This is a genomic window from Pseudomonas karstica, from assembly GCF_009707515.1.
In the GTDB taxonomy this organism is placed as follows: Bacteria; Pseudomonadota; Gammaproteobacteria; order Pseudomonadales; family Pseudomonadaceae; genus Aquipseudomonas; species Aquipseudomonas karstica.
On record NZ_WLYI01000021.1, the window covers coordinates 57,672 to 115,342 of the forward strand.

The following is a 57,671-nucleotide window of genomic DNA, read 5'->3' on the forward strand; positions in this document are numbered from 1 at the left end:
CAGGTAAGGGGTATCGATCTGCGCCAGGTTGCCCAGGCACACCACTTTGGAACCGGCGCCGGCACGGGTGATGATGGTTTTTATCTGGTGCGGCGTCAGGTTCTGGCATTCATCGATCAAAATCAGGCTCTGCTGAAAGCTGCGACCTCGAATGTAGTTGAGGGATTTGAACTGCAACGGCACTTTGCTGAGGATGTAATCGACACTGCCATGGGTGTTTTCGTCATCCATGTGCAAGGCTTCGAGGTTGTCGGTGATCGCCCCCAGCCACGGCTCCATTTTTTCCGCCTCGGTGCCTGGCAGGAAGCCGATTTCCTGGTCCAGCCCCTGCACGCTGCGGGTGGCGATGATGCGGCGATAACGTTTGGTGACCATGGTCTGCTCGATGGCTGCAGCCAGGGCCAGGATGGTTTTCCCGGAGCCGGCGGCCCCCGTCAGGTTGACCAGGTGGATGTCCGGATCCAGCAACGCATACAGTGCCAGGCTCTGGTAAATGTCACGAGGTTTCAGGCCCCAGGCCTCCTGGTGCAACAGAGGTTCCTGATGCAGGTCGAGGATCAGCAACTTGTCCACCTGGATTTCTTTGATCCAACCGACGAAGCCCTGCTCGTCAATGATGAACTCGTTGATGTGCACGGCCGGCAGGTTGTCGATCAGTTGTACCTGGTGCCAGGTGCGGCCATGGTCCTGACGGGTTTCGACCTTGCTGACACGGTCCCAGAACGAGCCGGTCATGGTGTGATAACCCCGGGACAGCATCGATACGTCGTCGACCAGTTGGTCGGTACTGTAGTCCTCGGCAGCGATCCCACACGCTCGTGCCTTGAGGCGCATATTGATGTCTTTGGTCACCAGCACCACGCGCAGATCCTTGTCGCGGGTGTGCAGGTCGATCAATTGATTGATGATTTTGTTGTCGTTGAGGTTTTCCGGCAGCAGGTTGTTGGGCTCGCTGTGTTTGCTCATCAGGATCGACAGCAAACCCTTGGGCCCGCTTTTACCACGCTGGATCGGCACGCCCTGTTCAACATTCTCGGGAGAGGCTTCGCCCAGGGTCTTGTCGATCAGTCGGATGGCCTGGCGGCATTCGGCGGCAACGCTGTGGTGCCCGCTTTTGAGCTTGTCGAGCTCCTCAAGCACGATCATCGGGATGGCGACGTGGTGCTCTTCAAAATTGAGCAGCGCGTTTGGATCGTGGATCAATACATTGGTATCAAGCACATAAAGGATTGGCTGGTTGGAAGAAGGGTTACGTCCATGATCATCCATACTCGGTCACCTTTGTGGGAGCCAGTCGACGCAATACCATGACAGTGCTGCGCCTCGATTCGACCACCGAACACACTGGAGGGGCGTCAAGTGCGTTGCCACAAGAGGAGTCTTGGAAGACGCCACCTGTGTTGCAGGTTTCGGCGATCTGTCTTCGTAATACCGCAAAACCCATGACAGGAAAAAGCACTTTGACGCTTTTTTGAAGTTTATTTTTCAGGATGACGAATAGCACTAGGCGCAGAGGCCTTGCACCGTTAAAGTCGGAAGTCCGCCTGTACCGAAATACCTCCTGAATTTTCCCCCGAAAAGCATCAGCCTCAACAGGGCCGGGCTCTTCGTGGCTTTCAGCGAAACGCCTCCCGACAATCCTGCCAGCCAAGTCCACTTTGCGCCGTTGCGTGTAAAAGCCAGGGTAATGCCACCCGCGCCTTATCCTGTGTGTCGTGGAATACGATCACCCCGCGCCGCCACAGCAGCATCAGCGTCAGCACCCGGTTGGCCGACTCGTCAGCCTTGAGTTTGCCCGCCTCGTCTTCTGAATCGATGTCCCATAACGCCACTTGCAGCCCCTGGGACTGGAAGAAGCCCTGGCTATCCGGGCGACGCTGGCCGTAGGGCGGGCGAAACAGCGGCAGGTAGTTTTCCGGCAACAGACCCTGGGTCAACGAGGCACTGCGGGTGATGGAGGACTGCCAGTCGACCCAATGACTGTGAGAGCGGTACTGCCAGCCCTGGATACCGACGCACTGGCCCTGGTATAGCGCCTGCACGTTCGCCGACGAACTCTTCTCGGCCCGTGCCTGCAGGCTGTTGCCCAAGGCGAAGAAGATAGCGTTGATCTTTTGCTTGCGCAGGTAGTCGGCGAGCCAGTCGGTGTTGCCGCTGATCGATGCCGGGCCACCGTCGAAGGTCAGCAGGAACAGGCGGTCATTGAGTTCATCACCGTTGCGCTCGTGGTCGCCGAAACGGGCGATCTCGCTGCTGATCTGTGGGAACAGCGCGGCCTTGCGCAGTAACTCGTCCAGATAGCGTTCATGGAAGGTGCTGCTGGGGCCGGCCCAGCCGATGTAGAAGGAGTTGTCGCTGACTTCGAACTTGCCGGCTTGTTCACGCAGGTCGTCCATGTTCTCCACCAGGTAGCAGAACGAGGCGTCCTGCTCGCAGCTTTGCTGGGCGAACGTGTAGTTATCGAGTAATCGCTGCCACAACTGGCGACGCAGGTCGTCGATGGACACCAGGTTGATATTTTTCAGGCCCAGGCGCTGTTTGAGTGCGGGTTCATCCAGCGCCTCGCTGGCCAACAGGCCATGGGCGAACATCAGGATTTCCGCACGGGATGCAACGTCGAACAGCGCCGGGCTGCTGAGGTTTTCAGGCCAGGTGCCACGGTCCAGGGTGGCGACGTTCACGGGGGCGGCGTGGGCGCCCAGGCAGAACAGCCATGCCGAGAGTAATAGCGCAATTCGCACAGAGGTCTCCATCTCCAGAGTCGTCGGGCATTGTAGCCGATCACACAGGAGTGCTATCGGGTTGGTGTACACCACGGGCCCAACCCACCGCCACAGCCCTCTATCACCATCATAGGTGGAGTCAAACCTCCCAACCCCCTAGAATCCCCCCACGATTACAGGAGACGACTTCATGCTGATGGTGATTTCCCCCGCCAAAACCCTCGATTTCGAGACCCCGCCGGCAACCCCGCGCTTCACCCAGCCGCAGTACCTCGACCACTCCCAGGAGCTGATCGAACAATTGCGCGAGCTGAGCCCGGCGCAAATCAGCGAGCTGATGCACGTCTCCGACAAGATCGGCGGCCTTAACGCCGCACGCTTTGGCAGCTGGACCCCAGCCTTCACCCCCGCCAACGCGAAGCCGGCGCTGCTGGCATTCAAGGGCGACGTCTATACCGGGCTGAACGCAGAGACCTTCAAGGACGCCGATTTCACCTACGCCCAGGACCACCTGCGCATGCTCTCCGGCCTGTATGGCCTGCTGCGCCCGCTGGACTTGATGATGCCGTACCGGCTGGAGATGGGCACCAGGTTGGCGAATGCCCGGGGCAAGGACCTGTACGCCTTCTGGGGCACCCGTATCAGCGAGTGGCTCAATGAAGCACTGGCCGAGCAAGGCGATGACGTGCTGCTCAACCTGGCGTCCAACGAGTACTTCTCGGCCGTCAAGCGCCCAGCCCTGAACGCACGGATCATTAACACCGAGTTCAAGGATCTGAAAAACGGCCAGTACAAGATCATCAGCTTCTATGCCAAGAAAGCCCGCGGCATGATGAGTCGCTTTGTGATTGAAGAGCGCATCAATGACCCGGCCCAGCTCAAGCAGTTTGATGCACAGGGCTACCGCTTCAATGCGCAGCAGTCCAAACCGGACAATTTGGTGTTCCTGCGCGATCACGCACCGCAGTAATCCGTCGAGCCTGTAGGGACGAGGGGTCTTTTGCGTAGTGGCACCCTTTACTTAAAACAGTAGTGGCACAAAACCATACCTCTCGCTAACCCACCACAACTACTCATTCAAACAGTAAGTGCCATTAATTTAGTACCAGTGCCATCTTTTCTAATACTTCAATAAATCTCAATAAACAGGATGAGCGGCCAGGAACTATGTCCCTCACGCGCCGCTCATACCACCGGCAACGATTTAGCCAAAGAGCAGCGAACAGTTGCTACATCAACTTTGGCTTCATGGTCTAACCCTCCGCAGTTTAATGAGGGCAAGCGATAAGTTTTTATTGCTATCTCTTATAGCCAAGTGGGTGCAGGCATCTTGTCCTGCAGGGCAAAACCACCCTTCACACCATCGTCGTGCGCAGCACTGTATTTCCCAGGCTCAGGAAAATCTACGCACCGAATTCGCCACCAACCCCGCCGGCTACACCTGGGAGTTCTCGCCGCTGTATTGCCTCGACCAGGAAACCATCTACCGCCAAATGATGTCGTTGTTGGACAACAGCTGCGAAGGCAAGCCCGCCCAGATGAGGCCGGCCGTGATCCAGAGCAAGCATCGATGATCGTTCCCACGCTCTGCGTGGGAATGCAGCACAGGACGCTCAGCGTCCCAAAGCGTGATGCAGAGCGTCACAAGAAGCGTTGCCACGCAAAGCGTGGAAACGCTCATATGGACCTCTCCGGTTTTTCATGGGGGGGTTGACTGTTGGTTAAACATGGAGAGATCGGGATGGTTTTCTCGTCCAATGTGTTCCTGTTTCTGTTCTTGCCGATCTTTCTCGGTTTGTACTATTTGAGCGGGCAACGCTATCGCAATCTACTGCTGCTGCTTGCCAGCTACGTGTTCTACGCCTGGTGGCGGGTGGACTTCCTGGCGCTGTTCGTCGCCGTCACCCTGTGGAATTACTGGATCGGCCTCAAGGTCGGTGCGGCGGGCATACGCACCAAGCCGGCCCAGCGCTGGCTACTGCTGGGTGTGGCGGTTGACCTGTGCATCCTCGGCTACTTCAAGTACGCCAACTTTGGCGTCGACAGCATCAACCTGATGATGCAGTCGGCGGGCCTGGAGCCGTTCATCCTGACTCACGTACTGTTGCCAATCGGCATCTCGTTCTACATCTTCGAGTCCATCAGCTACATCATCGACGTGTACCGCGGCGACACGCCTGCGACACGCAACCTGGTCGACTTTGCGGCGTTCGTGGCGATCTTCCCGCACCTGATTGCCGGCCCGGTGTTGCGCTTTCGCGACCTGGCCGACCAATTCAACAACCGCTCCCACACCCTCGACAAGTTCTCCGAGGGTTGCACGCGGTTCATGCAGGGCTTCATCAAGAAAGTCTTCATCGCCGACACCCTGGCGGTGGTGGCTGACCATTGCTTCGCCCTGCAAACCCCCACCACGGGTGATGCCTGGCTCGGCGCACTGGCGTATACCGCGCAGCTGTATTTCGACTTCTCCGGCTACAGCGACATGGCCATCGGCCTGGGCCTGATGATGGGTTTTCGCTTCATGGAAAATTTCAAGCAGCCGTACATCAGCCAGTCGATCACCGAGTTCTGGCGGCGTTGGCATATCAGCCTGTCCACTTGGTTGCGCGATTATCTGTACATCACCCTGGGCGGCAACCGCAAAGGCACGTTGGCCACTTACCGCAACCTGTTCCTGACCATGTTGCTTGGCGGGCTGTGGCATGGCGCCAATATCACCTACATCGTCTGGGGTGCCTGGCACGGCATGTGGTTGGCGATTGAAAAAGCCATCGGCCTCAATACCTCACCACGCCGCTTCAACCCGATCCGTTGGGCACTGACGTTCCTGTTGGTGGTGATGGGCTGGGTGATTTTCCGCGCCGAAAACCTGCACGTCGCCGGTCGTATGTACGGTGCGATGTTCAGCTTTGGCGAGTGGTCGCTGTCGGAACTCAACCGCGCCAACCTCACCGGCCTGCAAGTGGCAACCCTGGTAGTGGCGTACGCAACACTGGCGTTCTTCGGCCTACGGGATTTCTACCACAATCGGCCAGGGGAAAAAGCCAAGCCTGCCGACCCAAGCCTGATCAAGGCCGTACCCGGCGACAACCCAGGCAGCATCCACGAGCCAGGCTTCACCGTGGGCACTGACGCCGCCGTACAACCAGCCTACTGGGCTGCCGACTGGCCCCGCTACGCCATGCGTGCAGCGGTGCTGCTGCTGTTCGTGGCCTCGATTTTCAAATTATCGGCGCAGAGTTTCTCGCCGTTCCTTTACTTCCAGTTTTGAGGGAGCCGACCATGACCCGTTCATTACGCGTCCTCTATATCAGCCTGTTCATGGCCTTGCTGCTCGCCTTGGGCGCTTGGTCGCTGCGCAGTTTCTTTGGCTTCAACACCAACGCTGATGCGACGGTGTTGAATGGTCGGTGGGCCAAGGCCGTCGAGACTCACTACGACGACGCGTTCCCGATCAAGCGCCTGGGCACCAACCTCTGGGCGGCCCTGGACTACAAGCTGTTCAACGAAGGCCGTACCGGCGTGGTGCTGGGTCGCGACTATTGGTTGTACAGCGACGAAGAGTTCAACCCGACCGTCAACGAAGACCAGAACCTGCAAGGCAACTATGCACTGGTTGAAGGTGTGCGCCAGAAGCTCAAGGCCCGGGGCATTCAACTGGTGATGGCCATCGTGCCGGCCAAGGTGCGCCTGTATCCGGAGCATCTGGGCGAGGTTCGCCCGGCAAGTATTCATGCCGGTCTCTATCAGGACTTTCACACCCGTGTGGCGGCCGAAAACATCATCGCTCCGGACCTTTTGGGCCCGCTGCAACAGGCCAAGCTCCACGGCCAGCAAGTGTTCCTGCGCACCGACTCCCACTGGACCCCGGATGGCGCGGAAGTCGCCGCCAGGCAACTGGCCAATACCATCGCCGCCAAGACACCGCTTAGCGGCAAGCCGCAGCGCTTTGTCACCGAGGCCGAGAACACCTCCCCGCATAAGGGCGACCTGCGCCTGTTCCTGCCGCTGGACCCACTGTTCGAAAACCTGATGCCGCCCAAGGAGCCCCTGCAAAAACGCGTGACCCATACCGTACAAACCAAGACTGACGGTGACAACACCTTGTTCGCCAACAACGAAATACCCGTGACTCTGGTGGGCACCAGTTACAGCGCCAACCCCAACTGGAATTTTGTCGGCGCCCTCAAGCAAGCCTTGGGCAGCGATGTCATCAACCATTCCAAAGACGGTCACGGCCCGATCCTGCCAATGCTTAATTACCTGGAAAGTGATGACTTCAAGAACAGCCCGCCGCAGGTACTGATCTGGGAGTTTCCTGAACGTTATCTACCCGTGAACAACGAAATCGGCGACGCCGACCCCAAGTGGGTCGCACAGCTCAAACAAGCCGGTACGCGAGATCAACCCGGTGAAAGTCAGCCGGGCGTTGTACGATGGCAACCAGAAAGTCGGCGAGGTGAAACCAGTTGCGCTGGAGCGCGCTGATCGCGTGAGCCAAAGCTGCAAGTGAACAGCTTTTAACTTGTGGATTGCAGCTTGCCGCTGAACTGCCCCACTCCAGGAGATCCCCCATGATTCCAGTCATCCTTTGCGGTGGTAATGGCTCACGTCTTTGGCCGCTTTCCCGCAAACAGTTTCCCAAGCAGTTCCTGGCGCTGAGCGGCGAACACACCCTGTTTCAACAAACCCTCGAACGCCTGGTGTTCGAGGGCATGGACGCGCCTATCGTGGTCTGCAACAAGGACCACCGCTTCATCGTCAACGAGCAACTGAGCGCCCTCAACCTGGATAGCCTGCGCATCCTGATGGAGCCCTTTGGCCGCAACACCGCACCGGCCGTGGCGTTGACCGCGATGATGCTGGTCAATGAAGGACGTGACGAGTTGATGCTGGTGCTGCCAGCCGACCACGTCCTGGACGATCAGAAAGCCTTGCAACACGCCCTGGCCCTGGCCACCGTGGCGGCCGAGCGTGGCGAGATGGTGCTGTTCGGCGTACCGGCTACCCGGCCCGAAACCGGCTATGGCTACATCAAGTCGACCAACGATTCGCTGCTGCCCGAAGGCGTGAGCCGAGTGTCGCAGTTCGTCGAGAAGCCCGATGAGAAACGCGCCACCGAGTTCGTCAACAATGGTGGCTATTTTTGGAACAGCGGCATGTTCCTGTTCCGCGCCAGCCGCTTTCTCGAAGAACTGAAAAAATACGACCCGGACATCTACGACACCTGCCTGCTGACCCTCGAACGCAGCGAGCAAACCGCCGAGACCGTGATTCTGGACGAAGCCACCTTCGCCTGCTGCCCGGACAACTCCATCGACTACGCAGTGATGGAAAAAACCCAACGCGCCTGCGTGGTGCCGTTGAACGCCGGCTGGAGCGATGTGGGTTGCTGGGCATCGCTGTGGGAGGCCAATAAAAAAGACGTCAACGGTAATGTCACCAAGGGCGACGTAGTGATCCAGGACAGTCGCAACTGCATGATCCATGGCAACGACAAATTGGTGTCGGTGATCGGCCTGGACAACATCGTGGTAGTGCAAACCAAGGACGCGATGATGATCGCCCACAAGGACAAGGTCCAGGGCGTCAAGCAGATGGTCAATACCCTCAACGAACAGGGCCGTAGCGAGACCCAGGACCACTACGAAGTCTATCGTCCGTGGGGCTCCTACGACTCGGTGGGCATGGGCGAGCGTTTTCAGGTCAAGCATATCTCGGTCAAGCCGGGGGCGTGCCTGTCGTTGCAGATGCACCACCATCGCGCCGAACACTGGATCGTGATCAGCGGCACCGCCGAAGTGACCTGTGGCGAGAACGTGTTTCTTCTCACGGAAAACCAGTCCACCTACATCCCGATCGCCTCGGTGCACCGTTTGCGTAACCCTGGGAAGATCCCATTGGAGATCATTGAGGTGCAGTCGGGCAGCTATTTGGGCGAAGACGATATCGAGCGGTTTGAAGATATCTACGGCCGCTCAACGCTGATTGAACGCGGGGGTCGGTGAAACCACCGCACAATAACTAGAGTCGCACAAGAAACCCCCATCCAGCCGACGGCATCCCCTATCCGCAGCCAGTTGGGCGGGGCTGATCGTTCCCCCTCTTTTGCTCGTTAATCCACCCACAGGTACGATGGTTCATTCATCCGCGAGGCTGTCATATGTTCTTCGGCGTTTTACTGATCATCACCTGGCTGGTCCTGCTGCTGCGCTATCCGGCCAAGGCCTTGCCCGTGTCCCTGGCGGCACTGGCCGGCCTGGGGCTGGTGGCGCTCTGGGTGGTGTGGTCGGATAACCGCGAAGCCCGGCAATTGGCACAGTTGGAGTTGCGCATCAGCTACGCGCCCGGGCAATGTCCGGCAGACCGCCCCTTGCAACTCAAACTGCACAACGGCAACGACGTGCCCCTGACCGAATTGCGCTGGCGCCTCGCTGCCTATGCGCCAGGCGACACGATCAACCTGGCCGACAATGTCTACACCGCCCCGCGCTATCGCGGCCCTGGCGAGTTACAGGCCGGCGGCGTCTGGGACGACTGCCTGCCAGTCCCGCCGCTACGCCCCGGCTATCGCCCGCAAACCCTGGAGTTTCGCGCCGAGTATTTGCAAGGCAGTTTCTCCGATTAAATAACGACAAAGGACTGATACATGCCCAACGTACTCATCACCGGTTGCTCCAGCGGCATTGGCCGTGCACTGGCCGACGCCTTCAAAACCGCCGGTTATGACGTATGGGCCACCGCCCGTCGCGCCGAAGATGTCACGGCATTGGTCACGGCCGGTTTACCGCCGTGCAACTGGACGTCAACGACGGTGCTGCACTCAAGACATTGGCAGAACAAGTCGGCGAGCTGGATGTGCTGATCAACAACGCAGGTTACGGCGCCATGGGCCCGTTGCTCGATGGTGGCACCCAGGCGATGCAGCAGCAGTTCGAGACCAATGTGTTTTCCATCGTCGGCGTGACCCAGGCACTGTTCCCCGTCCTGCGCCGCCACAAGGGTCTGGTGGTGAATATCGGCAGCGTTTCCGGTGTGCTGGTGACGCCGTTTGCCGGCGCCTACTGCGCCTCAAAGGCCGCCGTACATGCCTTGAGCGATGCCCTGCGCATGGAGCTGGCACCGTTTGGCGTGCGGGTGATGGAAGTCCAGCCGGGCGCCATCGACACCCACTTTGCAAAAAACGCCGGGGCCCAGGCTGAGTTGCTGATCAGCGAACAGTCGCCCTGGTGGCCGCTGCGCGACAGCATCCGAGCGCGGGCGAAAGCATCCCAGGACAAGCCGACACCAGCTCGAGAATTTGCCGCCGATGTGCTCAAGGCCGTGCAACAGCACACACCACCGCGGCTGTTGCGCTCGGGTAACGGCAGCCGAGCGTTGCCGTGGATGGCGACGTTGTTGCCCAAGGGGTTGTTGGAGACAGTACTGAAGAAGCGTTTTGGACTGGATAAAGGGTTGTAACTCTAGCATCTCGCCGCCCCGCTCGTTCCCATGCTCCGCGTGGGAATGCCTCTTGGGACGCTCCGCGTCCCGCCAGTCGCGCACGACTCAAGCCTTGTGCAAGGTGTGACGCAGAGCGTCACGGGCTGCATTCCCACGCGGAGCGTGGGAACGATCAGACTAGTTCTGTGCCTGCTTGACGATCACCGTGCAGGTAATCCCCGCTGCCAACAGCACCCCCTCCGGTACTTCATCAATGTGAATCCGCACCGGCACCCGCTGGGCCAGGCGCACCCAGTTGAAGGTCGGGTTCACATCGGCAATCAGTTCTCGGCTCTCGGGGTTGTCACGGTCGTAGATGCCACGGGAGATGCTTTCCACGTGGCCCTTGAGGGTTTCGCCGCTCATCAGTTGCATGTCGGCTTTATCACCGACTTTCACGTGGGGTAGCTTGGTTTCTTCGAAGAAGCCATAGACCCAGAACGAATTCATATCCACCACCGCCATCTTCGCTTCACCGATGCGTGCGTAGTCGCCACGATGCACGTTGAGGTTGGTGACGTAGCCATCCACCGCCGCCAGCACTTGCGTGCGCTTGAGATTCAGCTCGGCCGCTTCAAGTTGTGCCCGCGCGTGTTGGTAGTCGGCCAGGGCTGAATCGGCAATATTGCTGGCGTCGTCGCGGTTTTCCCTGGAGATCACCAGCGCATCAAGATCGGCACGGCGATGGGCATTGACCTTGCGCATCTCCCAGGTAGCTTTGCGGGACGCTACCAGCGACTGTGCCTGCTTCACGGCGATCCGGTAGTGCTCGGGGTCGATCTGCATCAGCAGGTCACCCTTTTTCACCAATTGGTTGTCGCGCACCGGGACATTCACCACCTCGCCGGTGACGTCAGCGGCCACATTGATGATGTCGGCGCGCACCCGACCATCCCGGGTCCAGGGGGTTTGCATGTAATGCACCCACAACGTGCGGCCAATCCAGATCGCCAGGGCCAGCACCAGCAGGGTTGCGAGCAGGCTGAAAAACTTTTTCATCAGGGCATTCTCAACGGTAGACAGTCAGCGCCAGGGCGCCGAAAAGACAGGTGAACAGGCTCAGGCGCAGCAGCGCCGGGTGCCAGAAAAAACGGTACAGGTCAAAGCCGGCCAGAAAGCGATCCAGGGCCCAGGCCAATCCCGCCGCGATGAAAAACATCAGGGTCATGGTCGGCATATAGATGCCGTGGAAAGCGATTTCACGAGGCATGAGCGGGTCCGGATGGGTTGAGAGCGGCCAGGGGCGATTGCGGGTCCAGCAAGGACGTGCGGATAAAGTGCAGGTAGCTTTTCACCCGGCGCAGGGCCGAGGTATCGAAATGCGGGGCGAAGGGTTCGTCGGTGGCCTGGACCTGGCTGATGGCGTGGTCCACGGCGCTCAGGCCACGCTCCAGGTTGCTGGCACTGGGTTGCAGGAACAGCCGCACCAGGGAACGGCCCATCACCCGGATCGCCTGGCGCCAGGGCTGGGATTCGGCGTACGCCGGGTGTACCGGCAGAATGGCCTGCTCCTTACGCAGCTCAATAATGGCGTGGCCGACTTCCAGCACCACGAACATCCAGCGCAACAGATCACGCTGCACTTGCGGTTGGCCGGCGGCCAGGCCGTAAGCCTGGTGCAGCAAATCCCGCGTGCGGCTTTCAAGGCGTGAGGCCAGGCCCTTGAGTTTGCCGCTGATGGCGTAGACCACTTGTTCACGCAGGTCCTGCTCCAGGCGGCGCCACAACCAGCGGCTGTTGGGCGGCAGGATGATCGCGCCTGCTGCCGCACACACCAACATACCGATGATCATGGCGATGTAGTCGTTGATAAAGGTGTAGGGGTTGTAGACCGTCAAGTTGTCCGGCACCGAGCCGGTGCTGAAGAAAATCAGCAGGCCCAGGCCGACACCCGCATATTTGGGCCGCGAGGAGAGGAATGCACCCAGTACGATCACCGGCGCGAGCATCACGCACAACAGTGGAAAACCGTCGATCAAAGGGAAGACGAAGAACATCTCGACAAACCCCACCAACGCGCCGATCAAGGTGCCGCAGGCCATCTGGAACGCCATGCGTTTGGGGTTCGGCGTGGCAGCCGACAGCCCCACGGTGGCCGCCGCGATCAAGGTCATGGTGGCACCGCTGGGCCAGGCCGTCGCCACCCAGTAGCTGCCCAGTATCACCAGGATGAAGGTCGCGCGGATCCCCGAGGCGGCACAGGCCAGCCAATTGGCTTTGGGGGTGAAAGGTTCGTCCCACAGTTCGCGTTCATGGCTGTGCTCGGCCAGGGATGCGTGGGTCTGTGCATAATTGTGCAGGTCATCGACGAAGCGATACAACAGCTCATAGGCGGTATGAAAATCCAGTTGTTCAGCATCGCTTGGGGCACTTTCCTGGAACCGCGCCCGCAGGCTGCGCACCTTGGTGGGCAAGCCTTCCTTGTAGGCTGCCAGTAGGCTGACGAGGCGCTCGGCATCAGGGCTGGTGAGAGCACGACCACTGAAGTTATCGAGCAACTCGGTCAGGTCTTGCAGGCCCGGCTTGATGGCCCCCACCACATGGTCAGCCTCGTGGCTGCGCAAACGTTCCAGCAATTGGTGCAAGGCATTGAAGCGCGTAGTGATGCCCATGAATTCACTGTTCAACCGGCTGAGGCGACCATTGCGCCGACGCATATGTGGGTCTTCGAACACCGTAACGCTGCGCAGCCCTTCCAGGCCCACGGCTTCGGCGATAAACCGCACATTGCTGCGTTCAAACCCTTCGCGCGGGCTACGTCCTCGCAGCCCATCGGTGACAAACAGCGCGAACGTCCCGAAGCGCTGGTACAAGGCATTACGCATGGCCGCGCTGGCGCTTTGCGGCAGGACCGCGGCGCTGACCACCGTGGCACAGAGAATCCCCAGGGAGATTTCCAGTACCCGCCACACTGCCGCCATAAAGGCCCCGTCCGGGTGGGCCAAGGCCGGCAAGCCGACCATTGCCGCCGTGTAGCCGGCCAGCACAAAACCATAGGCGCGAAAGTTGCGATAGCGCGCGGCACCGGCCGTGCACAGGCCTACCCAAATCGCCAGTGAGCCAAGGAACAACTCGGTGTTCTGTGCAAACAAGGCGATCAAGAACACCATCACCGCCGAGCCGGCCAAAGTGCCGAGGAAGCGATAGAAACTCTTGGCGAACACTTGGCCGCTTTGGGGCTGCATGACGATAAACACAGTGATCATCGCGGTGCGCGGTTGTGGCAACTCCAGGCGCATGGCCAGCCACAGGGTCAGGAACCCGGCAATCAGCACCTTGAAGATGTAGACCCAGGTCACGCCATCACTGCGTGCCCAGTCAAAAAAGCCACGGCGCCACTCAAGTGAATGCAGCCAGCGCAGCGGTGCAGGCAAGGAAGTCATGACGTCCTACTCAGTGATCGAAGACGGCCAGGGCCGTCGGGGTCTTGCTCGGTAACGTCTTGTCGGCCGCAGGTACATCGTTGCCAGCGCCCAGGCCGCCGCCCAAGGCTGTTACCAGTTCGGCATGGGTGCTCAGGCGGGTGGCCTGGACGTGTTGCTCGACCTGCTGCTGACGGAACAGCAGGCTCTGGGCATTCAGCACATTGAGGTAGTCGGTGAGGCCGCGTTGGTAGGCGATCATCGCGATGTCGTAGGTTTTCTGTGCCGAGGCCACCGACTCGGCGGCGAAGGCCTGCTGCTTGTCCATGGATTCACGGCGAATCAATTGGTCACTGATGCCTTTGAGGGCATTGACCAGGGTCTGGTTGTACTGGGCGACGGCAATGTCATAGCCGGCACTGGCCTCCCCCAGTTGCGAGCGCAGGCGACCGCCATCGAAGATCGGTAAGGTGATGGCCGGACCGACGCTGTAGTTGAGCTTCTTGCCGGTCAGGAACCCCAGCATCCCGCCGCCGGTGGCGACGTAGCCAAGGCTGCCCACCAGGTCGACGTTGGGATAGAAGCCCGCATGGGCCACATCGATACCACGGGCTTGGGCCGCCACTCGCCAGCGGCTGGCGACCACGTCCGGGCGCTGGCCGAGCAGTTCGGCCGGCAGCGTCGATGGCAACGTCAACGGAGCACCAAGGGACAAGGTCGGGCGCTGTAACGTCGCGCCTTCCCCCGGGCCCTTGCCCGCTAAAGCAGCAAGCTGGTTACGACTCAGGGCGATTTCCTCATCGAGGGCGTCCAGTTGCCGATGAGTTTCCGGCAAGGGAGTCTCGGCCTGGCTGACTTCAAAGTGGGTGCCGATGCCGCCGGCCAGGCGCTTTTGCGCCAGGTCGAGAATCTGCTGTTGTTGGGCCAGGGTCGCGATGACGATATCGCGCTGAGCATAGTGCAACGACAATTGGATATAGGCGCGTACCACATTGCTCTGCAACTCCAGCTCGGCCTGGCGTGCCTCGGCGGCGCTCATATGGGCCAGGTCCACGGCGCGTTCGGTGGCGTTGCTTTCCCGGCCCCACAAATCGAGGGCATAGCTCAAGCCCAGGGCGGCGTTGTTGTCCCAGGTGGTGGCGTTGTCCAGCTTGCCTGGGCCATAGAACTGATCACTGGGCCAACTGTGGCGCTTGAGGGTGGCATCACCGTTGACCTGCAACGACTCGGCGGACTCGACAACCCCGGCCATCGCCCGGGCTTCACGGACCCGGGCCGCCGCCATGGCCAAACTCGGGCTGCCTTGCACGGCGAGATCGATCCAATGGCTCAGTTGTGGGTCGCTGTAAGCCTGCCACCATTTCGCAGTGGGCCAGTGGGCATCCTGGGCAGCACTTTTGATCGCCTCGTCGGTGGCCAGGGTATTGGCGGCGAGGCTTTTACCTTGGGGGGCGATGCCTGCGGTACCGATACAGCCGCTGATTGCTAACGATAGGGCCCAAACACTGAGAGTCTTCAGCTCTCTGCTGATGCGACGCGGCACTGCTGAAAATTCCTGAGGTGGTCTTGCGGGGGAAGGTGATGCAATTCTAGGGGGTGGGCTGGGTGGCGATAAGCTGGGATTCTTGTGAATCTTTGTTACAGTTCAGGCGATAATCCATTGGCAGCCGCTTATTTACTCTGAAAAATAAAGACTTCGTGTCACAATTTGCCATCTCCCAGAGAGCACCCCATGGACACTTTGCAAAATATGCGCGCCTTTAGTTGCGTGGCCGAAGCAGGCAGCTTCACCGCCGCCGCCGTGCAACTGGACACCACTACCGCCAACGTCTCGCGCGCGGTCTCCAATCTGGAGGCCCATCTGCAAACCCGCTTGCTTAACCGCACCACCCGCCGCATCGCCCTGACGGAGGCCGGCAAGCGCTATCTGTTGCGCTGCGAACAGATCCTGGCCTATGTCGAGGAAGCTGAAGCCGAGGCCAGCGACGCTCACGCACGGCCTGCCGGGCAGCTGAAAGTGCACACCATGACCGGCATCGGCCAGCACTTCGTCATCGACGCCATTGCGCGCTATCGCCGCACCCACCCGGACGTGACCTTCGACCTGACCCTGGCCAACCGCGTGCCGGATTTGCTCGAAGAGGGTTACGACGTGTCCATCGTACTCGCCAGCGAGCTGCCGGACTCAGGGTTTGTGTCCCAGCGCCTGGGAATCACCTACAGCATCGTCTGTGCCTCACCGGCCTACGTCAAAGCCAACGGCTGCGCGCAACGGCCCAGTGATTTGCTCAACCACGCCTGCCTGCGCCTGGTGAGCCCGGTGATTCAACTGGACAAATGGTCCTTCAACGGTCCGCAAGGCCAGGAAAGCGTGGCCATCAACACCTCGCCCTTCCTGGTGAATTCGGCCGATGCAATGAAAACCGCGATCACCAGCGGCATGGGTGCGGGTTTGTTGCCGGTGTACGCGGCCATCGAAGGCCTGCGCAACGGAACGCTGGTGCGGATGATGCCCAACTACCGCTCCCAGGAGCTGAACCTGTACGCCATCTACCCATCGCGCCAGTACCTGGATGCCAAGATCAAGACCTGGGTGGAATACCTGCGTGGTTCCCTGCCGGAGATTCTGGCGGCCCATCAGGCGGAATTGGCGGCCTATGAATTGAGTGGCAACCTCGGCGGCGCTCGCCTGGCTAACTGATTCGTGCATTTTGCAGGGCCGGGGAGAATCGAGGTTTTGCGGGACCGGGATAAATGTTAGGTTGCTTAGCATTCTTCCGTAGTCGTTGAGCCCGCCCGCAATGAAAAAGACTGTCCTTGCCTTCAGCCGCGTCACCCCGGAAATGATCGAACGCCTGCAACAGGATTTCGACGTCATCGCCCCCAACCCCAAGCTCGGCGATCTCAACGCCCAGTTCAATGAAGCGTTGCCCCACGCTCACGGACTGATCGGGGTCGGGCGCAAGTTGGGCCGCGCGCAACTGGAAGGCGCGAGCAAACTGGAAGTGGTTTCCAGCGTTTCTGTCGGCTACGACAACTATGACCTGGCCTACTTCAACGAACGCGGGATCATGCTCACCAACACCCCGGACGTGCTGACCGAAAGCACCGCTGACCTGGCTTTCGCCCTGCTGATGAGCAGCGCTCGTCGCGTTGCCGAACTGGACGCCTGGACCAAGGCCGGGCAATGGAAAGCCAGCGTCGGCGCGCCGTTGTTCGGCTGTGACGTGCACGGCAAGACCCTCGGCATCGTCGGCATGGGCAATATTGGCGCAGCCATCGCCCGTCGGGGTCGCCTGGGCTTCAATATGCCGATCCTCTACAGCGGCAACAGCCGCAAGGCCGCGCTGGAACAGGAACTGGGCGCACAGTTTCGCAGCCTCGACCAGTTGCTGGCAGAGGCGGACTTCGTCTGCCTGGTGGTGCCGTTGAGCGAGAAAACCAAACACTTGATCAGCCATCGCGAACTGGGCCTGATGAAGTCCAGCGCAATTTTGGTGAACATTTCCCGTGGCCCAGTGGTGGATGAGTCGGCGCTGATCGAAGCCTTGCAAAACCAGCGGATTCGCGGCGCCGGGCTGGATGTGTACGAGCAGGAGCCGCTGGCCCAATCGCCGCTGTTTCAACTGAGTAACGCAGTGACCTTGCCGCACATCGGCTCGGCCACCCATGAAACCCGCGAAGCCATGGCCAACCGCGCCCTGGACAACCTGCGCAGTGCGCTGTTGGGCGAGCAGCCGCAGAACCTGGTCAACCCGCAGGTGTGGAAGGGCTAGGCTCCCAGGACATAACCCACCGAAACCCCTGTAGCCGCTGACGAGGTACGAGGCTGCGATGGGCTGCGCAGCGGCCCCCTACGGCGGTCCTGCGGACCGCATCGCAGCCTCGTACCTCGGCAGCGGCTACACAAACCCGGCCTTCTGCCCCGATTGACGCTAAAGCCTGGGGCATGCACGTCGATAACCCTCTATAGATTGTCATCCATGATCCCCAGAAGGTTTTTATGTCCGTCAACAAAGCCCGCGCAGACTCGCTCTCGCTCCTGCTCTTTACCTTGCGCAGCGGCAAGCTGATGGCGATCAACCTGCTAAAAGTCAGTGAAATCATCCCCTGCCCACCGTTGACCAAGCTGCCGGAGTCTCACCCCCACGTCAAAGGCATTGCCACTTTGCGCGGCGCGGCACTGTCGGTGATCGACCTGAGCCGGGCACTCGGGGAAATGCCCCTGCATGACCCCGACGGCGGCTGCCTGATCGTCACCGACGTCAGCCGTTCCAAGCAGGGCCTGCATGTGCAGGCGGTGAGCAAGATCGTCCACTGCCTGACCACCGACATTCGCCCACCCCCCTATGGCGCCGGTGGCAAGCGTTCGTTTATCACTGGTGTGACCCAGGTCGAAGGCGTGCTGGTGCAAGTGCTGGACATCGAAAAAGTCATCCACGGCATTGCTCCGGCACCGATCGAAGTGGCACCGACCGACTTGAGCATGGAAGAGGCCGAAGTACTGGGTAACGCACGGATCCTGGTGGTGGATGACAGTCAGGTGGCCCTGCAGCAATCGGTACATACCCTGCGCAACCTCGGCCTGCAATGCCACACGGCCCGCAGTGCCAAGGAAGCCTTCGACCGTCTGCTGGAACTGCAAGGCACTGTCGAGCAAATCAACGTGGTGGTCTCGGATATCGAAATGTCTGAAATGGACGGCTACGCACTCACCCGCAGCCTGCGGGAAACCCCGGACTTTCAGGACCTGTACGTGCTGCTGCACACCTCCCTGGACAGCGCGATGAACAGCGAGAAAGCCCGGCTGGCCGGTGCTAACGCGGTGCTGACCAAATTCTCCTCGCCGGAGCTGACCAAGTGCCTGGTGGCGGCAGCCCGGACTGTGGCACAACAAGGCCTCTGACCCGTGGCCGAGTATTTTCAACTGTTGCGCCGCGACCTCACTGGCACCCTGCCCGTCCCGCAATGGCCTGTGGATATTCGTCTGGGCCACTACCACGACGAACTCGCCCCGGCGATCCACAGGCTCTTGTGCCAGGCCCAGGAACAAGGCGGCGGCCGTGTGGGTGCCCTTGACCCGTGGCGCCAACAGTTCGTCACCAACGCCGAGTTCGACCCGACCTTATGCCTGGTCGCCAGCAATGCCGAAGGCATCCTCGGCGTGGCCCAATGCTGGACCAGCGCCTTCATCAAGAACCTGGCCATCCACCCCGACGCTCAGGGCCGGGGCTTGGGCCGGGCCTTGTTGCTGCATACCTTTCAAGTGTTCCAGCAACGGCGCGAAGCGTTTGTTGACCTCAAGGTGCGCGAATCCAACCTGCGCGCCCGGCAGCTGTATGAAAGTGCCGGCATGGCGTTTGTGCTCAGGGATCTCGTTTCCGGGGAATAAGGCGCTGGCGCATAACTTGCTTTGCAGAATGCCTGGGCGGTGAACAGAGGTATAAACCCGTCACCGCACGTGAGCCCCTTCTGACCTAGCCTGGTGACAGATCCGCCATGAACACTCACTTTTCCTGCGTAGGCTGCGGTAAATGCTGCACCGACCATCATGTGCCCCTGACCCTCGACGAAGCCCGGCAATGGGCGGCGGACGGCGGTAATGTCATCGTTCTGGTGGAGGGTTTCCTGGGCAACGGCCTGGGCCTGCCTGTGCTGCAACGCGAGCACGCCGAGCGGCGCTCCGTGATTGTCCAAAGCGGCAGTACCGAAGCCTATGTGGCCATCACCTTTGCCGCCTACAACGTCGGCCCCTGCCGGAATCTTGACGAAAACAAGCAATGCCGCATCTATGAGCGCCGGCCACTGGTCTGCCGGATCTACCCCATGGAAATCAATCCTCACATCCCTCTGAGCCCGGCAGCCAAGGACTGCCCGCCAGAATCCTGGGAGCAGGGCCCGGCGCTGATTGTCGGCGGCGAGTTGGCAGACCTTGAACTGGCCGAGCTGATCCGCCGCTCGCGGCAGGCCGACCGCGATGATATCCAGGCCAAGGAAGCGCTGTGTGCGTTACTGGGGATTCGCACCACCGCCCTCAAGGGTGATGGGTTTACCGCGTACCTGCCGGACATGCATGCATTTACGGCCGCAATCGAACAAACGGTCGAACAACCATCGATCGCGAATGAGTGGCTGTTTCATGTGTCCGGGCTGGATATAGCCGAACAACTGTTGGATGCCGGGGCGCGGATCGCGACCGAGGTAGCGCTCAACTATGCGTTTATCTCGTTGCGGGTGGCCTGACTCCAACTGATAAACCCATTATGACGATGGGGCTCCTCTCCCGCACATTCAGTTGGCCGGCATTGGGCCAGGGAGTTCATCCCGTCCCTGGCTCACCGCGATGCATCCAATTGCAACCATGGCCCTGCGTGGCAACCGGCGTACCGATATAACGCTGCGCGCGGGCAGGCGATTCGTCGGGAAATAGCTCAAGTACACCTCGCTGACCTGGGGTAGATCATCCAGGTCCGTCAGCAAGAGCGTGCATTTGACCACATGGGCCAGGGACGACTGATGACGCTCAAGCATCTCCCGCAAGAGGTGCATGGCCTGTTTCATTTGCGCAGCCGCTCCGCCGTGCACCGGGTTGCGGCGCGCATCCAGCCCCAGGACATCCGAGAAATAAAGGATGTTGCCAACCTTGACCACCTCGGAAAACGGCAATCCCGACGCGCCGGGATAGAACTGCGGGCCAACGCCCGCGACCGGCATCACACGCTCTTCCTTGGGCAGATAACGCTCGGTAATACGCTGGTACTCACCCGTTTGCTTAAGTTGTCCAAGGGCGCGATTAAGGTCATCACGCAACGCCGTGTCGAGCTTGCGCACCCCGATCGCCACGCCCTTGCCCAACTGCTCGCCCATCACGGCGGGGCCGGAGAAATTGAAGTCATGCCCATTGGGGGTGTCGAGCAGTGCTTCGCGGATTTCAATCATGCCTTGCAGTGTTGCGTCGATATCCCCTGCCACCAGGCTGCTGATCAGTTGGTCATTGATCCAGAAGCTCTTGACGATCACCCCGCCCGGCGCCCATTGCTCATGGGCAAAGGCTTCGCGGTTGCTTGCGGCCAACACGCCGACCCGCTTGCCCCGCAGAGACCGCACCGTGGGGACCAGGCCCGAATCCTTGCGCGCCACCAGGTGAGTGGTGAGCGGATAAAGGTCGTCGGTAAAATCAATCAGCTGCCGCCGTTGCGGGGTCGAGGCCATTCCCATGATTGCGTCGAAACGCCGTCGCTCCAGGGCAGGAATACTGTCGGCAAATACCTGATCGACCCAGATACAGCGGACATTGAGCTGCGCGCACAAGGCATTGCCCAGCTCGATATTCAAGCCTACCAGTTGGCCTTTTTCATCACGGCTTTCATAGGGTGGAAACTGTGAAGCGATGGCGAAGCGGATTTCGCTGCGGGGCTGATCGTCTGCAGCGACGGTGAAAAAGCTGCCGAACATCACCGAGACGATGAGCGTAGCAATGATCTGTGTCACAGCCATGGGGCACCTTTTCCTGAAAGACCAACATCATCAGCTCCCGTTTCTGTCAGATAGAATCGAGGAGTGGGAGACGTGTAAGCTTTCAAGAAATGGTCGATGGCGGACAAGGCGAAAGGTCAGCAATTGCTGTAGGTACAGCTGACCATTGCCAGGGATTTATTACCGGGTACAGCCCAAAACAGTCAGCGTTTGCCCATTGAACGCCGGGTACCAGGAGGGGCCATGCCCGGGCTCTTGGTGTGGCCGTTCTTGGCGCCGTTTTTGTACCAGGGCTGGCTGGCATTTTTCGCCCCGGCAAGCTCGCCCGGGTTGAACGGAAACTTGAACGCCGGGATCTCGGTCTTGGCTGCGCTTTCGACGTCTTCAGCAGTGATCTGCTCGTCGGCTTCGACAGCTTCAACAGGGGGTTGTGTCGGGGAATTCATGGAAGCTCCGGCGGGTAAATAGGCGTAGGGCACGAGTATACCTGTGCCGGAGGTAGCAAGCTGCAAGCTTCAAGTGGCAAGTACAGGCTTGTCGTTGCGCTTAGCTGTCCGTGCTGTCAGTTAGCGGTCACCCTGCTGACCGGATCATGAAGCTATAAAGCAGCTTTCAACTTGCAGCTTGCAGCTTATTAAAACGTGCAACTGCGCCTACGGCGCCCTCCCATGCATATTCCACGCAAACCCGCCGTAATCGTCGGCGTCCTGATACTCCTGGCCATTGCTGCCTGGGCGTCGACCCGGCCGGCCAAGACCAGGCTGGCGGCATCCACGGCGATTCCGGTGCGGGTGGTCAGCGTTGCCGAGCAAGACATTCCGCGCTTTGTCAGCGGTATCGGTTCGGTGTTGTCGTTGCACAGTGTGGTGATCCGCCCGCAGATTGACGGCATCCTCACCAAATTGCTGGTCAAGGAAGGGCAGCAGGTCAAGGCCGGCGACTTGCTGGCGACCATCGACGACCGCTCGATCCGTGCCGGTCTCGACCAGGCACGGGCGCAACGGGGAGAAAGCCAGGCGCAACTGCAAGTGGCCCAGGTCAACCTCAAGCGCTACAAGGTGCTGAGTATCGACGACGGGGTGTCCAAGCAGACCTATGACCAGCAACAGGCTCTGGTCAATCAGCTCAAGGCCACAGTCCTGGGCAACCAGGCAGCCATTGATGCAGCGCAGGTGCAGTTGTCGTACACGCAGATTCGCTCGCCCGTCACCGGCCGCGTCGGTATTCGCACAGTGGATGAGGGCAACTTCTTGCGCATGAGCGATACCCAAGGCTTGTTCTCGGTCACCCAGATCGACCCGATTGCCGTGGAGTTCTCACTGCCGCAACAGATGCTGCCCACCTTGCAACGCTTGATCGCCGCCCAACACCCGGCCAACGTCAACGCCTACATCGGCGCCGACACCGATGGCCAGACGGGTGACCTGCTCGGTGAAGGCCGCCTGAGCCTGATCGACAACCAGATCAGCGCGACTACCGGCACTGTCCGCGCCAAGGCCGAGTTCAGCAATACCGCGCAGAAGCTATGGCCGGGGCAACTGGTGACCATCAAGATCCAGACCGCCCTCGACAAAAACGTCCTGGTGGTGCCGCCGACCGTGGTACAGCGCGGCCTGGACTCGCACTTCGTGTACCGGATCAACGGTAGCAAGGTGGACATCGTGCCCGTGCAGGTGGTCTACCAAGACAGTGACCTGAATATCGTCAAGGGCGTACAGGCCGGTGACGTGCTGGTCAGCGATGGCCAGTCGCGCCTCAAGGCCGGCGCGCAGGTAGACATTCTCAAGGAACCGCCGCAAGTGATCCAGACGGCCAATGCCCAGGTGCAGCCATGAAAGGCGCTCGTTCGCCGTCTGCCTGGTGTGTCGACCACCCGGTCGCCACCCTGCTGCTGACCTTCGCGCTGGTGCTGCTGGGGTTGATTGCCTACCCGCGCTTGCCCGTCGCGCCACTGCCGGAAGCGGAGTTCCCAACGATTCAGGTCAGGGCACAACTGCCCGGCGCCAGCCCCGACACCATGGCGTCGTCAGTGGCCACGCCGCTGGAAGTGCAGTTCAGTGCCATCCCCGGCATGACCCAAATGACCTCAAGCAGCGCACTGGGCTCAACCCAGTTGACCTTGCAATTCACCCTAGACAAGAGCATCGACACCGCCGCCCAGGAAGTACAGGCGGCGATCAACACCGCCTCCGGCAATCTGCCCAGCGATATGCCGAGCCTGCCAACGTGGAAGAAGGTCAACCCGGCGGACAGCCCGGTGCTGATTCTCAACGTCAGTTCCAACAATATGCCCGGCACCGAGCTGAGCGACTATGTGGAAACCTTGCTGGCCCGGCAGATCAGCCAGATCGACGGCGTCGGCCAGATCAACATCACCGGCCAACAACGCCCGGCCATTCGCGTGCAAGCTTCGCCGGACAAACTCGCCGCCATCGGCCTGACACTGGCGGACATCCGCCTGGCCATCCAGCAATCGAGCCTCAACCTGGCCAAGGGCGCGCTCTACGGACAAAACAGCATTTCCACCCTGTCGACCAACGATCAGCTGTTTCATCCCGAGGAATACAGCGAACTTATCGTGTCCTACAAGGACGGCGCGCCCGTTCATTTACGCGATGTAGCAAAAGTGATCAACGGTTCGGAAAATGCCTACGTCCAGGCCTGGTCCGATGATACGCCGGGGGTCAACCTGGTGATTTCCCGCCAGCCTGGCGCCAATATCGTCGAGACCGTGGACCGTATCCAGGCGGAGCTGCCGCGGCTGGAGGCCATGCTGCCGGCCTCGGTGGAGGTCAGCGTGCTGTCGGACCGGACCAAGACCATTCGCGCCTCCCTGCATGAAGTGAAAATCACCTTGTTGATCGCCGTGCTGCTGGTGGTGGCGGTGATGGCGCTGTTCCTGCGCCAGTGGTCGGCGACGATGATTGTGTCCAGTGTGCTTGGGGTGTCGCTGATCGCCAGCTTTGCCTTGATGTACGTGATGGGCTTCAGCCTGAACAACCTGACCCTGGTGGCCATCGTGATCGCCGTGGGCTTTGTGGTGGACGATGCAATTGTGGTGGTGGAAAACATTCACCGTCACCTGGAAACCGGCCTGGGCATGCGCGAGTCGGCGATCAAGGGCGCCAGCGAGATTGGCTTTACTGTGGTGTCTATCAGCTTCTCCCTGGTGGCGGCGTTTATTCCGCTGCTGTTCATGGGCGGCGTGGTGGGACGCTTGTTCAAGGAGTTCGCCCTGACCGCTACCTCGACCATTCTGATTTCGGTGGTGGTGTCGCTGACCCTGGCCCCCACATTGGCCGCGCTGTTCATGCGTGCGCCAACCCATCATCCCCACGACAAACCCGGTTTCAGCGAGCGCCTGCTGGCCAGCTACGCCAGAAACCTGCGCCGTGCCCTGGCTTACCCGCGCTTGATGTTGAGCATCTTCGCTATAACCCTGGGCCTGGCCATCGCCGGTTACGTGTTCATTCCCAAGGGCTTCTTCCCGGTGCAGGACACCGGCTTTGTCCTCGGTACCAGCGAAGCGGCAGCCGACGTGTCCTACCCGGATATGGTCGCCAAGCACCATGCCCTGGCCGAGATCGTCAGGGCTGATCCCGCCGTGCAGACGTTCTCCCATGCCGTGGGCGTGACCGGGAGCAACCAGACCATCGCCAACGGCCGCTTCTGGATCGCCTTGAAAGATCGCAGTGAGCGCGATGTGTCCGCCAGCCAGTTCATCGACCGCATCCGAGCGAAACTGGCCAAGGTCCCAGGCATCGTCCTGTACCTGCGGGCTGGCCAGGACATCAACCTCAGCTCCGGCCCCAGCCGCAGCCAGTACCAGTACGTGCTCAAGAGCAATGACGGCCCGACGCTGAACACCTGGACCCAGCGCCTGACGGAAAAACTGCGGGCCAACCCGGCGTTCCGCGACCTCTCGAACGACCTGCAACTGGGCGGCAGCATCACCCACATCAGCATCGACCGCCAGGCCGCCGCCCGCTTTGGCCTGACTGCCACCGATGTCGACCAGGCGCTGTACGACGCCTTCGGTCAGCGCCAGGTCAACGAGTACCAGACCGAAACCAACCAGTACCAAGTGGTGCTGGAACTCGATACCGCGCAGCGCGGCAAGGCCGAAAGCCTCAATTACTTCTACCTGCGCTCACCGCTAAGTGGCGAAATGGTGCCGCTGTCGGCGCTGGCCAAGGTCGACCCGCCCAGCGTCGGGCCCTTGTCCATCAGCCATGACGGCATGTTCCCGGCGGCCAACCTGTCGTTCAACCTGGCGCCGGGCGTGGCCTTGGGTGATGCGGTGATCATGCTCAACCAGGCGAAGAACGAGATCGGCATGCCGGCCACTATCATCGGTACCTTCCAGGGTGCGGCCCAGGCGTTCCAGAGTTCGCTGGCCAGCCAGCCGTGGCTGATCCTCGCGGCGCTGGTGGCGGTCTACATCATTCTCGGGGTGTTGTATGAAAGCTTCGTGCATCCGCTGACCATCATTTCCACCCTGCCCTCCGCCGGACTGGGAGCGTTGGTCATGCTCTGGCTGCTGGGCCAGGACTTTTCGATCATGGCGTTGATCGGCCTGGTGCTGCTGATCGGTATCGTCAAGAAGAACGGCATCCTGATGATCGACTTCGCCCTGGAAGCCCAGCGTGTCCGTGGGCTGGCGCCTCAGGAGGCGATTTATGAAGCCTGCGTCACGCGGTTCCGGCCGATTATCATGACCACCCTCGCCGCGTTGCTGGGGGCCGTGCCGCTGATGCTGGGTACAGGCCCCGGTGCCGAACTGCGTCAACCGCTGGGTATCGCAGTGGTCGGCGGGCTGCTGGTGAGCCAGGCACTGACGCTGTTCACCACACCAGTCATATACTTGTACCTTGAGAAGCTTTTCCACAGGCCCAAACCAGCCATCGGGCTGGCGACCACACACTGAGGCGGGGTCATGCGCGTCCTGATTATTGAAGACGAAGAAAAAACCGCTGATTACCTGCATCGCGGCCTGACGGAGCAAGGCTACACCGTCGACGTGGCGCAGGAAGGCATTGAAGGCTTGCACCTGGCCCTGGAGAACGATTACGCGGTGATTGTGCTCGACGTGATGCTGCCGGGTATCGACGGCTTCGGTGTGTTGCGGGCACTGCGCGCCCGCAAGCAGACCCCGGTGATCATGCTCACCGCCCGCGAGCGGGTGGAGGATCGCATTCGCGGCCTGCGCGAGGGTGCCGATGATTACCTGGGCAAACCTTTTTCGTTCCTCGAACTGGTGGCACGCCTGCAGGCCCTGACCCGGCGCAGCGGCGGCCATGAGCCGGTGCAAGTGACCGTCGCCGACCTGTGGATCGACTTGATCAGCCGTAAAGCCAGCCGTTCCGGTACGCGCCTGGACCTGACCGCCAAAGAGTTCTCGCTGCTCAGCGTACTGGCTCGGCGCCAGGGCGAGATCCTGTCCAAGACATCAATTGCGGAAATGGTCTGGGACATCAATTTCGACAGCGACGCCAACGTGGTGGAAGTAGCGATCAAGCGCCTGCGGGCCAAGCTCGATGGGCCGTTCGAGCATAAATTGCTGCATACCATTCGCGGCATGGGTTACGTGCTGGAGAACCGCAGTGTCGACTAACTCCATCGCCCTGCGCCTGAGCGGCCTGTTCACCCTGGTGGCGATGCTGATCTTCCTGCTGATCGGCGGTGTGTTGTATCAGCAGGTAGACCGTGGCCTGGGCTTGTTGCCGGGGGCCGAGTTGGACGCGCGCTACAGCGTGCTGGAGTCGTCGGTAACGCGCTATGGAACCCCCGAACACTGGGCGAAGATCACCAACAAGCTGACATTGCTTGGGCAAGAAGACAAACGCATCCGTTTCTGGGTAGTGAGCAGTGATCCGGCCTACGAATATGGCAATCCCGATACCCGGATTCGCACCTTCGCCCAAGGGCCGACTGGCAAGCGCGACTTGCACCTGCCAGGCCACGACTATCCATTAAAAGTGTTGGTGAGCCAGTTTCCGGCCAAGGAGCAACGCCCGCCATTACGCTTCATGATTGCCATCGACACCGAGAACTTCCGTACCACCCAGCACCATTTGCTGGTGGCGCTGATCAGCCTGGCGCTTGTCGGTGTGGTACTGGCTTCGTTGCTCGGCTTCTGGGTGGCCCGTATTGGCCTCAAGCCGCTGATCAAACTCTCGGACGAGGCGCAGAAACTGGCGCCACCGAAACTCTCCGGGCGCCTGCAATTGTCACCGCTGCCGCCGGAGCTCAAGCAGTTTGCCAGCTCCTTCAATACTACATTGGAGCGGGTAGAACAGGCCTATTCCCGGCTGGAATCGTTCAACGCCGACGTCGCCCATGAACTGCGCTCGCCCCTGACAAACCTGATTGGCCAGACCCAGGTCGCCCTGACCCGCGGGCGCTCAGCAGAGCATTACTTCGAGGTACTGCAGTCGAACCTGGAAGAGCTGGAGCGACTGCGCTCAATCATCAATGACATGCTGTTCCTGGCCAGCGCCGACCAGGGCAGCAAGGCGACCAAGCTGACTCAGAGCTCGCTGGCCGATGAAGTGGCCACGACCTTGGACTACCTGGACTTCATCCTCGAAGACGCCCAGGTACGAGTGCAGGTGGTCGGCGATGCCCAGGTGCACATCGAAAAAGCCCATTTGCGTCGAGCACTGATCAACCTGCTGAGCAATGCTGTACAGCATACGGCGCCGGGCCAAACCATCGGGGTGAACATCGAGGTGCTAGAGCATCAAGTGGCGATTGGTGTGACCAACCCTGGCGAGGCGATTGCCAGCGAGCACCTGCCTCGATTGTTCGAACGCTTCTACCGGGTGGATGCGTCCCGCAGCAACAGCGGTGCCAACCACGGACTGGGGCTGGCCATCGTCAAGGCGATTGCCTTGATGCATGGCGGCGATGTGTTTGTGCGCAGTGAGGCCGGTGGCAACACCTTCGGTATTACCCTGCCGGTGTAGAAACCAACTGCCCTGGGTTACTATTGCGGTTTGGGTAATAGTCATTATCTTGTTACACTCTGTCCAGCACCGCTCAGATGCGCTAATTTGTCGCATCGAAGAGCGCGATGGCGAAGACAGCTGACCCGTTCTCCCCTATTTCCCTCGCTTGTTTCCAGGGCTCTACACTGGGAACTTGTCTTAAAGCCGCTGACTCAAGCGGCTTTTTTTTGCCCCCGAAAAGGCCAGGCACACCTGACGACACTGGCCAATTTCGATCGATCCAAAGGAGCCCCTCCCGGTGAAAAGCTCGCTGACGTTCACCCCGTTATTCCTCGCAATTACTGCAACTATCGCCCCTCTTGCCCACGCCACCGACATCCCACCCGCCGACGGTTTCGTCGAAGGCTCAAGCTTCAAGATCAACACCCGTAACTACTACATGAACCGCGACCGTCGCGACATCCACACCGATGACAGCAAGGAGTGGGGCCAGGGCTTGCTCGGCATCTTTGAGTCCGGCTACACCCGGGGCACTGTGGGTTTCGGCCTCGATGCTCACGCCATGCTCGGCCTCAAGCTCGACGGCGGTGGCGGCACTGACGGCTCCAGCATCCTGCCCGTTGGGTCCGGCAACGGCAAAGCGCCCGGTTCCTTCTCCACGGCTGGTGGCACCCTGAAAATGCGCGCCTTTGACACCGAGCTGAAAGCTGGCGACCTGTTTCTCAACAACCCGGTCATCGCCGGTGGCATGACCCGCATGCTGCCCCAGACCTTTCGCGGCGCAAGCCTGACCAACCACAGCTTTGACGGTTTCCTGATCGAAGGTGGCCGGGCCAGTTTCAACAAGCTCTACAACCAGAGCGGCCACCAACGTATCGGCACCAGCTACGGCGCATTGCCATTGAATGAGCAAAGTCGGCACCTGGACTGGGCCGGCGTCGCCTGGAGTGGCGTCCCGGGGCTGACCAGCAGCCTGTACGCGTCCGAACTCAAAGACGTCTGGAACCAGTACTACTACGACCTGGACTACACCTACGCGGTCAACGACCTGGTCAGCCTCAACCCGGGCCTGCACTTCTACCATACCCAGGACACCGGCAACGCCCTGCTGGGCAATATCGACAACAACACCTACAGCCTGCATTTCACCGTGGGTGTAGGTAATCACAGCGTCACCGCCGCTTATCAGCGGGTCAATGGCAACACACCGTTTGACTACATCGCCCAAGGCGACAGTGTGTACCTGGATAACTCCCAGCAATACTCAGACTTCAACGGCCCCAACGAACGCTCGTGGAAGCTCAAGTACGCCTATGACTTTATCGGCCTTGGCTTTCCCGGCCTGACTTCGGCGGTGTCCTACATCAGCGGTAAGACCGACCTGACCAAGGTCGATCCCGACAGCCGGGGTTATTCATCCTGGTACAGCGCCGATGGCAAGCACGCCAAACACTGGGAGCGCGATATCGATTTGAAGTACGTAGTCCAGGGTGGCAAAGCCAAGGACCTGGCCGTGCGTCTGCAGTGGGCAACCAACCGTGGTAGCAATGGCTACTCGGCGGTAGATCGGGATGTTGATGAGTATCGGGTGATCGTCGATTACCCGATTGACGTGTTCTGACCCGCTTCCTCTATCTGTAGGAGCGAGCTTGCTCGCGAAAACCTGAGTACACCGTGTTTATTCAGGAAGCTCGCGCCTACATGAGCATGGCGAGGACCACTTCAAGGCCTTCAACGATGTCTCTGCCGGATAATCGTTGAAAAAAAAGGCCACCCGAAGGTGGCCTTTAAAAACTAAAGAAAGAGAGTTGTTACTTACACCGCCGCAACGGGACGCATGTAAGAGATCGGTGCGGTGCTGGCATCTTCGAAGGTCACGACTTCCCAAGCATCTTTCTGCTCAATCAACTTGCGCAGCAGTTGGTTGTTCAGGGCGTGGCCCGACTTGAAGCCTTTGAACTCGCCTATCAGGCTATTGCCCAGCAGGTAGAGGTCACCGATTGCATCGAGGATCTTGTGCTTCACGAATTCGTCTTCATAGCGAAGGCCGTCTTCGTTCAGTACACCATCCGCGTCGACCACAATGGCGTTTTCAACGCTGCCGCCGAGTGCGAGGTTGTGCTTGCGCAGGTACTCGATGTCACTCATGAAACCAAAGGTACGGGCGCGGCTGACTTCTTTTACAAACGAAGTGCTGGAAAAATCCACGCTTGCACTTTGGGTGCGGTCACGGAATACCGGGTGGTCGAAATCGATCTCAAAGCTCACTTTAAAGCCTTCGAACGGGACGAAGGTGGCGCGCTTGTCGCCGTCTTCTACTGTCACTTCCCGCAGAATGCGAATGAACTTCTTGGCTGCGTCCTGTTCTTCCAGGCCGGCAGATTGAATCAAGAATACGAAGGGTCCAGCGCTGCCATCCATGATCGGGACTTCGGACGCGGAGAGCTCGACGTAGGCGTTATCGATGCCCAGGCCAGCCATGGCCGAGAGCAAATGCTCCACCGTATCCACTTTGACGTCACCGTTGACCAGTGTGGTCGACATCGTGGTTTCGCCAACGTTTTCCGCGCGAGCAGGAATCTGCACCACAGGGTCCAGGTCGGCACGACAAAACACAATGCCGGTGTCGACAGGCGCAGGCTTGAGGGTCAGGTATACCTTCTCCCCGGAGTGCAGACCTACACCTGTGGCACGGATAATATTCTTCAGGGTGCGTTGTTTAATCATGGCTTGGACCGCTTCAGCGCAAATTGCGAACTGGTATCAACAAAGGCTGGCGATAATAGCAGACCAGACCTTTGCTGAATACCAATCACCTTCATAGCCCTGATACATTCCATTAATCGGCCTGACGACGCAAGAAAGCCGGGATGTCCAGATAGTCCAGATCATCTTGCGGATTCGGGCTACGGGACGCAGCAGCACCGGCCTGAGCCTGGTTACGCATCACGGTCGGACGATCCAGGTCACGGTAATTCACCGACGGCAGTTCCTGGCGAGCAGGGGCTGGAGCGGCAGTCGCGGACTGGCTGGTATGAACGGTATTGTCGATAACCTTTACAGGCTTCTCGATTTTGGCGCCCAGACCGGTAGCCACGACGGTAACGTGCAGTTCGTCGCGCATGTCCGGATCGATAACGGTACCGACCTTGACCATCGCGTGCTCGGAAGCGAAGGCTTCGATGATGCTACCCACGTCGGAGTACTCACCCAGGGACAGGTCAGGACCGGCGGTGATGTTCACCAGGATGCCGCGTGCGCCTTGCAGGTTCACGTCTTCCAGCAATGGGTTGCGGATCGCCGCTTCAGTGGCTTCACGTGCACGGTTCGGACCGCTGGCGCAGCCAGTGCCCATCATCGCCATGCCCATTTCGCTCATCACGGTGCGTACGTCGGCAAAGTCGACGTTGATCATGCCCGGACGCTTGATGATGTCGGAGATACCGCGAACGGCACCGGCCAGTACATCGTCGGCCTTGGCAAAAGCCGACAGCAGGCTGGCGTCCTTACCGAGGATGGTCAGCAGTTTCTCGTTGGGAATAGTGATCAACGAGTCGACGCTTTCGGACAGCAGACGGATGCCTTCATCGGCGATCTGCATGCGCTTGCGGCCTTCGAACGGGAACGGACGGGTCACCACCGCAACGGTGAGGATCCCCATTTCCTTCGCCACTTCGGCAATGATCGGCGCAGCACCGGTACCGGTGCCACCGCCCATGCCGGTGGTGATGAACACCATGTTGGTGCCCTGCAGTACTTCCGCGATGCGCTCACGGTCTTCCAGGGCGGCTTGACGGCCAACTTCCGGATTGGCGCCAGCACCCAGGCCCTTGGTCACGGCTGTGCCCAATTGCAGGATGGTACGTGCACCGATGCTTTTAAGGGCCTGGGCGTCAGTGTTGGCGCAGATGAACTCAACGCCTTCAATGTTGCTCTTGACCATGTGGTTGACAGCGTTGCCGCCGCCACCGCCAACACCGATCACTTTGATGACCGGGCTTGCGGGGATGTTGTCTACGAGTTCGAACATTTTCCCTCTCCTTTCATTTCTCTAGTTTTTTCGCCTACTGCATGCATCTACAACAGTGAATCGGTGTTGCGGTAAATCGTCAGAAATTGCCTTTCACCCAAGCCTGCAACCGCTCGAACAACGGGGCTTTCGCTTCGTCGTCGCTTCTGTAGCTGTCGCGGCTGCTCGGACCCGACAGGGAAATGCCATCGGTCTGCTTTTGCAGCCCGTACAACAGCAAGCCCACACCGGTGGAATAAATCGGGTTGCGCACCACGTCGCCCAGGCCTTTCACGCCATGGGGCACGCCCAGGCGCACCGGCATGTGGAAGATTTCCTCGGCCAGTTCGACCGCGCCTTCCATCTTCGAGGTGCCACCGGTCAGCACGATGCCGGCCGGGATCAAATCTTCATAACCGCTGCGGCGCAATTCAGCCTGGATCAGGGTGAACAGTTCGTCGTAGCGCGGCTCGACCACTTCGGCCAAGGCCTGGCGCGACAGTTCGCGCGGTGGACGGTCGCCTACGCTTGGCACCTTGATGGTTTCACCGGCACCGGCCAGCTTGGCCAGGGCGCAGGCGTAGCGGATCTTGATTTCTTCGGCGTACTGGGTCGGAGTGCGCAATGCCATGGCAATGTCGTTGGTCACCTGGTCGCCGGCAATCGGGATCACGGCGGTGTGGCGGATCGCACCCTCGGTGAAAATCGCGATATCGGTAGTACCGCCGCCAATATCCACCAGGCACACGCCCAATTCTTTTTCGTCGTCGGTCAGCACCGAATACGCGGAAGCAAGCTGCTCAAGAATGATTTCGTCGATTTCCAGGCCGCAGCGGCGCACGCACTTTTCAATGTTCTGCGCAGCGTTGACGGCACACGTGACCACGTGGACCTTGGCTTCCAGGCGCACGCCCGACATGCCCAGGGGCTCGCGAACGCCTTCCTGGTTATCGATCACGTAATCCTGCGGCAGGGTATGCAGCACCCGCTGGTCGGCCGGGATCGCCACGGCTTGCGCAGCGTCCAGTACCCGCTCAAGGTCAGCCGAGCTGACTTCGCGGTCACGAATCGCCACGATGCCGTGGGAGTTCAGGCTACGGATATGGTTGCCCGCAACACCGACAAACGCCGAGTGAATCCGGCAGCCGGCCATCAATTGCGCTTCTTCGATGGCGCGCTGGATCGATTGCACGGTGGATTCGATATTGACCACCACGCCCTTCTTCAGGCCCCGGGACGGATGCGTGCCGATTCCGACGATTTCCAGCGTGCCGTCGTCCGCGACCTCGCCTACCAGCGCCACCACCTTGGAGGTGCCGATATCGAGACCGACGATCATTTTGCCGCTTTGCACGTTTGCCATGGGTCCTGCCTCTTCTTAATTCTTCGCGACAGCGGGCTGCGCTGCCGTGGGCGCCGCAGGGGCCCGCCAGCCGACGGCAAGGCCGTTGGCATAACGCAGGTCGATGCTCGCAATGTTCGTAATCTGTTCTTTCAAGTTTTTTTCATAGATGGCAATAAAACGGCGCATCTTTTCCACCAAGTGGCCGCGTCCCAGCAACAACTCAATGCCCGGGCCGGAACTGCCTGCCCCAGTGGTCAAAAACCAACTGCCCCGCTCGCGCAATTCCAATCGCGCAATGGAAAAGCCCAGTGGCCGCAGCATCTGGCTCAAGGTCTGGTACTGCTGCATCACTTGCTGTTGCGCCCGTTGTGGCCCGAACAACTGCGGCAAATGCTCGTAGTTGGCCAGTTCCCGCGGGGTGAAGGCCTGGCCCTGGTTGTTCAACAGCGCCTCATCGCCCCAACGGGCCACGGGCAGTTGTTCTTCCAGGCGGATCGTCACTTGATTCGGCCAGACCCTGCGCACTTCGGCGTGGGCAATCCACGGCATCTGCTCCAACTCGGAACGCATGCCCGCGAGGTCAACGGTGAAGAAGCTCGCCGCCAGGAATGGGCCGATCCGCTGCTGTACCGCTTGCTGGCTGATGTAGCTCAAATCACCTTGCACGTTGACCTTGGTGATCGGTCGGTCGGCGTAAGGCAGCAAACGCTGGGCACCTTCGTAGGTACCGAAACCCAACGCTACCAACAGCACCGGCCAGAACAGGGCCTTGAGAAAACCAAAGTTGGCTTTCGGCAGGCGCGCCGACATCGGCTCTTTAGCCACCATTCGACTGGCACCCCGTGGCACCGGCTTGCGGCCGGGTGCGGGTTGCTGATGACGAAGCGATGCGCCTTGCATGGTCTTAACCTCGCGCCTCTACATAACTGGCCGCCAGAATGGCCAGCACCAACTGCTGGAAATCCAGTCCGGCCGCACGTGCAGCCATGGGTACCAGGCTGTGGTCGGTCATCCCCGGTGCAGTGTTGACTTCCAGGAACCAGAAGTTCCCTTGCTCATCCTGCATCACGTCTGTCCGTGCCCAACCGGCAATACCCAGTGCCTCACAGGCTTTCGCCGTGAGGTCCATCAATTGCTGTTCCTTGGCACTGTCGAGGCCACACGGAATCCGGTACTGGGTATCGGAAGCCAGGTACTTGGCGTCGTAGTCATAAAAGGTATGGGGCGTACCCAAAGCGATAGGCGGCAAGACCTGGCCACGCAAGGTTGCGATGGTGTACTCGGGACCGGAAATCCACTGTTCAACCAACACTTGCGAATCGTAGGTACTGGCCGCTTTCCATGCGTCAATCAATTCGGCGGCCGAGTTCACTTTGGCCATGCCGATACTGGAGCCTTCATGGGCTGGTTTGACGATCAAAGGCACGCCCAGTTCCTTGGCTGCCGAAATACAATCGTCTTCGCTGCACAGCACGGCGTGACGCGGAGTCGGAATGCCCAGGCTGTGCCACACCTGCTTGGTGCGCAACTTGTCCATGGCCAGTGCCGAGGCAAGGATGCCACTGCCGGTATAGGGAATACCCAGGCATTCCAGCAAACCCTGCATGCTGCCGTCTTCACCGCCACGGCCGTGAAGGATGATGAAGGCGCGGTCGATTTTCTGTGCCTGCAGGCGCGCCAGGAGATCGTCGCCCACATCGATACCGAATGCATCCACGCCGCCGCTTTTCAGCGCCTCGAGCACGGCATTGCCGGACTTGAGCGACACTTCACGTTCGGCGCTCTTGCCGCCGAACAACACCGCGACACGGCCAAAATCGGCTGGTGCAATGGTTGAGAACAAAGAACCATAATCAGTGGTCATTTCAACTTCCCCCGTGGTGCGGCAAACAACGGGCTTGCCAACAGTTTCGGGGCCAGGCCACCGATATCGCCAGCGCCCTGGCACAACAGGATGTCACCGGCGCGCAGCAGCGGCTTGACCACTGGTGCCAGGTCGATACCCCGCTCGATGTAGATCGGGTCCAACTGACCACGCTGACGAATGCTGTTGCACAGCTTGCGGCTGTCGGCACCCGGGATCGGCTCTTCACCCGCCGGGTAGACTTCCATCAAAAGCAGGACGTTGGCATCAGCCAATACATTGACGAAGTCGTCGTACAGATCGCGAGTACGGCTGTAACGGTGCGGCTGGTAGACCATCACCAGGCGGCGCTCCGGCCAGCCGCCACGCACAGCCTTGATCACCGCCGCGACTTCGGTCGGGTGGTGACCGTAATCGTCCACCAGCATCACGCTGCCGCCGTCTACCGGCAGTTCACCATAGACCTGGAAGCGCCGGCCTACACCGGCAAAGCCCGAAAGGCCGTCGACGATGGCTTCATCGCTGACGCCTTCATCGGTGGCGATGCAGATGGTCGCCAGGGAGTTCAGCACGTTGTGGTTACCCGGCATGTTCACCGAAACGTCCAACGGCTCACGGTCAGGGCGCAACACCGTAAAGAAGGTCTGCATGCCCTGCTGGCGAACATTGATGGCACGCACGTCGGCGTCTTCGCTGAAGCCATAAGTCACGGTCGGACGCTTCACCTGTGGCAGGATCTCGCGCACCACCGGATCGTCCAGGCATACCACCGCCAAGCCGTAGAACGGCAGGTTGTGGAGGAATTCGACGAAGGTCTTCTTCAACTTGTTGAAGTCGCCGTCGTAGGTCGCCATATGGTCGGCGTCAATGTTTGTGACCACGGCCACCAGCGGTTGCAGGTGCAAGAAGCTGGCGTCACTTTCGTCAGCTTCGGCAATCAGGTAGCGGCTGGTTCCAAGCTGTGCATTGGTACCTGCTGCATTCAGTCGGCCACCGATCACGAACGTCGGGTCAAGGCCACCGGAAGCGAACACCGAGGCAATCAGGCTGGTGGTGGTAGTCTTGCCGTGGGTACCGGCGACGGCGATACCATGGCGGTAACGCATCAGCTCGGCCAACATCTCGGCGCGGGGCACCACGGGAATGCGGCGCTCAAGAGCGGTAGCCACTTCCGGATTGGACGTATTCACCGCGCTGGAGACGACCAGCACATCGGCCTGGGCGGCGTTCTCGGCACGGTGACCGATGAATATCTGTGCACCGAACGATTCCAGGCGCTCGGTGACCGGCGACATTTTCAGGTCGGAGCCAGAGACCTGATAGCCCAGGTTCAGCAGCACTTCGGCAATTCCGCACATGCCCACGCCGCCGATTCCGACGAAGTGGATGCGACGGATGCGGCGCATTTCCGGTTGCGGCATGGCTTTCTGATTCTCAACCACGGGCCACCTCCAGGCAGATATCGACCACGGTACGGGTTGCGTCAGGTTTGGCCAGGCGGGCTGCGGTGTTCGCCATGCTGTTCAGTCGTTCCGGTTGCATCAAAACCTCAGTCAGGCGTGCGGCCAAATCGGCGGCGCCGGTCGTTCTTTGCGGCAGCAGGAAGGCAGCGCCCTCCTCGGCCAAATATTCGGCGTTGCGGGTCTGGTGATCGTCGATGGCATGGGGCAAAGGCACCAGCAAGGACGGCAGGCCCGCGGCAGCCAGTTCACTGACGGTCAACGCACCTGCGCGACAAACCACCAGGTCGGCCCAGCCGTAGGCATGGGCCATGTCTTTGATGAAGGGCTGTACGTTGGCCTCGACACCCGCGTCGCGGTAGCGGCCTGCAGTCACCTCATCGTGGTTCTTGCCTGCCTGATGGAAAACGGCCGGACGCTGTTCCACAGGAAGTTGCGACAGGGCTTCAGGCAGCAATTTATTCAACGGCTCGGCCCCCAGGCTTCCGCCCAGGATCAACAAATGCGGCTTGCGGCCGGCCGGGGCCTGGCGAGCGATAGCCATGAACAGCTCGGTACGTACCGGATTACCGGTGGTACGGCGCTTGTCCGACGGGGCAAAGGTGTTGGGAAACGCTTCGCATACCCGCGCAGCCAACGGCACCAACAACCGGTTGGCGGTTCCCGCAACGGCATTCTGTTCGTGGACAATCACGGGCACACCCGCGAGCCTGGCCGCGACACCACCAGGACCGGTCACATAACCACCAAAGCCCAGTACGCACACCGGCTTCAATTCGCGGATCACCTTACGGGCTTGCCACACCGCCTTGAGTAATACGAACGGTGCCTTGAGCAGGGACAACTTGCCCTTGCCCCGCAGACCCGCGACGTTGATCAAATGCAATGGCAAGCCGGCATTCGGCACCAATTCGTTTTCAATGCCCCGCGGCGTACCCAGCCAATGCACCGTGTAGCCACGGGTTTGGAATTCGCGGGCACAGGCCAGCGCCGGGAACACATGGCCACCGGTGCCACCCGCCATGATCAGCACGTTAGCGCCCATGGGTCGGCTCCTCGGCGAAGTCGCTTTCGCTGAACTCCATATCTTCGCTGCCCAAGTGGGTTCGACTCTCCCATTCGATGCGCAGCAATAAGCCAAGACAGGCGCAGCAAATCACCAGGGAACTGCCGCCATAGCTGAGAAACGGCAAGGTCAGGCCCTTGGTCGGCAGCAGGCCGACGTTTACCCCAATGTTGATCAAGAACTGGCCGATCCACAGGAACGCCAGGCCGTACGCCACATAAGCGGCGAAGTACTGCTTGGCTTTCTCGGCCCACAAGCCGATGTACATGGCCCGCACGCAGACAAACACGAACAGTGCGAGGGTGCACAAGGACCCTACGACGCCCAGTTCTTCAGCCAGCACCGAAAACACGAAGTCAGTGTGGGCTTCCGGCAGGTAGAACTGTTTCTGCACGCTATTACCCAGGCCGACACCCAACCACTCACCACGACCGAAAGCGATCAACGCCTGGGTCAACTGGTAACCGGAACCGAACTGGTCAGCCCACGGATCGGTAAAGGTGATCAGGCGAGCCATCCGGTAGGGTTGCGCCTGGACCAGGACCGTCACCGCTCCCACCGCCAGCAACACCATCAAGGTGAAGCGGAACAATCCGACGCCGCCAAGGAACAGCATTGCCGCTGCCGCGCCCATCATCACAACAGTGGCACCGAAGTCGGGCTCCATCAGTAACAGGCCGGCCATGGGCAGCAACACGATGAATGGCTTGAAGAAGCCCATCCAGCTTTCGCGCACTTCTTTTTGGCGACGTACCAGATAACCCGCCAGGTAAATCACCACGAATACCTTGGCGATTTCAGACGGCTGCACGTTGAACGCACCGAAGCCGATCCAACGCATGGAGCCGTTCACCTCACGGCCGATGCCCGGCACGACCACCATCACCAGCAAACCGAAAGCGCCGATCAGCATCAGCCAGCCCAGCCGCTGCCAGGTAGCGATCGGAATCATCATGGTGACGATGCACGTCGCCAGTCCGATCACCATGTACACCAGGTGGCGGATCATCATGTACAGGGTGTTACCCGACTGCACTGCGGCCACTTCCGAGGACGCCGAGGTAATCATCACCAGCCCCAGGCCCAGCAGTGCAAGGCAGCCGACGAGCATCGGGAAGTCGAGGTCAACACCGCGCCCGGTAATGATCGGCGATGGATACGGCTTGATGATATTTCTGAAGTTGATTGTCATGCCAAGGCCTCCACGGCGCGGGCAAACAGCTGGCCACGCTCTTCGTAGTTCTTGAACATGTCAAAGCTGGCGCACGCCGGCGACAGCAATACCGCATCACCCGGTTGGGCCAGGGCCCGACATTGAGCGATGGCGTCGTCCAGCGATTGCGCACGAACCTGTGGCACCGCATCGCCCAGGGCATCGGCGATCAAATCGCAATCCCGCCCCATCAGCACCACGGCGCGGCAATTGGCAGCCACCGGACCTTTGAGGTCCTTGAAGTCAGCGCCCTTGCCATCGCCACCGGCAATCAACACCAGCTTGCCGTCGATATCGGCCCCCAGGCCTTCGATGGCAGCCAATGCGGCGCCAACATTAGTGGCCTTGGAGTCGTTGTAATAACTGACGCCGCCCAGGTCACGGACCCACTGACAGCGATGCTCAAGCCCGGCGAAAGTGCGCAGGCTCGACAGCATGGCGTCGAACGGCAAGCCGACCGCATGCCCGAGGGCCAGGGCCGCCAGGGCATTGGACTGATTGTGGGCACCACGGACTTTCAATTCGCGCACCGGCATCAGGTTCTGGAATTCAAAGGCCAGGTATTTCTCGCCGTTTTCTTCGCGAATGCCAAAGGCCTTGAAGTCCGGCTTGCTCAAGCCAAAGGTCCAGCACGGCAGGCCTTCACCCATCAACGGCCGGCTCAGGGCGTCCTGGCGGTTAACCACCACTTGCCGGGCACCGCGGAAGATCCGGTGCTTGGCCAGGTGATAGGCCGGCAGGCCGCTGTAGCGGTCCATGTGGTCTTCGCTGACATTCAACACAGTGGCCACTTCGGCCCCCAGTTGATCGGTGGTCTCCAGTTGGAAACTCGACAACTCCATCACATAGAGTTCGACGTCGTCGCTGAGCAGATCCAGCGCCGGGGTGCCCAGGTTGCCGCCCACGGCGACACGTTTGCCGGCCGCAGCCGCCATCTCGCCAACGAGGGTGGTGACGGTACTTTTTGCATTGGAGCCGCTGATGGCAACAATCGGCGCTTTTGCGTTACGCGCGAACAACTCGATATCGCCGGACAATTTCACGCCACGGGCGGCTGCCGCTTGCAGGGCCTTGGTGGCCAACGCCAGGCCGGGGCTCACGTAGAGTTCGTCGGCACGGCAGAGAAATTCCACATCCAACTCGCCACAACGCACTTCCACATGCGGGTAGTCACGGCGCAGCGTGACCAGCTCCGGTGGATTTTCCCGCGTATCGGCGACGGCAAACGACGTGCCCCGGTTCGCCAGGAAGCGAACCAGGGACATGCCGCTCTTGCCGAGGCCGACAACGATGCGGAAGTGGTCAGAAGCGATCAAGGACACTCGTCTCTACCTCAGTTTCAGGGTGGCAAGGCCGACCAGAACCAGAATCACGGTGATGATCCAGAAGCGGACAATCACGCGTGGCTCAGGCCAGCCCTTGAGTTCAAAATGGTGGTGTATCGGAGCCATGCGAAATACGCGGCGCCCGGTCAACTTGAAGGAGGCCACCTGGATCACCACCGACAAGGTTTCCATCACGAACACACCGCCCATGATGAACAGAACAATTTCCTGGCGTACGATCACCGCGATCGTGCCGAGGGCCGCGCCCAGCGCCAGTGCGCCTACGTCACCCATGAACACCTGGGCCGGATAGGTGTTGAACCACAAAAAGCCCAGGCCGGCACCGATCAGCGCCCCGCAGAACACAATCAGTTCGCCGGCACCTGGCACGTAGGGAATCAACAGGTATTCAGCGAATTTCACGTTACCCGACAGGTAGCAGAAGATACCCAGCGCACCACCGACCATCACCGTCGGCATAATCGCCAGGCCGTCGAGGCCGTCGGTCAGGTTGACCGCGTTGCTGGAGCCGACGATCACGAAATAGGTCAACACCACGAAGCCAACGCCCAACGGAATGCTGGCGTCCTTGAGCATTGGCAGGATCAGGGTGGTTTCCACCGCGCTTGGTGCGGTCATATAAAGGAAGATCGCCGCGCCCAGGCCAAACACCGACTGCCAGAAATACTTCCAGCGGCTTGGCAGCCCCTTGGAGTTTTTCTCGATCACTTTGCGGTAGTCATCAACCCAGCCAATGGCGCCAAACAACAGGGTCACCAGCAGTACGACCCAAACGTAACGGTTGTTCAGGTCAGCCCAGAGCAAGGTGCTGATGCCAATGGACGACAGAATCAGCGCGCCGCCCATGGTCGGGGTGCCGGACTTGGACAGATGCGACTGCGGGCCATCATTGCGAACCGACTGGCCAATCTGCAGGCTCTGTAACGTACGGATCATCCATGGCCCCAGAAACAGCGACAACGACAGCGCGGTCAGCACACCCAAAATCCCGCGCAGGGTCAGGTACTGAAAGACCGCGAAGCCTTTGTGGAACTGTTGCAGATACTCAGCCAGCAGCAGCAGCATTAATGTTTCTCCGTACTTGAGCCACACAAAGCCACGACGACGTTTTCCATCACCGCGCTGCGCGATCCCTTGATCAAAATAGTGGTGTGTTTGTCTTGTTCGGTTGTGCCCAGCGCCTGGATCAGCTCGGCCTGGCTTGCAAAGTGCCGTGCCCCGGGACCGAAGGCGCCCACTGCGTGAGCCATGTTCGAACCCACGGCGTAAAGAGCATCAACCTTGCCTGCGGCATAGGTGCCCACTTCACGGTGAGCCTGTTCAGCCCAATCACCCAACTCCGCGATATCACCAAGCACCAGGACCTTACGGCCATCAAAGCCAGCCAGCAGGTCGATGGCGGCACAGATCGAGGATTGGTTGGCGTTATAGGTGTCATCGATGACGCGCATACCGTTGGTTGCCAGTTGTGCAACGGTACGGCCCTTGACCGGTTGTACCGCGCCAAGGCCGGTGGCGATGCCAAACAGCGAGATGCCCAGGACATGAGCGGCGGCCGCAGCGGCCAGGGCATTGGCGACGTTATGGTTGCCCAGCAAATTCAGCTGGACGTGCACTTCACCTTGCGGGGTATGCAGGGTGAAGGCCGGGCAGCCACGGGCATCGACGGTGATCGTCGAAGCATGGAAATCAGCCGCAGCGTTGTTCACCGAAAAACTCAATACCTTGTGCCCCGCGGCGCGTACTCGCCAGGTTTCGAAGGCCTTGTCGTCGAGGTTCAACACAGCGATGCCACAAGCATCGAGGCCTTCGAGGATTTCACCCTTGGCTTCGACGATTTTCTCTGGGCCACCGAACTCCCCCACATGGGCAGTGCCGGCATTGTTGATTACAGCAACCTGGGGTTTGGTCAGGGCCACGGTGTAAGCGATTTCGCCAACGCGCGAAGCACCCAACTCGATAACTGCCGCAGTGTGTTCCGGAGCCAGTTCCAGCAAGGTCAGCGGAGCACCGAAATCATTGTTCAGGTTGCCACGGGTGGCCAGTACCGCCCCGCGTGTACGCAGGATGCCCGCCAGCAGTTCCTTGACCGTGGTTTTGCCACTGGAACCGGTGATCGCTGCCACTGGCTTATCGAAAGCCGCACGGTTCAGGGCACCGAGTTGCCCCAATGCCAGGCGAGTATCGGCCACCAACAATTGCGGCAAGGTCGACTCAGCAACTTCGCGCTGCACCAGGGCACCGACGGCGCCTTTGGCGGCGACTTCATTCAGATAGTCATGACCATCGAAACGCGGGCCAGCCAGGGCGACGAACAGTTGCCCCGGCTTGATGGCGCGGCTGTCGATGCTGACGCCGTCGAAACTGCAATCGCTCGACAACAGGTGTGCCGACAGGGCCTCGGTCAATTCGCTGAATTTCAGGGCCTTAAGCATGAGCCACCTCCCACGCGGTCAAGGCATGATCGGCCTCCACCAGATCGGAGAAAGCATGGCGTTCGCCGTTGATTTCCTGGTAGTCCTCGTGACCCTTGCCAGCCAGTACCACCACGTCGTCGGCGCTGGCACTGGCGATCAGTTGAGCGATGGCCACGCCACGACCGGCAACAAACGTCACTTTCGAAGCGTCGACAAAGCCTTCACGGATATCATCGAAAATCTGACTCGGTGCTTCGCTGCGAGGGTTGTCATCAGTGACAAGGACACCGTCCGCCAGCCGTTCGACAATTTGCGCCATCAGCGGACGCTTGCCGCGGTCGCGGTCGCCACCACAGCCGAACAGGCACAGCAACTTGCCCTTGGCGTGGGGACGCAGGGCCAGCAAAACTTTTTCCAGGGCATCCGGGGTGTGGGCGTAATCAACCACCACCAATGGCTGGGTGCCGCCACCCAGGCGCTGCATACGACCGGCCGGGCCTTCGAGCTTGGGCAATACGCGGAGGATTTCATCCAGGGCGTAATCCAGGCCAAGCAAGGCGCCGACGGCAGCCAGGACATTGCTCAGGTTGAAGCGACCGAGCAAGGTGCTGCGCAGATGGTGTTCGCCCTGTGGCGTCACTAGCGTGGCGCGCACGCCTTCGTCATTAAACTGGGCTTCACGGCAATACAGGTAAGCGCTGGAATCCTCCAGGCTATAGCTGATCAGGCGCGCCTGGCTTTTTTCAGCCGCCAACTGGCGACCGAACTCATCGTCCAGGTTCACCACCCGGCACTTCAGGTCATTCCAGGCAAACAGCCTGGCCTTGGCGACGGCGTACGCCTGCATGGTGCCGTGGTAATCCAGGTGATCGCGGGACAGGTTGGTCATCACCGCCACATCGAACGCCAAGGCGGTCACTCGCCCCTGGTCCAGGCCGTGGGAGGACACTTCCATGGCAACGGCCTTGGCACCGGCCTTTTTCAGGTCGGCCAGGGTCGCCTGGACGGCAATCGGGTTGGGTGTGGTATGCAGGCCGCTTTGCAGCGCGCCATAGAAACCGGTACCCAGTGTGCCGACAATGCCGCAGTGTTGACCCAGCAAATCAAGCGCCTGGGCAACCAACTGAGTCACGCTGGTCTTGCCGTTGGTGCCAGTGACACCCACCAGGTTGAGAGCGCGGCTCGGGTCACCATAAAAGCGTCCGGCAATGTCCGACAGTTGCGCCGCCAGGCCCTTGACCGGAATCAACGGCACGTCGGTGATCGGCAGCACGGTGGAGCCTTCCACTTCATAAGCGACGGCTGCCGCACCACGTTGCAAGGCGTCAGCAATGTGGGCACGGCCATCGAACTTGCCTCCCGGTACCGCCAGGAACAGGTCACCGGCACGCACATTGCGGCTGTCCAGAGTCAACTCGCGAATCAGCAGGTCACGGCCGGCGTGGGCAAAAATCTTGTTCAGGCTAAGAGACATCAGCCGCGCCCTCCATTGGCTTTTATAACAGCGGCCGGTGGCCCGGCGTTCGCCTGCTGGGTCGGCGGTAGGTTATCCGGCGTGATATTCATCAGGCGCAGCGTGCCGGACATCACTTTGCTGAACACCGGCGCCGAGACCAGGCCGCCGAAGTAGCCGGCCTTGCTCGGCTCATCGATGACCACGACGATGGCGTAACGTGGATCGCTCATCGGGCCGAAGCCGGCAAACAGCGAACGGTAGGAGTTTTCCGCATAGCCCTTTGTGCCAACCGAAACCTTACGGGCGGTACCTGATTTGCCAGCTACGTGATAAGCCGGGACCTGAGCACGGAAGACCCCGCGCGGCGCCTCGATTACTTGTTGCAACATGCCTTGGATGGTCTTGGCGATGTTTTCCGGAATGACCTGAGCGGCCTTCGGCGCTTCATCGACACGGATCAGGCTAAGGGGCACCTTGCGACCATTATTGGCCAACACGGCGAAGGCATGAGCCAACTGGATCGTGGTCACCGACAGGCCGTAGCCGTAGGACAGGGTCGCAGTCTCGGCCTTGCGCCACTTGCGGTAGTTCGGCAGGTTACCCACGCGCTCGCCCGGAAAGTCCAGGCCGGTGGGCTGACCCAGGCCGACTTTTTGTGCCAACTGATAAATGCTCTCGCCGCCGATATCGAAAGCGATCTTGCTCATGCCGACGTTACTGGAGTTGATCAGGATGCCGGTCAAGTCCAGCACCGGGCCTTCGCTACGGGAAACGTCACGAATGGTGTATTTGCCCAACTGCAGCGTGCCGGGATAGACCTCGACCTTGTCGCTGGGCTTCCAGCGCCCGGTTTCCAGGGCGGCACTCATGGAGATGGCCTTCATGGTCGAGCCTGGCTCGAACACATCGATCATGGCGCGGTTGCGCATCATCGCCGGTTGCAGGTTGCGACGGTTGTTCGGGTTGTAGGTTGGCTGGTTGACCATGGCGAGGATCTCGCCGGTCTTCACGTCCATGATCACCAGGCTGCCGGCCTTGGCACCGTTCTCGATGATGGCGTTGCGCAGCTCGCGGTTGGCCAGGTACTGCAGGCGCAAGTCAATCGACAACGCCAAGGGCTTGCCAGCCTTGGCGTTTTTGGTGACCTGAACATCCTTGATCAGCCTGCCGCGTCTATCCTTGATAACCTGTCTTTTCCCGGGAACGCCGGCCAGCCATTCGTCGTAGGCCAGCTCTACACCTTCGCGGCCGTGATCGTCGATGTCGGTGAACCCCACCATATGGGCAGTGGTTTCGCCGGCAGGATAGAAACGTCGAAACTCCTCGATCCCGTAGACACCAGGGATTTTGAGGTTGAGCACCAGTTGGCCTTGCTCGGGGGTCAGGCCACGAACAAGATAGATGAACTCTTTATTGGCCTGGGCTTCCAGGCGCTCGTTCAAGACTTTTGGATCCTGGCCCAGAGCGGTGGCCAGTTCCGGCCATTTGTTCTTGACGGCCTGCAATTCCTTGGCGTTGGCCCACAGGGTGGTCACTGGGGTGCTGACGGCCAGGGGCTCTCCGTTACGGTCAGTGATCAGGCCGCGGTGCGCAGGAATCGGGATATGACGCAGGCTGCGAGCATCGCCCTGGCCGATCAGGAAGTCGCGATCAACCACCTGCAAATCAAAAATCCGCCAGGTGATCGCGCCTACCATCAATGCCAGCAAACCCAGCACCACACGGAAACGCCACGGGTAGAGTGCGCCCTCAAGCTTCATCATGGCGCCACCATGCGGACGTCGGCCGCGCCCGGAATATGCATTTTCAACTGTTCAGTGGCCAGCACTTCGATCCGGCTATGAGCCGTCCAGGTGCTTTGCTCCAGAATCAGCCGACCCCACTCCGCCTGCGCCTTGTCGCGCACACTCAATTCCCCGTACAGGGAGTTGAGCAACTGGCGGTTCCAGTGGGCGCTGTAGGACACCGCAATCGCGGACACCAGTACGCCAACAAACAGCAGCAACATAAAGAAGCTGCCGCCCGGAAGGGGCTTGGCGAAAAGCTTGCTCACCGCAACTTCTCCGCGACGCGCATGACAGCACTACGGGCACGTGGGTTGGCCTTGAGTTCTGCCTCGGAGGCGAACTGCGCTTTGCCATGGGTTTTGATTTTCGGCACAAAAGCTTCGAAGCGGACCGGCAGGTTGCGCGGCAGGTTGTCGGATTCACCCTTGACCAGGCGACGCATGAACAACTTGACGATGCGGTCCTCCAGGGAGTGGAAACTGATCACCACCAGGCGACCGCCCACTTCCAGGGATTCCAGGGCAGCTTCAAGGCCCGCCTCCAGGTCGCCCAATTCGTTGTTGACATGAATACGCAGGCCTTGGAAAGCACGGGTAGCCGGGTTCTTGCCCTTCTCCCAGGCCGGGTTGGCGACTTTCAGCACTTCGGCCAGGTCGGCAGTGCGTTCGAATGGCTGGATTTCCCGACGTTCGACCACGGCACGGGCCATACGACCGGAGAAACGCTCTTCACCGTATTCCTTGAACACTCGGGCAATTTCTTCCACCGGGGCGGTGGCGATGAACTGCGCGGCACTGACCCCGCGGGACGGGTCCATGCGCATATCGAGCGGACCGTCGTTCATGAAGCTGAAGCCGCGTTCGGGATCATCCAGCTGTGGCGACGACACACCAAGATCGAGCAAAACCCCGGCCACCTTGCCCGCCATGCCACGTTCGGCGACTTCCGCACCCAACTCGGCAAAGCTGCGCTGCACAACGACAAAGCGGCCGTCTTCGGCCGCTAGCGCTTGCCCGGTGGCAATCGCTTGAGGGTCTTTGTCGAACCCGAGGAGCTTACCGTCGGAACCGAGCTGGCTGAGGATCAACCGGCTATGCCCGCCACGCCCGAACGTGCCATCCAAATAGCAACCATCAGGGCGTACGGCGAGAGCCTCGACGGCTTCGTCAAGCAGTACGGTGATGTGGTTAAAGCCGCTATCAATAGTCACAGGATCAAATCACGCAGTTCATCAGGCATGGCGCCCGGTTGTTGAATAGCCGCCAGGTCTGCTGCCGAAACAGCATCCCAGGCACCTTCGTCCCACAATTGGAACTTGTTCAGTTGGCCTACCAGCATTGCGCGCTTGTCCAACTTGGCGTATTCGCGCAGACGCGGTGGAACCAGGAAACGACCACTGCCATCGAGTTCGAGATCGACGGCGTTACCAATCAACAAACGCTGCAAACGGCGGTTTTCTTCACGCAACGAAGGCAGGGCTCGCAACTTGGTTTCAATCAGTTCCCACTCATCGAGCGGGTAAACACACAAACAAGGGTCAACGGCGTCAATCGTGATGATTAACTGCCCGGAACTTCGCGAAATGAGCTCGTCACGATACCGGCTCGGCATAGCGAGACGGCCTTTTGCATCGAGACTGATAGCGTTAGCTCCGCGAAACACAGGTGCGTTTCTCCAATTTTTAGCGTTTTACGTTCAAAAAACCCACTTTATGCCACTTTCCGCCACTTGCGCACACTATAGGAATGCGCCCACCACACCGTCAAGGCGCGGATTAAAGGAAAAGCCTTACAGAACGGAGATTTAGGAAGGTAAACGAAGGGGAAACGACAGTTTTGCAATATTTTTGACTCGACAATAACCAACAGCTCAATAACCTAGAGCCGAAAGTTAAAGTAATTTATTAAGAGTAAGATTTTTTTGGTATTACGAAGACGCATCTGCCATTGATTCAGCAGGGAGGGATTCTTGCGTTACTACCGGATTTTTGCCCGAGATTCGAGCAAAAGGAAAAAGGTGGAGAGTCGATCTATAAGCCGGGTTCTGTCTTGAACAGTCATTCGTCTACGATGGCCATCACTGGACATCTTTAGCAACCTACCCGGTTCCAGCGCGGGCCACGCCTTGGAACCCTATTTGGTCTTGCTCCAAGTGGGGTTTACCTAGCCACGAACTGTTGCCAGTCGTGCGGTGCGCTCTTACCGCACCTTTTCACCCTTACCGGCACCGAAATGCTTAGGCGGTTATTTTCTGTGGCACTTTCCGTAGGCTCACGCCTCCCAGGCATTACCTGGCACTTCGCCCTATGGAGCCCGGACTTTCCTCCCCCCCCTAATTCTCATAGAGGGCAGCGACTGTCCAATCGACTCTCCGCCGCGAAGGTTAACGGCACGCGGCGCTCAGAACAAGCTTTAAAAGCCAACAACGCCATCATGTTCCGACGTAGCGCAGGTTAAAGCGTGGAACTATTCACTCTTTTGTTTATCCAGCGCGACTTGATACAGAACATTCTTGCGCACACCGGTAATTTCCGCCGCCAGGGCCGCTGCTCGCTTGAGAGGCATTTCCTTGAGCAACAAATCAAGGATGCGCATCGCTTCGCTGCCCACCGCATCTTCACTTTCCGGTGCCGACCAGCCCGCCACCAACACTACACACTCGCCGCGCTGCTGATTGCTGTCGCCTTCGACGAACGCACGCAGCCCTTCCAACGGCAAGCCCTTGAGGGTCTCGAAGGTCTTCGTCAACTCACGTGCCAGCAAGGCCAGGCGCTCACCACCGAAGACCAGCTCCATATCCTGCAAGCACTCAAGGATGCGGTGCGGCGCCTCGTAGAAAATCAGCGTGCGCGGCTCCTCCTTCAGCAACTCAAGACGCGCCCTGCGTCCTACTGCCTTGGCAGGCAGAAAACCCTCAAAGATAAAGCGGTCCGACGGAAGGCCGGCAGCAGACAATGCTGCAATCAGCGCGCACGCTCCCGGAATAGGCACTACATTGATACCTGCGGCTCGCGCCTGGCGGACCAGATGGTAGCCGGGATCGGAAATCAACGGCGTGCCCGCGTCGGAGATCAGTGCCACGTCGTCACCGGCGAGTAGTCGTGTAATAAACCGGCTACCCTCCTCACGTTCGTTATGCTCGTGACAGGCGGCCAATGGCGTGGTGATACCAAAATGCTGCAATAAACGCAGGGAGTGCCGAGTGTCTTCAGCCGCGATCAATTTGGCTTCACGCAACACTTTCAGCGCCCGTGCGCTGATGTCGTCCAGGTTGCCAATGGGCGTCGCCACGACAAAAAGCGAGCCTGCAGTGGAATTCAAAGGACCTGGAGCAGTCAAAGCGCACACCTCGATGATTGGCAAAAGCCACATTGTAGCGCGTAGACGCCAGGAAAATATGCCATCTAGGCAGGCGCCTTTGCCGTCATCCGCAAGACCTTGCAACATTTGCACGACCTAAATAGACGGTTTCACGCCAGTAACATCGCGCCCTGGCCAGTGCTTGGGTACAATTCCACGCTAATTTGATCGGTATCAGGAACACTTACATGATCGCTTGCCTGCGGCTGCTCTCCGCCCTCTGCCTCGCTGCCCTATTGGCCGCTTGCGCCAGCTCGCCCTCGTCCAGCCTTGGCGACCTTCCACGGACCCCGGATGCCAGTATCGAGCAACTGCTCGAACAGGCAACTTCGGCAAAAACCCCGGAAAAAGCCAGCTTGCTGCGCCTGAGCGCAGCGGATCTGGCTTACCACCAAAACAATCCCGCTCGCTCGGCGCAGATTCTTGCCCAAGTCCCGCTGGACTCCCTCAAGCCTGCGGCACAGGTGTTCGCCAGCACCCTGACGGCCGAACTGGCAATGACCCGCAACCAGCCCAAAGCGGCGTTGGCGGCGCTGAACCACCCAAGCCTGCAAAACCTGAAGGAGCTGGCACCAGAGCAGCAGATCCGCACCGGCACTGTGCACGCCCGTGCCTATGAAGCTGACGGCCAGACCCTGGCCGCCGCTCGCGAACGCGTTGCCATGGCCCCCTTGCTCAGCGGCGACACAGCCAGTAGCAACCATGAAGCCATCTGGGCCTTGATTGCAGCCGTACCTGCCGAACAACTGCAAGCCACCAACAACCCGACACTGGACGGCTGGGTCTCCCTGGCCCTGGCAGTCAAGGGCGCGGGAACCCTGGAACAGCAGCAGGCCGCCATCGACACCTGGCGCGTCCAGAACCCTGGCCATCCAGCATCCTTGCAACTGCCGCAGCCACTGATCAAGCTCAAGGAACTGGCCAGCCAACCCCTGAGCAAGATTGCCTTGCTGCTGCCACAGGAAGGGCCATTGGCCAACGTTGCCAGGGCACTGCGCGAAGGTTTCATGGCCGCTCACTACCAAGCTGAACAGGCCGGGCAAAAACCCCCGATCATTGAGTTCTATGACAGCTCGCGCCTGAGTTCCATTGACGACTTCTATGCCAAGGCCCAGGCCGCGGGCGTGCAACTGGTAGTTGGTCCGCTGGAGAAACCGCTGGTCAAGCAACTCAATGATCGCCCGCAACTGCCGATCACTACGCTGGCCTTGAACTACAGCGAAACCGATCAGGGCCCGGCGCAATTGTTCCAGTTTGGCCTGGCGGCCGAAGACGAGGCACGTGAAGTATCCCAGCGTGCCCGTGCCGACGGCCTGCACCGCGCAGCAGCCATGGTGCCGAAAGGCGAATGGGGTGAGCGTGTATTCAGGGCTTTCCGTCAGGATTGGGAAGCCAATGGCGGCACCGTGATCGGCGTTGAGTACGTTGACCAACCGGTGGCATTGGCCCAGCAGATCGCCGATCTGTTCCATCTGCGCCAGAGCGAAGGTCGTGCCAAGAGCCTGCAAAGCACCGTAGGGACAGACGTCGCCGCCCAGCCTTCGCGTCGCCAGGATATCGAGTTCATCTTCCTGGCTGTCCCCCCACAACTGGCCCAGCAGATCAAGCCGACCCTGAACTTCCAGTACGCCGGCGATGTGCCGGTGTATGCGACGTCCCATGTGTACAGTGCCAGTGGCGACAGGAACCAGTACCTCGACATGAACAACGTCATGTTCTGCGAAACACCTTGGTTGCTCAACACCACCGACCCGCTGCGCAACCAGGTCGCCGCCCAGTGGCCGCAAGCCAATGGCAGCCTCGGTCGTTTGTACGCAATGGGCGTTGACGCCTATCGCCTGGCGCCGCGCCTGGGCCAACTCAAGGCCCTGCCAGACACTCGTATCGACGGTCTCTCCGGTAACCTGGGCATCAGCCCGAACCAACGGGTCGACCGTCAATTGCCATGGGCCCAGTTTGTCAATGGCCAGGTCCAGCGCCTGCCTGATACCTCGCGCTAATGCCCCAGCAGTCGAGCGCACAAAGCGGCAAGGACGCCGAACTTCAAGCGCTCAAACACTTGCAACAACAAGGTCTGCGGTTGCTGGCGCAGAACTGGTTGTGCAAGCGCGGCGAGCTTGATCTGGTCATGCTTGACGGCGATACAGTAGTATTTGTCGAAGTCCGTTACAGAAAACACGCACAATGGGGTGGCGCGCTCGCCAGTATCGATAGGCGCAAACGTCAAAAGCTGACACTCGCCGCGCAGTTTTTCCTGCAAAGCGAGCGTCGGTGGGCCGATCATCCTTGCCGTTTCGATGTGGTTGCCATAGAAAGCACCCCGCTGGGAACAACCGATCTGATCTGGCTGCCCGATGCCTTTGACAGTTGCGATTTTGGCAGCTGATACGCCGGACACTCATCGCACACTTTTGCTCTTTGCTTTGCGGGCTGCACATTTCTGTGCCAACCAGCCGCGCTACTTAAGGTCACACAGATGGACATGCAATCCCGAATTCGCCAGCTTTTCCAGGCCAGCATTGATACCAAGCAACAGGCGATGGACGTACTTGCACCGCACATTGAGCAAGCCAGCCAAGTGATGGTCAACGCTCTGCTCAACGAAGGCAAAATGCTTTCGTGCGGCAACGGCGGTTCGGCCGGTGATGCCCAGCACTTCTCCTCCGAGTTGCTAAACCGCTTCGAGCGTGAGCGTCCAAGCTTGCCGGCCATCGCCTTGACCACCGATTCGTCGACGATTACCTCGATCGCCAACGACTACAGCTACAACGAAATCTTCTCCAAACAGATTCGCGCCCTTGGCCAACCCGGCGACGTACTGCTGGCGATTTCCACCAGCGGCAACTCGGCGAACATTATTCAAGCGATCCAGGCCGCACATGATCGAGAAATGATTGTCGTAGCATTGACCGGACGCGATGGCGGCGGCATGGCCTCACTGCTGTTGCCCGAGGATGTGGAGATTCGCGTCCCGGCCAATGTCACGGCACGTATTCAAGAAGTCCATCTGCTGGCGATCCACTGCCTGTGCGATCTGATCGACAGCCAACTGTTCGGGAGTGAAGAATGATTGTTAACCGCCTCAGCCTATTGGCCCTCACGCTGTGCCTCGGCATCAGCGGCTGCACCTCGGCAATCACCGCAACACGCGATACGCCCATCCAGGACGACAGGGGCACCCGTACCTTCGGTAGCAAGATTGACGACTCGCTGATCGAAACCAAGGTCGGCGTCAACGTCGCCAAGGCTGCCCCGGACCTGGGCAATGGTGCCTCGCGCATCGTGGTGACCAGCTTCAACGGTGTAGTACTGCTCGCAGGGCAAACACCACGAGCCGACCTCAAGGCCCAGGCTGAACAAGCGGCTTCATCCGTTCAACGGGTCAAGAAGGTCCACAACGAATTACAGGTAATCGAACCCATCACGCTGCTGGCAATCAGCAACGATGCCTTGCTGACCACCAAGATCAAGGCGCAGATGCTGACCGACAGTGCGGTGCCCGGCTCACGGATCAAAATCGTCACCGATAACGGCATCGTTTACATGATGGGCCTGCTGACCCAGGCGGAAGCCACTCGCGCGGCCAACCTGGTACAGAGTGTGTCTGGAGTGCAGAAGATTGTGAAAGTGTTCGAATACATCGACTGATGTAAACCCACAGCCACAAAAAAGGGCGCCGTGCATTGATTGCACGGCGCCCTTTTTTGTGGCTGTGGGTTTACTGGTACTGCTGGTATGGATTGCCCTGGAACTCGTTGTTTTGCTGAGGCGCCTGTTGCTGGGCAGGTTGGCCATATTGCTGGCCGGGGATAGGCCCGAGGTTGACCTCTACACGACGGTTCTGCGCACGACCGTTTACGTCGGCGTTGCTGGCAATCGGGTTATCCGGACCGGCCCCGCGAGCACTCAGGTTGGTTTGGCTGACCCCCTGGGATGTCAGGTAAGTAGCCACACTTTGCGCACGACGCTGGGACAGGTCCATGTTGTGCTGGCGGCTGCCGGTGCTGTCGGTGTAGCCGACGATCTGAATGGTGTTCTGATTGAACTGCTTGAGGGAGCCCGCCAGGTTGTTCAATGGCGTGTAGAAACTACTGGCAATAGCGGCTGAATCAGTCGCGAAAGTGATATTACCCGGCATGATCAACTTGATCTGATCGCCTTGGCGCTGAACTTCAACGCCAGTATTGGCCATGCTTTCGCGCAGTTTTTTCTCCTGCTGATCAGCGTAATAGCCATAGCCCGCCGCACCGATACCGGCGACCGCAGCGCCGATCAAGGCGCCCTTGCCACGGCTGTTATGATCAATGGCCGCACCGGCCAATGCACCGGCCAGTGCGCCGAGCCCACCGTACTTGGCGGTTTTGCTCATACCCTGGGAGCCACTATCGGCCTGCCCCTGGCTACCGTCATATGGGTTAGGGGATGCACAGCCAGACAACAAGGCAACAGCCGTAGCAACAACAAGCAGACGACGCGAAGTGAACATGAAGGAAGCTCCTACTTTTGCATTCTATGATGCAGAGGACATTGGCAATGGACCTGTGCCGACGTTGGAACGCGACAAACGGTAAAAATTCCGTTCCCAGCCAGGCCCAAATAAAAATGGTCAACCGTCCTACAACCGGCGGCGAGCATAGTGGAACCCTAGCAGACACCTGCTGAATAAGAGTTGTCATTTTTTCTACGCATGTCGTCAGATGATTGTCATTAAATGTCCGAAAAACACCCTGCGCCCCTCAAGCCCTGATGAAGGAACTCTCACGCATCTCATCTCCCAGCCGCGCATCCGGACCCAGGCAGCTCAACTGACAGTGACTTGCGCTTGCCCCGGTGTGGACTCGTGAGACAGGTTTACGGCACTGATTTTCGAACGTGACCCTTGGACACTTTTTGGCCTGGAATCAAATCGCTTAAGTTTCCCACTCAGTGGGAATCACCCGTACAAAATGAGAATTCGTACTCTATAGTGCCGGCATGATCGACCTCGAAAGCAAAAGCATCGTAGACCGCGTTCTGCACGTATTGGTGTGTATCGCCAAGGCAGGGCAACCCATTGGCGCCAAGCGTATTGCCGCTCGGGTTGATATGCCGTTGAGCACGGTCTATCGCCATCTCGCGGCCCTGAAAAAATGGGGCCTGATCCAGGAGCACCTGACGACCGGGCTTTACGAGCCAGGAGCCATGGCAGTGCAACTGGCCTGGGGCTTTGATCAGAACTCCAACCTGATCAGCCAAAGTCGCGACGAAATCAGCGCTCTGGTAGACCGCTCCGGCGAAAGTGTAGGCCTGCTGATGTACGCCAACGAGCAGGTGGTTTGTATCGCCATGGAAGAAAGCAGCCGTTCGCTGCGCTGTTCCTTCACCAAGGGCCGTGCCCATTCCCTGATGCAGGGGGCCTCGGCGAAAAGCTTGCTGGCGTTTTTGCCACGCCCGTTACAAAAGCGCCTTATGGATGAGCAGCTGGGTCATGACCCGGCGGCCGTGGCCGACCTCGAGCAACAGCTGATGGACATTCGCAACCGCGGCTTTGCCATCAGCGACAGCGAGGTGGATGAGGGTGTCTGGGGGGTCAGCGTTCCGCTGATTTCCCATGATGAACGATTGGAAGGAACCATAACCTTGATGGCGCCTTCACTGCGTGTCGGGACCCGTAAAGAAGAGCTGATAAACCTTACAAGAAAAGCAGCCAGCCGCATTTGCAACCGTTTCTAACTGCCGGCTACATCCCGATTGCCCCCCATGATTTCGAGGAAGAACTTATGAAGTACTCCAGGCTGCTAGGCGCATTCGCGACAGCACTCACTCTACTGGCTTTCATACCGTTGTCGGCCAACGCCACTGATGACGTGCTACGGGTCGGTACCGACGCTACCTTCCCGCCGATGGAGTTCATCAAGGACGGTCAGCGTACCGGCTTCGATGTCGAGTTGATCGAAGCGCTGGGCAAGCAGATGAACAAGAAGGTGGAATGGATTGATATTGGCTTCAAGGGGCTGATTCCCGGGCTTATATCCAAGCGTTTCGATGTGGCGGCTTCCGCGATCTACATGACCGATGAGCGGCGCAAGGTGGTGGACTTTACCGACTCCTACTTCCGTGGCGGCCTGGCTGTGCTGGTGCTGAAGGACGACAAGACAATCAACTCCCCGGCAGACCTGGTTGCGGGCAAGAAAGTATCGGCTCAGGTCGGCACAAAATCCATCGCCTACCTCCAGGAACACTACCCAGGAGTCAAGGTCGTCGAGGTTGAAAAAAACCAGGCCATGTTTGATTTGCTGACAATCAATCGTGTGAATGCGGCTGTCACCGGCCGTCCGGCAGCGGCCGAATTCGCCAGAGTGGAGCCCCGCGTGAGGGTGCTTGACGAGGGCCTGACCACCGAGCTTTACGGCTTTGCCATGCGCAAGGGCGACACTGACCTGGCGGTGCAGATGAACGCTGCGCTGCAAACCCTGCGCGGCAACGGCGAATATGCAGCGCTGTCTGAAAAATGGTTCGGCGCCCAAGAATAACAACCGCTCTCTACGCCCGGGGCCTTCTTTCCGGGCGTGTCTATCGAAGATACCGTTGGAGTAAATTATGGACCTCGACTTTTCCCCGGTGTGGGACGGCTGGCGCTCGCTCGCGTCCGGTGCTGCCGTCACCATCGAAATCACCCTGGCTGCACTGATTCTGGGGTGTGTACTGGGGCTGTTGATCGGCCTGGGCCGCCTCAACCCAAAGCGTCGGATCATCTATGGCTTCTGCACGACCTACCTGACCCTGGTACGCGGCACGCCGTTGCTGGTGCAGTTGTTCATCCTGTTTTTCGGCTTGCCGCACTTTGGCATCCAGTTGCCCGCCTATGTGTGTGGCATCTTCGGGCTGGGCATCTACAGCGCAGCCTATGTTTCGGAAATCGTTCGAGGCTCAATTCAGTCGGTAGAGAAAGGCCAGATGGAGGCCGCTCGCTCACTGGGCCTGCCTTACAAACTGGCGATGCGCAAAGTCATTCTGCCCCAGGCATTCGTGCGCATGATCCCCTCACTGGGCAATGAATTCATTGCGTTGATAAAAAACTCTGCGCTGGTTTCGCTGTTGACCATTGCCGACGTGATGCATGAAGGTGAAAAGATCATCAGCGTTTCCTATCGCTCGCTTGAGGTTTACCTGGCTATCGCGGCTATCTATCTGGTCCTGACCGGTACCACCACGCTCATTCTGCGCCGTACCGAGAAAATGCTTCGTGCCGACGGGAGAGTCTGATGAGCGCGCCAATTATCGATATCAAAAACCTCAGCAAATCCTTTGGTGCCCATCACGTACTGCGTGGCATCGACTTCAGCGTACAGCCCACTCAGGTCGTGGTCATCATCGGCCCCAGCGGTTCGGGTAAAAGCACCTTCCTGCGCTGCATGAATGGCCTGGAAACCGCCGAGGGCGGCACGCTCGTGGCGTGTGGGCATACCGTGGTAGAGCAAGGGCGAATGATGTCCGAGGAAAAGCTCGACACGTTGCGCAGCGAAGTGGGCATGGTATTTCAGTCCTTCAACCTGTTTCCGCACCTGACGGTCCTGGAAAACATCACGCTAGCGCCCATGGCATTGCACGCCACTCCTCGCAAGGAAGCCCAGGCCCAAGGTATGCAGCTTCTGGAGAAGGTCGGGCTCGCGCACAAGGCTGACGTCTATCCGGGCACGTTGTCGGGCGGCCAGAAACAACGGGTAGCCATCGCTCGCGCACTGGCCATGGAACCCAAGGTCATGCTGTTCGATGAGCCAACCTCGGCTCTTGACCCGGAGCTTGTGGGGGAAGTGCTGCAGGTCATGCAGAACCTTGCCGCCGAAGGCATGACGATGATCATCGTGACCCACGAAATGGGGTTTGCCCGCGAGGTGGCCGATGTCGTGGTCGTCATGGACCAGGGCGTGATTGTGGAAGCCGCGCCCCCTGCACAGCTGTTCAGCGCCCCCAAAGAGGCGCGTACCCGTAGCTTCCTGCAGAGCATCCTCGCCCGCGAGGCGTCCCATGCTGTCTGAAGCAGTGCCCGGGAACAATCAGTCTGCCCCCGCCAATTCGATAGAGGCGCGCGGACTGTTCGCTGAAGTCGCACTGTTGCCCGACGGCTGGCACGAGAACGTGGTGTTGCGCTGGGATGCAGCCGGCGATCTTTACGACGTACAAACCGGCGCGGTACCAACGCCCGACATGCCCAAGGCCTGTGGGCCGGTGGTCAGTGGGATGCCCAACTTGCATTCCCATGCATTCCAGCGGGCAATGGCCGGACTTACCGAAACCCTGGGTGACCCTTCTGATTCATTCTGGAGCTGGCGCACCCTGATGTATCGTTTCGCCCAGCGTTTGCAGCCTGAAC

50 protein-coding genes, 1 other RNA gene and 3 pseudogenes (2 of these 54 cut by a window edge) are annotated in these 57,671 nt (G+C 59.7%); 27 read left to right on the forward strand and 27 right to left on the reverse strand.

Annotated features, from left to right (window positions below; translation table 11 throughout):
- On the reverse strand, positions 1-1,269 hold the 5' portion of the coding sequence (locus tag GIR22_RS16100) for a PhoH family protein (RefSeq protein WP_154744293.1). 126 nt of this gene lie to the left of the window's left edge; 1,269 of the gene's 1,395 nt are visible here — the first part of the coding sequence; it begins with the start codon at positions 1,267-1,269; its stop codon lies off the left edge, out of view.
- Between the two features lie 347 nt (positions 1,270-1,616).
- Positions 1,617-2,741, reverse strand: coding sequence for a polysaccharide deacetylase family protein (locus GIR22_RS16105; protein WP_178122297.1), 1,125 nt, complete (start codon positions 2,739-2,741; stop codon positions 1,617-1,619).
- A 172-nt stretch (positions 2,742-2,913) separates the two neighbouring features.
- On the opposite strand from GIR22_RS16105, the gene yaaA reads away from it, so the two are divergent.
- From yaaA to GIR22_RS16140, 8 genes and pseudogenes are all read left to right on the forward strand, one after another.
- A complete protein-coding gene (gene yaaA, locus GIR22_RS16110) occupies positions 2,914-3,693 on the forward strand; it encodes a peroxide stress protein YaaA (RefSeq protein ID WP_154744295.1) in 780 nt (259 codons plus the stop codon).
- A gap of 325 nt (positions 3,694-4,018) precedes the next feature.
- Positions 4,019-4,297 carry an alginate O-acetyltransferase AlgX-related protein gene (locus tag GIR22_RS16115; protein ID WP_154744296.1) on the forward strand — a complete coding sequence of 93 codons (279 nt, stop codon included), beginning with the start codon at positions 4,019-4,021 and terminating at the stop codon, positions 4,295-4,297.
- Positions 4,298-4,464: 167 nt separating this feature from the next.
- Entirely contained in the window at positions 4,465-5,997 is a 1,533-nt protein-coding gene (locus GIR22_RS16120; RefSeq protein ID WP_154744297.1) for an MBOAT family O-acyltransferase, read from the forward strand.
- A gap of 50 nt (positions 5,998-6,047) precedes the next feature.
- Positions 6,048-7,037: pseudogene (locus GIR22_RS16125) on the forward strand (alginate O-acetyltransferase); the annotation flags it as partial.
- An 85-nt stretch (positions 7,038-7,122) separates the two neighbouring features.
- Positions 7,123-7,215: pseudogene (locus GIR22_RS26670) on the forward strand (alginate O-acetyltransferase AlgF); the annotation flags it as partial.
- Between the two features lie 85 nt (positions 7,216-7,300).
- Positions 7,301-8,734, forward strand: a complete 1,434-nt coding sequence (locus tag GIR22_RS16130; RefSeq protein WP_154744299.1) for a mannose-1-phosphate guanylyltransferase/mannose-6-phosphate isomerase — start codon at positions 7,301-7,303, stop codon at positions 8,732-8,734.
- Between the two features lie 155 nt (positions 8,735-8,889).
- Positions 8,890-9,354: a multidrug transporter gene (locus GIR22_RS16135; RefSeq protein ID WP_154744300.1), complete on the forward strand. Its 465-nt coding sequence runs from the start codon at positions 8,890-8,892 to the stop codon at positions 9,352-9,354.
- Between the two features lie 21 nt (positions 9,355-9,375).
- Positions 9,376-10,187 (forward strand): annotated as a pseudogene (locus GIR22_RS16140) (SDR family oxidoreductase).
- Positions 10,188-10,346: 159 nt separating this feature from the next.
- Here the strand turns inward: GIR22_RS16140 and GIR22_RS16145 are convergent.
- Genes GIR22_RS16145 through GIR22_RS16160 form a run of 4 tightly spaced genes read right to left on the reverse strand, consistent with a single transcriptional unit; the run spans position 10,347 to position 15,113 of the window.
- Positions 10,347-11,207 carry an efflux RND transporter periplasmic adaptor subunit gene (locus GIR22_RS16145; protein ID WP_154744301.1) on the reverse strand — a complete coding sequence of 287 codons (861 nt, stop codon included), beginning with the start codon at positions 11,205-11,207 and terminating at the stop codon, positions 10,347-10,349.
- 10 nt (positions 11,208-11,217) lie between these two features.
- Positions 11,218-11,418, reverse strand: coding sequence for a DUF1656 domain-containing protein (locus GIR22_RS16150; RefSeq protein WP_154744302.1), 201 nt, complete (start codon positions 11,416-11,418; stop codon positions 11,218-11,220).
- Positions 11,408-13,591: an FUSC family protein gene (locus GIR22_RS16155; protein WP_154744303.1), complete on the reverse strand. Its 2,184-nt coding sequence runs from the start codon at positions 13,589-13,591 to the stop codon at positions 11,408-11,410. The genes GIR22_RS16150 and GIR22_RS16155 overlap by 11 nt, the downstream gene beginning before the upstream one ends.
- A 10-nt stretch (positions 13,592-13,601) precedes the next feature.
- Positions 13,602-15,113 (reverse strand): efflux transporter outer membrane subunit, encoded by a 1,512-nt coding sequence (locus GIR22_RS16160; RefSeq protein WP_178122298.1) that lies wholly within the window; start codon positions 15,111-15,113, stop codon positions 13,602-13,604.
- A gap of 189 nt (positions 15,114-15,302) precedes the next feature.
- On the opposite strand from GIR22_RS16160, the gene GIR22_RS16165 reads away from it, so the two are divergent.
- The 5 genes from GIR22_RS16165 to GIR22_RS16185 all read left to right on the forward strand — a co-directional run bounded on the left by GIR22_RS16165 (position 15,303) and on the right by GIR22_RS16185 (position 19,813).
- Positions 15,303-16,271: a LysR family transcriptional regulator gene (locus GIR22_RS16165; RefSeq protein WP_154744304.1), complete on the forward strand. Its 969-nt coding sequence runs from the start codon at positions 15,303-15,305 to the stop codon at positions 16,269-16,271.
- Between the two features lie 100 nt (positions 16,272-16,371).
- Positions 16,372-17,346 carry a 2-hydroxyacid dehydrogenase gene (locus GIR22_RS16170; protein ID WP_154744305.1) on the forward strand — a complete coding sequence of 325 codons (975 nt, stop codon included), beginning with the start codon at positions 16,372-16,374 and terminating at the stop codon, positions 17,344-17,346.
- Between the two features lie 227 nt (positions 17,347-17,573).
- Positions 17,574-18,476 (forward strand): chemotaxis protein, encoded by a 903-nt coding sequence (locus GIR22_RS16175; protein WP_154744306.1) that lies wholly within the window; start codon positions 17,574-17,576, stop codon positions 18,474-18,476.
- A gap of 3 nt (positions 18,477-18,479) precedes the next feature.
- Positions 18,480-18,962 carry a GNAT family N-acetyltransferase gene (locus tag GIR22_RS16180; RefSeq protein ID WP_178122299.1) on the forward strand — a complete coding sequence of 161 codons (483 nt, stop codon included), beginning with the start codon at positions 18,480-18,482 and terminating at the stop codon, positions 18,960-18,962.
- A 107-nt stretch (positions 18,963-19,069) separates the two neighbouring features.
- On the forward strand, positions 19,070-19,813 hold the full coding sequence (locus tag GIR22_RS16185) for a YkgJ family cysteine cluster protein (protein ID WP_154744307.1): 744 nt from the start codon (positions 19,070-19,072) through the stop codon (positions 19,811-19,813).
- Between the two features lie 48 nt (positions 19,814-19,861).
- Here the strand turns inward: GIR22_RS16185 and GIR22_RS16190 are convergent, their stop codons facing one another.
- Both GIR22_RS16190 and GIR22_RS16195 read right to left on the reverse strand, forming a co-directional pair.
- Positions 19,862-21,067 carry a transporter substrate-binding domain-containing protein gene (locus GIR22_RS16190; protein WP_154744308.1) on the reverse strand — a complete coding sequence of 402 codons (1,206 nt, stop codon included), beginning with the start codon at positions 21,065-21,067 and terminating at the stop codon, positions 19,862-19,864.
- Between the two features lie 182 nt (positions 21,068-21,249).
- Positions 21,250-21,492, reverse strand: a complete 243-nt coding sequence (locus GIR22_RS16195) for a hypothetical protein (RefSeq protein ID WP_154744309.1) — start codon at positions 21,490-21,492, stop codon at positions 21,250-21,252.
- A gap of 222 nt (positions 21,493-21,714) precedes the next feature.
- Between GIR22_RS16195 and GIR22_RS16200 the strand changes: the two genes are divergently transcribed.
- The 5 genes from GIR22_RS16200 (at position 21,715) to GIR22_RS16220 (ending at position 29,617) form a co-directional block, all read left to right on the forward strand.
- A complete protein-coding gene (locus GIR22_RS16200; RefSeq protein WP_154744310.1) occupies positions 21,715-22,881 on the forward strand; it encodes an efflux RND transporter periplasmic adaptor subunit in 1,167 nt (388 codons plus the stop codon).
- Positions 22,878-25,973, forward strand: coding sequence for a multidrug efflux RND transporter permease subunit (locus GIR22_RS16205; RefSeq protein WP_154744311.1), 3,096 nt, complete (start codon positions 22,878-22,880; stop codon positions 25,971-25,973). Before GIR22_RS16200 ends, GIR22_RS16205 begins: the two co-directional genes overlap by 4 nt.
- Before the next feature lie 9 nt (positions 25,974-25,982).
- Positions 25,983-26,660: a heavy metal response regulator transcription factor gene (locus GIR22_RS16210; protein ID WP_154744312.1), complete on the forward strand. Its 678-nt coding sequence runs from the start codon at positions 25,983-25,985 to the stop codon at positions 26,658-26,660.
- Positions 26,650-28,014, forward strand: a complete 1,365-nt coding sequence (locus GIR22_RS16215; protein ID WP_178122300.1) for a heavy metal sensor histidine kinase — start codon at positions 26,650-26,652, stop codon at positions 28,012-28,014. Before GIR22_RS16210 ends, GIR22_RS16215 begins: the two co-directional genes overlap by 11 nt.
- Positions 28,015-28,294: 280 nt before the next feature.
- Entirely contained in the window at positions 28,295-29,617 is a 1,323-nt protein-coding gene (locus GIR22_RS16220; RefSeq protein WP_178122301.1) for an OprD family outer membrane porin, read from the forward strand.
- 194 nt (positions 29,618-29,811) lie between these two features.
- Here GIR22_RS16220 and lpxC read toward each other — a convergent pair whose 3' ends face one another.
- From lpxC to rsmI, 18 genes are all read right to left on the reverse strand, one after another.
- Entirely contained in the window at positions 29,812-30,723 is a 912-nt protein-coding gene (lpxC, locus tag GIR22_RS16225; RefSeq protein ID WP_054595720.1) for a UDP-3-O-acyl-N-acetylglucosamine deacetylase, read from the reverse strand.
- Between the two features lie 112 nt (positions 30,724-30,835).
- Positions 30,836-32,026, reverse strand: coding sequence for a cell division protein FtsZ (gene ftsZ / locus GIR22_RS16230; RefSeq protein WP_154744314.1), 1,191 nt, complete (start codon positions 32,024-32,026; stop codon positions 30,836-30,838).
- Between the two features lie 79 nt (positions 32,027-32,105).
- A complete protein-coding gene (ftsA, locus tag GIR22_RS16235; protein WP_154744315.1) occupies positions 32,106-33,368 on the reverse strand; it encodes a cell division protein FtsA in 1,263 nt (420 codons plus the stop codon).
- Between the two features lie 15 nt (positions 33,369-33,383).
- Positions 33,384-34,250, reverse strand: a complete 867-nt coding sequence (locus GIR22_RS16240) for a cell division protein FtsQ/DivIB (protein WP_154744316.1) — start codon at positions 34,248-34,250, stop codon at positions 33,384-33,386.
- Positions 34,251-34,254: 4 nt separating this feature from the next.
- Complete coding sequence (locus GIR22_RS16245; protein WP_154744317.1) at positions 34,255-35,214, reverse strand: D-alanine--D-alanine ligase; 960 nt, start codon at positions 35,212-35,214, stop codon at positions 34,255-34,257.
- A complete protein-coding gene (gene murC, locus GIR22_RS16250; protein WP_154744345.1) occupies positions 35,211-36,635 on the reverse strand; it encodes a UDP-N-acetylmuramate--L-alanine ligase in 1,425 nt (474 codons plus the stop codon). The genes GIR22_RS16245 and murC overlap by 4 nt, the downstream gene beginning before the upstream one ends.
- Before the next feature lie 13 nt (positions 36,636-36,648).
- Complete coding sequence (gene murG / locus GIR22_RS16255) at positions 36,649-37,719, reverse strand: undecaprenyldiphospho-muramoylpentapeptide beta-N-acetylglucosaminyltransferase (protein ID WP_154744318.1); 1,071 nt, start codon at positions 37,717-37,719, stop codon at positions 36,649-36,651.
- Positions 37,709-38,932 carry a putative lipid II flippase FtsW gene (gene ftsW / locus GIR22_RS16260; RefSeq protein WP_154744319.1) on the reverse strand — a complete coding sequence of 408 codons (1,224 nt, stop codon included), beginning with the start codon at positions 38,930-38,932 and terminating at the stop codon, positions 37,709-37,711. The genes murG and ftsW overlap by 11 nt, the downstream gene beginning before the upstream one ends.
- Positions 38,929-40,275 carry a UDP-N-acetylmuramoyl-L-alanine--D-glutamate ligase gene (gene murD / locus GIR22_RS16265; protein ID WP_178122302.1) on the reverse strand — a complete coding sequence of 449 codons (1,347 nt, stop codon included), beginning with the start codon at positions 40,273-40,275 and terminating at the stop codon, positions 38,929-38,931. Before murD ends, ftsW begins: the two co-directional genes overlap by 4 nt.
- Before the next feature lie 6 nt (positions 40,276-40,281).
- A complete protein-coding gene (gene mraY, locus GIR22_RS16270; RefSeq protein ID WP_154744321.1) occupies positions 40,282-41,364 on the reverse strand; it encodes a phospho-N-acetylmuramoyl-pentapeptide-transferase in 1,083 nt (360 codons plus the stop codon).
- Positions 41,364-42,734 (reverse strand): UDP-N-acetylmuramoyl-tripeptide--D-alanyl-D-alanine ligase, encoded by a 1,371-nt coding sequence (locus tag GIR22_RS16275; RefSeq protein ID WP_154744322.1) that lies wholly within the window; start codon positions 42,732-42,734, stop codon positions 41,364-41,366. The genes mraY and GIR22_RS16275 overlap by 1 nt, the downstream gene beginning before the upstream one ends.
- The gene (locus tag GIR22_RS16280; RefSeq protein ID WP_154744323.1) at positions 42,727-44,190 is read right to left on the reverse strand and encodes a UDP-N-acetylmuramoyl-L-alanyl-D-glutamate--2,6-diaminopimelate ligase; all 1,464 of its coding nucleotides are present in this window, start codon (positions 44,188-44,190) and stop codon (positions 42,727-42,729) included. The genes GIR22_RS16275 and GIR22_RS16280 overlap by 8 nt, the downstream gene beginning before the upstream one ends.
- Complete coding sequence (locus GIR22_RS16285; RefSeq protein WP_178122305.1) at positions 44,190-45,932, reverse strand: peptidoglycan D,D-transpeptidase FtsI family protein; 1,743 nt, start codon at positions 45,930-45,932, stop codon at positions 44,190-44,192. The genes GIR22_RS16280 and GIR22_RS16285 overlap by 1 nt, the downstream gene beginning before the upstream one ends.
- Positions 45,932-46,225, reverse strand: coding sequence for a cell division protein FtsL (ftsL, locus tag GIR22_RS16290; protein WP_178122303.1), 294 nt, complete (start codon positions 46,223-46,225; stop codon positions 45,932-45,934). Before ftsL ends, GIR22_RS16285 begins: the two co-directional genes overlap by 1 nt.
- A complete protein-coding gene (gene rsmH, locus GIR22_RS16295) occupies positions 46,222-47,169 on the reverse strand; it encodes a 16S rRNA (cytosine(1402)-N(4))-methyltransferase RsmH (RefSeq protein ID WP_377663153.1) in 948 nt (315 codons plus the stop codon). The genes ftsL and rsmH overlap by 4 nt, the downstream gene beginning before the upstream one ends.
- Positions 47,166-47,621 carry a division/cell wall cluster transcriptional repressor MraZ gene (gene mraZ / locus GIR22_RS16300; RefSeq protein WP_178122304.1) on the reverse strand — a complete coding sequence of 152 codons (456 nt, stop codon included), beginning with the start codon at positions 47,619-47,621 and terminating at the stop codon, positions 47,166-47,168. The genes rsmH and mraZ overlap by 4 nt, the downstream gene beginning before the upstream one ends.
- Positions 47,622-47,975: 354 nt before the next feature.
- Positions 47,976-48,329, reverse strand: an RNA gene (gene rnpB, locus GIR22_RS16305) — RNase P RNA component class A.
- A 95-nt stretch (positions 48,330-48,424) separates the two neighbouring features.
- Positions 48,425-49,330 carry a 16S rRNA (cytidine(1402)-2'-O)-methyltransferase gene (rsmI, locus tag GIR22_RS16310; protein WP_178122307.1) on the reverse strand — a complete coding sequence of 302 codons (906 nt, stop codon included), beginning with the start codon at positions 49,328-49,330 and terminating at the stop codon, positions 48,425-48,427.
- A gap of 176 nt (positions 49,331-49,506) precedes the next feature.
- On the opposite strand from rsmI, the gene GIR22_RS16315 reads away from it, so the two are divergent.
- From GIR22_RS16315 to GIR22_RS16330, 4 genes are all read left to right on the forward strand, one after another.
- Complete coding sequence (locus GIR22_RS16315) at positions 49,507-51,318, forward strand: penicillin-binding protein activator (protein WP_154744326.1); 1,812 nt, start codon at positions 49,507-49,509, stop codon at positions 51,316-51,318.
- Complete coding sequence (locus GIR22_RS16320) at positions 51,318-51,704, forward strand: YraN family protein (RefSeq protein WP_154744327.1); 387 nt, start codon at positions 51,318-51,320, stop codon at positions 51,702-51,704. The genes GIR22_RS16315 and GIR22_RS16320 overlap by 1 nt, the downstream gene beginning before the upstream one ends.
- A 90-nt stretch (positions 51,705-51,794) precedes the next feature.
- Positions 51,795-52,388 (forward strand): phosphoheptose isomerase, encoded by a 594-nt coding sequence (locus tag GIR22_RS16325; protein WP_007904374.1) that lies wholly within the window; start codon positions 51,795-51,797, stop codon positions 52,386-52,388.
- Positions 52,385-52,966, forward strand: a complete 582-nt coding sequence (locus tag GIR22_RS16330; protein ID WP_154744328.1) for a BON domain-containing protein — start codon at positions 52,385-52,387, stop codon at positions 52,964-52,966. The genes GIR22_RS16325 and GIR22_RS16330 overlap by 4 nt, the downstream gene beginning before the upstream one ends.
- A gap of 70 nt (positions 52,967-53,036) precedes the next feature.
- Here GIR22_RS16330 and GIR22_RS16335 read toward each other — a convergent pair whose 3' ends face one another.
- Complete coding sequence (locus GIR22_RS16335; protein ID WP_154744329.1) at positions 53,037-53,804, reverse strand: YiaD family glycine zipper/OmpA-like lipoprotein; 768 nt, start codon at positions 53,802-53,804, stop codon at positions 53,037-53,039.
- A 488-nt stretch (positions 53,805-54,292) separates the two neighbouring features.
- Between GIR22_RS16335 and GIR22_RS16340 the strand changes: the two genes are divergently transcribed.
- The 5 genes from GIR22_RS16340 to GIR22_RS16360 form a co-directional block, all read left to right on the forward strand.
- A complete protein-coding gene (locus GIR22_RS16340) occupies positions 54,293-55,030 on the forward strand; it encodes an IclR family transcriptional regulator (protein ID WP_154744330.1) in 738 nt (245 codons plus the stop codon).
- 47 nt (positions 55,031-55,077) lie between these two features.
- A complete protein-coding gene (locus GIR22_RS16345; protein ID WP_154744331.1) occupies positions 55,078-55,830 on the forward strand; it encodes a transporter substrate-binding domain-containing protein in 753 nt (250 codons plus the stop codon).
- 67 nt (positions 55,831-55,897) lie between these two features.
- Entirely contained in the window at positions 55,898-56,563 is a 666-nt protein-coding gene (locus tag GIR22_RS16350) for an amino acid ABC transporter permease (RefSeq protein WP_154744332.1), read from the forward strand.
- Positions 56,563-57,336 (forward strand): amino acid ABC transporter ATP-binding protein, encoded by a 774-nt coding sequence (locus GIR22_RS16355; protein WP_154744333.1) that lies wholly within the window; start codon positions 56,563-56,565, stop codon positions 57,334-57,336. Before GIR22_RS16350 ends, GIR22_RS16355 begins: the two co-directional genes overlap by 1 nt.
- A protein-coding gene (locus tag GIR22_RS16360; protein ID WP_154744334.1) for a formimidoylglutamate deiminase crosses the window boundary here: on the forward strand, positions 57,326-57,671 show its 5' end (the start). The gene runs 1,100 nt beyond the window's last position; only the first 346 of its 1,446 coding nucleotides appear in the window; it begins with the start codon at positions 57,326-57,328; its stop codon lies beyond the right edge, outside the window. The genes GIR22_RS16355 and GIR22_RS16360 overlap by 11 nt, the downstream gene beginning before the upstream one ends.

Excerpts from the sequence above, each read along its gene's own strand:
- rsmI (WP_178122307.1), bottom strand. The coding sequence starts at position 49,330 with ATGTGGCTTTTGCCAATCATCGAGGTGTGCGCTTTGACTGCTCCAGGT.
- ftsZ (WP_154744314.1), bottom strand. The coding sequence starts at position 32,026 with ATGTTCGAACTCGTAGACAACATCCCCGCAAGCCCGGTCATCAAAGTG.
- GIR22_RS16210 (WP_154744312.1), top strand. The coding sequence starts at position 25,983 with ATGCGCGTCCTGATTATTGAAGACGAAGAAAAAACCGCTGATTACCTG.
- GIR22_RS16285 (WP_178122305.1), bottom strand. The coding sequence starts at position 45,932 with ATGAAGCTTGAGGGCGCACTCTACCCGTGGCGTTTCCGTGTGGTGCTG.
- GIR22_RS16195 (WP_154744309.1), bottom strand. The coding sequence starts at position 21,492 with ATGAATTCCCCGACACAACCCCCTGTTGAAGCTGTCGAAGCCGACGAG.
- GIR22_RS16170 (WP_154744305.1), top strand. The coding sequence starts at position 16,372 with ATGAAAAAGACTGTCCTTGCCTTCAGCCGCGTCACCCCGGAAATGATC.
- GIR22_RS16185 (WP_154744307.1), top strand. The coding sequence starts at position 19,070 with ATGAACACTCACTTTTCCTGCGTAGGCTGCGGTAAATGCTGCACCGAC.
- GIR22_RS16145 (WP_154744301.1), bottom strand. The coding sequence starts at position 11,207 with ATGAAAAAGTTTTTCAGCCTGCTCGCAACCCTGCTGGTGCTGGCCCTG.
- GIR22_RS16280 (WP_154744323.1), bottom strand. The coding sequence starts at position 44,190 with ATGTCTCTTAGCCTGAACAAGATTTTTGCCCACGCCGGCCGTGACCTG.
- GIR22_RS16275 (WP_154744322.1), bottom strand. The coding sequence starts at position 42,734 with ATGCTTAAGGCCCTGAAATTCAGCGAATTGACCGAGGCCCTGTCGGCA.
- lpxC (WP_054595720.1), bottom strand. The coding sequence starts at position 30,723 with ATGATTAAACAACGCACCCTGAAGAATATTATCCGTGCCACAGGTGTA.
- GIR22_RS16245 (WP_154744317.1), bottom strand. The coding sequence starts at position 35,214 with ATGACCACTGATTATGGTTCTTTGTTCTCAACCATTGCACCAGCCGAT.
- ftsA (WP_154744315.1), bottom strand. The coding sequence starts at position 33,368 with ATGGCAAACGTGCAAAGCGGCAAAATGATCGTCGGTCTCGATATCGGC.
- yaaA (WP_154744295.1), top strand. The coding sequence starts at position 2,914 with ATGCTGATGGTGATTTCCCCCGCCAAAACCCTCGATTTCGAGACCCCG.
- GIR22_RS16205 (WP_154744311.1), top strand. The coding sequence starts at position 22,878 with ATGAAAGGCGCTCGTTCGCCGTCTGCCTGGTGTGTCGACCACCCGGTC.
- ftsW (WP_154744319.1), bottom strand. The coding sequence starts at position 38,932 with ATGACAATCAACTTCAGAAATATCATCAAGCCGTATCCATCGCCGATC.
- GIR22_RS16325 (WP_007904374.1), top strand. The coding sequence starts at position 51,795 with ATGGACATGCAATCCCGAATTCGCCAGCTTTTCCAGGCCAGCATTGAT.
- GIR22_RS16120 (WP_154744297.1), top strand. The coding sequence starts at position 4,465 with ATGGTTTTCTCGTCCAATGTGTTCCTGTTTCTGTTCTTGCCGATCTTT.
- mraY (WP_154744321.1), bottom strand. The coding sequence starts at position 41,364 with ATGCTGCTGCTGCTGGCTGAGTATCTGCAACAGTTCCACAAAGGCTTC.
- GIR22_RS16165 (WP_154744304.1), top strand. The coding sequence starts at position 15,303 with ATGGACACTTTGCAAAATATGCGCGCCTTTAGTTGCGTGGCCGAAGCA.
- GIR22_RS16135 (WP_154744300.1), top strand. The coding sequence starts at position 8,890 with ATGTTCTTCGGCGTTTTACTGATCATCACCTGGCTGGTCCTGCTGCTG.
- GIR22_RS16190 (WP_154744308.1), bottom strand. The coding sequence starts at position 21,067 with ATGGCTGTGACACAGATCATTGCTACGCTCATCGTCTCGGTGATGTTC.
- GIR22_RS16130 (WP_154744299.1), top strand. The coding sequence starts at position 7,301 with ATGATTCCAGTCATCCTTTGCGGTGGTAATGGCTCACGTCTTTGGCCG.
- GIR22_RS16175 (WP_154744306.1), top strand. The coding sequence starts at position 17,574 with ATGTCCGTCAACAAAGCCCGCGCAGACTCGCTCTCGCTCCTGCTCTTT.
- GIR22_RS16340 (WP_154744330.1), top strand. The coding sequence starts at position 54,293 with ATGATCGACCTCGAAAGCAAAAGCATCGTAGACCGCGTTCTGCACGTA.
- GIR22_RS16335 (WP_154744329.1), bottom strand. The coding sequence starts at position 53,804 with ATGTTCACTTCGCGTCGTCTGCTTGTTGTTGCTACGGCTGTTGCCTTG.
- murC (WP_154744345.1), bottom strand. The coding sequence starts at position 36,635 with ATGCCGCAACCGGAAATGCGCCGCATCCGTCGCATCCACTTCGTCGGA.
- murG (WP_154744318.1), bottom strand. The coding sequence starts at position 37,719 with ATGGGCGCTAACGTGCTGATCATGGCGGGTGGCACCGGTGGCCATGTG.
- GIR22_RS16350 (WP_154744332.1), top strand. The coding sequence starts at position 55,898 with ATGGACCTCGACTTTTCCCCGGTGTGGGACGGCTGGCGCTCGCTCGCG.
- GIR22_RS16240 (WP_154744316.1), bottom strand. The coding sequence starts at position 34,250 with ATGCAAGGCGCATCGCTTCGTCATCAGCAACCCGCACCCGGCCGCAAG.
- GIR22_RS16150 (WP_154744302.1), bottom strand. The coding sequence starts at position 11,418 with ATGCCTCGTGAAATCGCTTTCCACGGCATCTATATGCCGACCATGACC.
- GIR22_RS16320 (WP_154744327.1), top strand. The coding sequence starts at position 51,318 with ATGCCCCAGCAGTCGAGCGCACAAAGCGGCAAGGACGCCGAACTTCAA.
- GIR22_RS16200 (WP_154744310.1), top strand. The coding sequence starts at position 21,715 with ATGCATATTCCACGCAAACCCGCCGTAATCGTCGGCGTCCTGATACTC.
- GIR22_RS16330 (WP_154744328.1), top strand. The coding sequence starts at position 52,385 with ATGATTGTTAACCGCCTCAGCCTATTGGCCCTCACGCTGTGCCTCGGC.
- GIR22_RS16315 (WP_154744326.1), top strand. The coding sequence starts at position 49,507 with ATGATCGCTTGCCTGCGGCTGCTCTCCGCCCTCTGCCTCGCTGCCCTA.
- GIR22_RS16155 (WP_154744303.1), bottom strand. The coding sequence starts at position 13,591 with ATGACTTCCTTGCCTGCACCGCTGCGCTGGCTGCATTCACTTGAGTGG.
- GIR22_RS16355 (WP_154744333.1), top strand. The coding sequence starts at position 56,563 with ATGAGCGCGCCAATTATCGATATCAAAAACCTCAGCAAATCCTTTGGT.
- GIR22_RS16345 (WP_154744331.1), top strand. The coding sequence starts at position 55,078 with ATGAAGTACTCCAGGCTGCTAGGCGCATTCGCGACAGCACTCACTCTA.